The sequence below is a fragment of the Hymenobacter guriensis genome (assembly GCF_015773195.1).
GTDB classification, from domain to species: domain Bacteria; phylum Bacteroidota; class Bacteroidia; order Cytophagales; family Hymenobacteraceae; genus Hymenobacter; species Hymenobacter guriensis.
On the sequence record NZ_JADWYK010000010.1, the window covers coordinates 1 to 57,272 of the forward strand.

The following is a 57,272-nucleotide window of genomic DNA, read 5'->3' on the forward strand; positions in this document are numbered from 1 at the left end:
GTGCTCAGGCGGGCTAGGTGCTGGGCGTTGAGCTTATCGACCGTGACGGGCGCGCGCAGGATGTTCTCCTCCACCCGCGAGGCCGATACCACTACTTCGTTGATGAGGGCGGCACTGGGTTGCAGGATAATAAACAGCGGGCGCCCCGTAATGCTGAGCGTATCCATCGCGGATTCATACCCGACAAAGGAAACCATCAGCGGCGCGGGGAGCATAGTGCCCGGAACCAGCAGGCGGAAGTTGCCGGCCGAGTTGGTTGTGGAACCAAGGTACGTGCCCTTCAGAAAAACCGTGGCCCCGGGTAAGGGCTCACCGGCATCGGTCTGAACTGTGCCCGAAAACTCTGTTTGCTGCTGGGCAATACTACTCAGTGGAATTCCAAAGAGTAAACCCAGCGTGCACAATGTAGAAAAGGAACGCATAAATGGGAATGAGGGATGGTGAGAAAAAACTAGTGAAAAGGCTGATTCAAGCGTTAATAGGGGGCTGGAGCCACAGGCTTCCTAGCGGCTGCAGCTGCCAGGCCAGCTGGCGGCCCGGCACTATGTGCGGCTGTGCAGGGGCTCCGCCGGGGCCTTCCACCCAGACGAGCACCGAACCGTTCCGGCCTCTGATCCAACCCCCTGTCAAACTAAGGCAGGGGACTACCCGGCAGCGCGAATGCTGAGGCGCTGAAAGCCGGGTAGCACGGTAAATCAAATGACGGATCACAACCATAGGCAACAAAGATAGGAAGTCAATCCAAACGCAATTAAATCTAATTGCAAAAGATAGGGCAGCGGGGCAATAAACGCGGGCGGCTTACTAGTTTTTTGTGTATAAAAATCAATGTAGAGGCTTATTTCAGTGGAAAATAGGCCAATAAAAAAACTTAGGATTATCACCGCGCTACCGGCCAGCACCAGCTAATCGGCGGGTGCTAAGGGTGGATTAGCAACTAAAAAGAGTTGCATTGAATACGGCGACCCTATGTAGTTTAGCAAGTAAAAAACGCAGGTAAAATGGGGTGGTAGAATAGCAACAGTATAAAGTCATTTGCGTATAATTAGCAACAAACAAACTACATCATGGGAGCAACGGACATTTCAGTTAGCGGGCACGGTAAAAGCATGAATGACGCTTTTTGCAGACTACAGCAGGAGGCCGCAGACGAATGCGGCACTGATGCCTACAGCGGCAGCTTTTACACCATCAGCGAGTACACCGACAAAACGGACGAGTGGCGCAACAGCGGCTTGTCGGCTAGTGAGTTCCTGAATCAGGGCGAGCTACTGGATGAACTCGATAAGCGGAGTGCCAATGGGGTCTGCCTGCGCCCCCCGACCAAGGCGAAGGAAGGAGAATATATGTTCGTCGGCTGGGCAGCGGAATAGCCCGCTAAAACCAGAAAAGCGGGGTAAAAATTATTTGGGAAAATCCAATAAAAAGACCACAAAAAGCCGCTCTACGCAACTGTAGGGCGGCTTTTTGCGTATAAATAGCAACAACGCAGATTCTTCTTTCCCTCTTTAAACCCGCAAGATGAACACACAAACCCTTTCGCAAGCCGCGCAGCCGGTAACCCTGCTAACAATTCCCCTATCGGCCATCTATCTGGCCGACAACTACCGTAGTAGTATTGACCCGGTAGGGCTTAAATCTCTGGCCGAAAGTATTCGCACCGGGGGGCTGATACAACCCGTTGCGGTGCGTCCGTTAGCGGTGCCTTTTGAAGGCTATGAGTATGCACTGGTAGCCGGTTTTCGCCGCTTTGCGGCCCATGAGCTGGGCCAGTTGCCGACCATTCTGGCAACGGTGCGCGACATGACCGACCAGGAGGCGCAGATGTATCGCCTCGTGGAGAACATTTTGCGCGAAAATCCCCATCCCGCAGACGAAGCCGTAGCCGTGGGTAAGCTCTCGCGGGAGGGCATGAATACGGAGGAAATTGCCGCCTATCTTGGTCAGACTGCGCGTTGGGTAACCCAGCGCCGCGCCATAAGTGAGCTGCTGCCGGAGTGGCTGACTGATTTACGACAGGACAAGCTGACGCTAGGCGCGGCGGAGGAACTGAGCCGGTGGCCTGAATCCGTGCAGCGCCGCTGCTTGGACAACCGTTCGCAGTACGTGGTGAACGAAAGCACCGTAAAGAATTGGGTGGCCCGCGAAAAACAGGCCCTGAGCAGTGCGCCGTGGCCGCTGGACGATGCCGCGCTGTACGAAAATGCCGGCGCTTGCACCGGCTGCCCGAAGCGCAGCAGCTGTAGCGTCATGCTGTTTGCCGAACTCGCGGAGGAAGGCAAGGATACGTGTCTGGACAGCGCCTGCTGGAATACGAAAATGGGGCGGCGTATCGAGCAGGTACTAGCCGAGCAGAAAGAACTGGCCGGGGAGGCCCCGGTAGTGCGCTTATCCACTAAGTACTATGAGGCACCAGCCGGGGCGGTAAAGCCCGATAAGTACGAGGTCAGCAAGCGCAAGAAGGGTACGGTAGTGGGCGTGTACGTCGATGGGGCCAGCGCCGCAACGGTGGTACGGGTGCTATTGGCCCAGGAAACCACCAAAGCGCTCGAATCGGGGAAGGTGGAGCTGTCGCAGGGTGAAAAGAACCGCGAAACCCGCCAGAAGCGACTGCTGAAAGAGGCCGGGAAACGGGTGCTGGCGGAACGCTGCTATCACGCCCTGCAACTGTCCACCGACGAAGCCAAACAGGGCCGGGTGCGCGTGTTGGCGAAACTTGTTGCTGAGAGCCTGATGCAGGGCCGGGTTATCGACCTGCTGACGCTGGCCGAGCTAACGCGCACGTGGGGGTGGCCGCTGGCAGGCAAAAATGGGCCGGACACGAAGGGACTGCCTTACCGGGAGTGGGTCGAAGCGCAGGTGCTGCTAACTGCCCCAACGGAGGCCCTGCTGACGCAGTTGCTGCTGTTCTCGGTCACGCACCGGGGCTTGGGTAGCGAGTGGAACGACAATCAGAAAACCGCTGCCAGCTTGGTCGGCAACCCACAAGTACAGGAAGGGCTTGATGAGGCGACTCAGGCACTGTTCGAGCGTGAGTACGACCCGCGCACCCTGCGGGCCAGAAAAGTGCCACTTGTCGAGGTTACGCAGCTTGTCCCGGCTGATGCCGACGAGCAGCCCGGCGAACAGTGCGCACAGGCTGCCTAAGTAAGGTAGGATTTACCAAAGGGCCACGGAAACCGGAAGCGGTTTCTGTGGCCCTTTGCAATTAACTTTAATTGCAATCAGCATAATTTTACTTTTCTTTATGCGGACGGGCGGGGGCCTCTGGTGAACAGCCGGGTACTCGCTTTCTGCTTCATCCCGACTGCCCCCTTTATTTCCTCCTTCCTATGGTTGCCATTTCAGTGCTTCCTCTCCGCACCGCTGGCTGGTTCTCTTTAGCTGTCCTGCCCTATGCCAGTTAGAACGGTTGTCGCTCACCAATTGCCAGCTGAGGCCACCGGGGCGCTGGTACTGGGAAATTTTCTGACCTACTTCGACGTGGCGGGCGTTGCGCTGACCTGCCTGCACCAGGGCCAGCTGTACCACTTCGCGCAGTGGCGTACTCAGTGGGGCAAGATCATGGCGCTGGGCCAGTGCCGCTATTTAGCCCCGGCGCAGTACGAGCAGCTGTGGTTGGCCGCTCCCACGGGTGGGCCGGTTTCCGCCACGGGCATACCTGCCCAGCTGACCGGGCTCACGGATGAGCAGGTGCTACGGCGCTTCTTCCGGCTGATCGCCTGCGATGCAGCAGTCCTGCAATACAATGCCACCAACACGGATTCACAGGCTTTCTGGCAGTGGCGTAATGCGACGGGCCAGGCCTGGATCAAGCAAGTCGCTACCCGCCGCTTGTTTGATAGCCACCAGCCCTTATGGAATGAGGTACCGTGGAAAGGCCAGGCTATCTGTCCGGCGACTTTTGCCGAAGTGATTCGCCTAACGGGTCAGGACTCGCGCAATGCTACGGCAGCCCGTGCGGTCCGCTACAAGTGGAGCGCCGAGCAGGTAGAAGAACTAAACCTTAGGCACTCTGCAGGAAGATGAAAGTTTCTTCAATACCAATCAGTGAATTACTGGCTCAGTGGGCGCTCCGCTTGTACGTCTTTTTTCTGGCGTGCATCGTTCTGCGGCACCTGGTTCTGAAACTGCGGCGTCCGAAACGCAAAGCCGGGCCGACAGCAGTTCTGCTTTTACTAAGCGGTAGTTTGTACGCCCAGGGCACCATGCCCTCCGGGGTTACGGTGCAGAACTACGACTCTACTTCTGTCCCGTGGACGTTGCCCCCGGGCATGAGTCATAAAGAGGCCCGGCAGGCCGTGCTAACCCTGACCAAGCTGGGTCCAACCCTGACGACGGCCCACCTGACGGCAGCTGACAGTGCCTTCCTCTACAAATGGATGCCCGGCGTGCTGAATCCCCCTCGCCGGGTTCACTAATGTTTTTCACCTCATTTCTGAATGTGTATGTTTCTGGTCTATGTCAATCTCCTTCCAGGCAGCGATAATCATTTCGTTGCCTACATCATGCACGTGCTGGAGCCCCTGCCGCTGCTACTGATTACCCTTGGGGCGGCCGCAGTCGCGTTTCTGCTGACAGCTACCCGCCAGCCCCGTCCTCTGCCGCGGCTTACGCAGGGAGTACTGCTGCTGAGCACGCTGACGCTCGTAGGCTCGGCCATATATGCCGGCTTGCTGGTGGGAGCCGCCCTGAGCTGGTGCCTGTTGCTGCTGCTGCTTCTGCTGGATGAATTTCTGCTGCTACGCGGCCAGGTGTCAACTACAGAAGCGGATGATAGAATTCTCCGCCTTATTCGAGCTAAAAGACGGTGATAATTATACAGAAGTCATTGCAACAAAAAACCCCGGTCTGTGCCAACAGCCGGGGTTTTTTGTTGCTGCGCCGCTCGCGCGGCTTGCTTTACTGATCTGTTGTCAGGGGCGTTTCCCCGTTAATGTGGGCCAGGAGCTGCCCGCAGAGTGCATGAATTTTTCCACCCATTGCAGCATCATCGGTTGCCTGCATGAGCGAGTCGGCAATAGCGCCAATGGTATCGACATAGAACCGTTTCATCTGGTCCACCGGCATATCCTTTGTCCATAGGCCAATCTTCATGGTGCCTTGCTCCTGGCCATCCCAAACGGAAATATTCAGGGCCTTTGCCTGCTGTATGCCCTGCTCAGAGGCTTTACCGTCACTGGAGTGCCAGCCGATGGTTTCAGGCATTTTGTTTTCGTCGAGTGCAATTGAGAAGGTGAGGACAGAATCTTTCATGTGAGGACAACAGGGTGTAGACTCAAATTTACCGGCTTTACCGTGAATGGCAGAATCCTTCGCGAAATACTTGCTGCTGGCTGGGCGTGTCCCCATGGGCCGGGCTATGCGGGGCTCCGCTGTTCGCTTCGGTGCTACGCACTAAACCCCTCCTATCCCTCGTATGATTGCATTGGTTATTTTCCAACATAGCCGAACCAAGGAAGCAGGGACACCAACTATCCCTAAAGGCGGAGCGAAGGCCTCGACCTTGTGCGTTAGAGCCTGTGCCCTGCTTCCCGTTGTTGCCTGAAGACTGAACAGTATAGAGGGAGCTGGCGAGTAGCCTTTGGTATCCCGCATCTGAACGAGGAGAGTTGTGGCAGCAGCAGGGATGGCGCGTATGGTTCCACTTCTTTTCCCCTCTTTATGCCTCCACCTTCTTCTACCCTCCTAAAATACGTAGTCGGGATCGACATCGCGAAAGATAGCTTTGTCGCCTGCTTTGGTTCGCTGGATGCCGACCAACGCGTGTGCGCTGGTAAACCGGCCACCTTCGCCAATGATCTGCAGGGCTTCACAGCGTTGCTGCACTGGGTCGCCGCCCGGCGCGCGAGTACGGCACCGCTGTGGTTTGTGGTCGAAGCTACCGGCGTCTACTACGAAGAACTGGCCTACTTTCTGGCTGATCACCAGCAGCACCTGAGCGTGCTGTTGCCCAATAAAGTCAAGCATTTTGCCCAGAGCACGGAGCAGAAAAGCAAGACTGACCAACTCGATGCCCGCCTGTTGTGCCGCTTAGGCCTGGAACGGGCGCTGCCCGTTTGGGTACCGCCGACGCCTGCCTTGCGTCGTTTGCGCATTTTGGAGCGCGAGCGGCAGATACTTACGCAGCAGGGGGCTCGTCTTAAAACCCGGTTACACGCCTACGAGCATAGCTACCAGCCAGAGGAACGCACATTGGTGCGGCTGGCGACGCAGCAACGCCTCATTCAGCAACAGTTACACGACGTTGATGCGGATATTGCCGCGCTGTTAGCCGCGGAACCCGAACTACAGCGCAAGTTGGCGCTGCTCACCAGTATACCTGGTATCGGGTTGACTACGGCCGTGGTGCTGGTGGCCGAAACGGCCGGGTTTTCCTTGACGGAGAACGAGCGGCAACTGGCCTCGTACGCGGGCCTGGATGTGGTGCAGCGTCAGAGCGGTACCAGTGCCCGGGCCACTACGATTTCGCGCCGGGGAAACGTGCGCCTACGCACGGCGTTGTACCTACCGGCCATCAGCGGCCTGCGCTGCAATCCGCAGCTGCGCGTCTTCTACGCGCGGTTGCGGGCACGCCAGCCCAATGGCAAACCCGGTGTGATTGCTGTCATGCGCAAGCTGCTGTTGCTGTGTTACGCCTTATGGAAGCGAGACCAGCCCTACGACGCTTCCTACGCCCAGGTGGTGAGCTGAATGGGTAGAATGATAGGCTGCAAAAAGAGGCTGCTCTGCGTTGCGCGGAATAGTCAGCGCACGTGTGCCCAGTTGCCAGGCCCAGGTATAAAAGGCAACACCAGCGCAAAGGCGTTATAGGTTTCCCGAACAGATGGTTGGCATTCCCTAGAGCATCTAGTCTACTTTACAGAGCAAGAAGGTCCCCGTTGTCGTCAACAACGGGGACCTTCTTGCTTTATACAAAGCCTACCTATTGCCAGGCAGGGTTAGTTTAGCTACGACGACCTGCGCGCAGCTTACGCACGCCTAACCCTAGGCCGGCCGCTAATAGCAGTGAGGCACCGCCATCAATGGGCACAGCCGTAGGGTCGTCGGGCTGCGGGCCGCCTTCAGGTGGCTCCTCCGCTTGCGCCAGGGCAGCCACGCTCGTGCTCAGCCACAGGGCCAGCACACAAAACACAGAAAGTAATCGAGACATAGACAGGTAGAAAGAAAAAGTAAGGAAAGGGAGGCGAGCCCGGGCAGCTCGCCTCCAACCGTCTTAGTGGACAACTAGACGCTTATTCACCACGACGCCGTTCGTTTCCAGGCGCACGGTGTACACGCCCTGGGCCAAACCCTGCACGCTCAACTCAGTACGTAGACCCGTCGCTGTCGTGGCCACCGCCTGGCGGCGAACCACCTGGCCCAGGCTATTGAGCACCTGTACAGTGGTCGTCTTGCCCACCAGCTGACGCGGGGCCAGCAGCGTGACGGTGGTACTGGCCGGATTCGGGTACAAGGACACCTGCGCGGCCAAGGCAGCGGCCGCGCTGCCCGTGGGCACAAGCGCGCCGAAGTGCAGTGAGAAGCGCCCGGTGAGCTGCGCGGCGCCGCTGGTCGAGAAGGAGTAAGCGCTCAGCTGCTGCAGGTTAATCTGCTGCCCCGTCACGGCGTCGTGCAGGTACACGGTTTGATCTGCTAGATTATGCAGCTCGGCCGCACGCAGCGAGTAGGCGCCGGCTGTGGGTACCTGCACCGTGAGTGGGACGATCGTGGCTTGCTGGGTTAACGGCAGGCCATTAATAGCCAGGTTGGTGCCGGCAGCTACCGAGGACAGGTTTAGGCCCGTCGTATTGAGCAGCTTCTCGGCGTCGTAGTGGTTGTCCACCTCGGCCGTCGCTCCGGCTTCAAAGTACACGAAGGTTGGCTCCTGTATGCCCTTCGCCGATACCAGCTCCAGCTGCACGGCAGGCCGGGTATCGGCCGCTGCCCGCTGGAAGGTGGGATTGCTGTAGGTGGTAGTCCGCCAGGTGCTGAGGAAGCTAAAGGCCGGCACGGTTTGCGTGACGCGCACGAAGAAGCCCTGCATAGAAGGGATCAGCCCACCCGGCAGCGTACCAAAGCCGTTGGCGTAGAACTGGTAGGTGCCGTTGTACTGATCACTGGACTTGAACACGTACACGGCATCGCGCACGCCGGCGGGCAGGTCGGTGCGGACTTTCGTCCAATCCAGCGGCGCCGGATACGGGTTGCCCAGCAAGTGCCAGCCCGAGTTGGCCTGGTTGCCGCGCGAGAGGGCCCCCACGGCTACGGTACCCGTATTGAGCGTGCCCACCAGATCGACTTTTTCACTGGCCGCCAAGTTGACCGTATAGCCCCGGCCCCGTTCCAGCGGCGTATTCAGACTGGCCGGCGAGAAGTAGCCATAGTTCTGGGAGCGGGTCGTGGCGGAGGTGCCCACGATACGGGATTCATCATACCCGTAGACCGTCGGGAAGGGCGTGGCTTTGCTGCCCAGCGTGTTGTAGGCCGGGTTGACGACGGGGGTGAAACCACTCGTCCCGAGGTCCGCGACCGTGGTGCTTTGTACCGGTGAGCTGTAGTGGCGGTAGCCCAGCCCCGGGTTCAGGCTTGGATCGATGTAGCGCTGTACGGTGGCGGTGCCCACCACGCTGCCGCCAGAGTTAACCACCATGGCTGTGCTGGTAGCGTCTGACTCCAGCACGAAGTCATTGCCGTTCGTGCTCAGGTTGCCGGTGAGCGTGAGCAGGCGGCGCACCGAGGCCCCGGCCGAGGTGCTTACCTGGGCCGTGTTGCTGTTCACCGTCAGGTTCCAGAAGCGCACGCGCGAAGAACCCAATACGTTTGCTAGCGTGCTCGAACCCAGAACGACTGTGCCACCTGCCGGCGCGAAGGAGCCGTTATTGGTCAGATTGCCCCGCACGTCCACCGTACCGCCACTCATGCTCAGCGTCGCGCCTGAGTTGAGGGTCAGGTGACGCACCGAGGCCACAGTAGACGCGATGAGCGGCATACGCTGGGCAGTGCCGGGGATGGTCGCATTCAGGGTCGTGGTGGGCACAACGGCGGGCGTCCAGTTGCCGGCCGTGTACCAGTCGGTGCTGATGCTGCCTGTCCAGGTCACGCTCGTCGGCGCCAGGGTCAGCGCGTACGTGTTCGAGGCGGCGTTGCCGTTGCTGGCTGCATCCTGTGAGCTGTTGCCGAAGACAGTGACTGTGGTAGCGGTGCCGGGCGTTGTCGGCGTCACGTTGAAGGTGTAGGTCGTGCCCGAGCCGGCGAAGCTCGATACGGTCCCGTTGGTCACCAGCAGGTCCCCGGCCACGAAGCCCGTTACGCTCTCCGAGAAGGTCGCCGTGAAAGCGAAGGGTGAGGTACTGGTGCTGCTACCGCTGGCGGCAGTCGAGCTGCTCAGCGTCACCGTCGGGGCCGTCTGGTCCACGGTAAAGGTGATGGTAGCGGTTTGGCCGCTCACGGCCTCGCCCGGGCTCTGGGCCGTGGCGTAAGCCTGGTAGGTGGCGGGGGGCAAAGCCGCGCTGCTAAAGGTGCCGCCCGCTGTAGCGGCTAACGTGAACGTCTGGAAAGCGCCGCCGTTTTGGCTCACGTACACCCGTACCGAACTGCCCGCAGGGGCCGTGCCACTGATCGACACGGACTGATTGGTGATACTGCCGTTGGCCGGTGAGGTGATGACCGGGGCTGCCGTCTGGGCTTGCTCGTAGGTAATGCTGAACTGGCTAGCCGCCGCGTTGCCCGTGTTGTTGGCATCGAAGGCCGAGTTGGCCGGCACGTTCACCGTCACCGCGCCGTCGCCATTAGGGGCCACGACGAAGGTATAGGTCGTGCCCGAGCCGGCGAAATTCGCCATCGAGCCATTCGTCACGGCCACGTCGCTGGCCGTGAAATCCGTCACGCTCTGCGAGAACGTCACGGTCACCGGAATCGGCGCGGTGCTGGTCGGGTTCGGGGCCGTGCTGCTGATGCTGGCCGTCAGGGCCGGGGCCGTCACGCTGAACGCGGCTGAGGTGAAGGTGCTGTAGGCATTGCTGTTCGGCTGAATGGTGCCGAGGTACACGCCGTTGAGGAATACGTTCAGCGCCTGATCAAGCGTGGTGCAGCAGATGCGCTGCGCGGCCTGGAAGCTCACTTGGTAGTTGCCGCCCGTGGGCAGAGCCAGTTTCTGTTGCAACTGGCCGTTGCTACCGCCGTTACTCTGCACGAAGGCCACAGCGCTGCCGTTTGGAATGGGCGTAGTTGGGGTGAAGGCACTGCCCTCCTCGGCGATGCCCGCCAGTGCGTTGAACGTCCAGCTGGCACCTGTAGGGGTGTAGCCGTAGTTGCCATTGGCGAGTGGATTATGGGTTTCAAAGCTGCCGTTCTGCAAGCCATTGGCGAAGGCCGTCCCGCCGCTGAGTACCTGCACCACATCCACGAAAGCCGTCACGTCGCTGCCCGTGCCGCCCGTGCCCACGATGGCAAGCTGCGGTTGGGCCGCGAAGCTCTTGGTAATGTCGTACACTTCCCCCGAGGTATAGGGTACGTTGGTAATCGTGGGCATTACGCCCGTGCCGTTGTTCACGTCCAAGCGGATGGCGCCGTTGCCACTGCCCGTATTCACCGTCACGGTGTAGGTCATGCCCGAGCCCGAAACGCTGCTGACCGAGGCACCACTGATGGAACCGTGGTTGGACAAGGAGAAGTTGTCGGTGCTAACGCCCGTCACGCTGGCCGCGAAGACAACCCGGTAGCGCACCTGGGCCGTGGCCGTGGGCGAGGGCGTCAGGCGCGTCACCGAGGCGACGGTTGTAGTAGGCGCCGTGTAGGTAAGGCTGTACTGCGTGGCCGCCGTGTTGAGGTTGCCGGCGGCGTCCTGGGCCACCGTAGCCGGTACGTTCACCGTTTTCGTGCCGTTGCCGCTGGGTATCAGGCTGAAGGTGTAGGTCGTGCCCGAGCCCGAGAAGTTTGAAACCGTGCCGCCGCTTACCGTCAGGTCGCCCTGCACAAAGCCCGTTACACTCTCTGAGAACGTCACTGTAAAGGGAATAGGCGAGGTGCCTGTTCCGCCGCCGTTCGTATTGCCCGAACTGGTAATGCTCACGGACGGCGCTGTATCATCCACATCGGTCACGTTCACCGTCACCGTCGCTGAGGCGCTGGCGGCGGGGGCGGCGTTGTCAGTCACCTGCACCGTCAGGCTGTAGGTGGGAGTGGCTTCAAAGTCGAGGGCCGCCGAATGGGCCACCGTCAGCTGGCCCGTCGCGCTGTTGATAGCGAAGGCCCCGGCGGTATTGCCCGCCGTGATGGCATACGTCAACGTTTGGCCAGCGTCCGCATCCGAAGCCGCAATAACGGCGCCCACGTTCGTGCCGTTGGCTGCGTTCTCGGCGATGCTGCGCGTCTGGCTGCTGATGGTCGGCGCGGTGTTGGCCGTGCCCGTTACCTGAATCAGGTCAAAGGCAAACTCGGCTCTTGAGTCGTCGTTAATCAGCTCCAGTTTGAAGTCCACCAATTGCCCGTTGGCATCAGCCGGAATACTAAAGTCAAAGTTGGTGAGCGAGGGACTGAGCGTGGCTGTCCCAGCAGGCAGTGTGGGCAAGCTGGCCAAGTCCTCTGTCCGGTCCTGGCGCAGGTCGCCGGTGCCGTTGATGCTGGCCGTAGTGCCGCGGAACGAGCCGAACAGCTTCCAGGTGCCGCTGCTGCCCCCTGTGCGGTAGTACAGCATAAACGAGTCGGTATTCTGCCACGATGCCGTGCTGCCTGACTCCGCTCCTAGCCGAATTTGGAAGTGCAGATTGCTATAGCTGGTCGCATCCAATTGCTGGGTTTCCAGCCGGCCGACGCCTGACGGATTCTGGCCGGACTTGATATTGACCCCGTACCAGAAGAAGCTGTTGCTGATGTTGCTGAACGTTACGGCCCCTGTCTCATACGGCGTATTGCTGGTGCGCGTGAAGGCGAAGGCGGTGCCATTGCCACCGGAGCCGACAAAGGCATTTGAGCCGTAGCGCACGCCCTCCCCGTCGGTGGTAAAGTCTTCCGTATACGGCAGCGTAGCTGGGCCGCCCAGGATGGCCTTCACCAGCACCGTGCGATTCAGGCCCGTACTGGTAGAGGCCCCGTTCTTGACGACGAATTGGATAGCGCGGTTACCGCTGCGGGCCGTGGTGAGGTTGGAGTTTTTGTACGTAACCGTACGCAGCGCGGCCTGGTAGTTGGCTACTGAGGTGGTACCCGAAAGTGTCAGTACGCCGGTGCCGCTGTCAAAGGAGCCCGTAATGCCGTTCTGGTTGGTGAAAAGCAGTTGGTCCTCCGTCGCTCTCAGGCCACTGATGATGGATACCGTAGCGCCCGTAAGGTTAGCGCCCTCCGGGTTGGTGGCGACGATGCTATTGGTAATCTGCGTAGCCGCGCTGCCTTCGGTGTAGTTAACTGTGCCGGTCTGGGCATCGGCCAGCGTAGGCGGCTGAACCGTGGTGGGTGTGCCGACGACGCGGATGTTGTCAAAGGCTATTTCATGGCTGGTACCGCGCTGGTCAAGGACGACGCGCACGATCAAGGACGATGGCGAACCAGGAATGCCAATATTGCTACCATTGCCACCGGGGCCAAAGGTATAGTCGGTCAGTTTGTAGTTGAGCGTAGCCCTGTCTTCATCGTTTACATCATCGTTCCGATTGTAATCCAGCTCCATATACCCGCTGGAGCCGTTGTTATTGTTGCCCTTAAACCGCCCGATGGTGGTAAAATTGGCCCCGTTATCGGTGGAGTATTGGATTTCAATCTTATCGTCCGCTTGAAAGGAACCCGCAGTCGGGGTAGCAGCCGCTCCGCTGGCCCCGACCGAACCTGGTCCACGAGGGTCCGCCAGCGCGACAATTACCTTGATATCGGTATAGCCGCTAGCGTTGAAGGCATTGAGCGTCACATGGCCGGGGTCACGTGCGTACGCTGTTCCGGTCTGGTTGGTGCCCCGCACGCCTTCTGCAATCCAAAAATTGCCCGTGTAGGGCGTCGCGGAGGCGTCATTGTTTCGGATGGTAACCGGGTCCGACGCATTGCCTAAGGAGTAATTCGACGCATCAGGGTTGTGTGCGGGATTGATGGTCGTAATGGTAAAATACTGGTTGTTGCCAAGCGAAACACCCGTGCCCCGAAAGTCGAAGGTATTCGATGTGTAGTTGTCTTCGTCGTCTGTTTCAAATGATTGGCTTCGGATAACTGACTGGGCCCAAAGGCTGGGACTTAGGCCCAGCAGCAAAGCCAGCCATAGGAGTAGGATTCTTTTCATAAGGAAGGAATTTATGGGTGAAGAGAAGAGTGTAAAAAATGGCTTAAGGAGTCATCGTTGAAATTCGTTCAAAACCTCTCCGACTCCCACCCCAAGCTGCATCAGCTGCAGGCCGGTGAAGTAGCCTTCGTCAAGGGCTACCATGTCGAGGCGGAGCGCCTCGCCCGCTCCGCAGGCTACCCACAGGCCCGCCGTCCTATCGGCATGCAGCACAGTGCCGGGTGTTGCCGGCCCGGTAGCCGCCTGGGGGTGGGGTGTCACGCTGAGCAGGCGCAGGGGCTGCCCGCGTAGGGTGGCCAAGGCTCCCCGGTTCCAGGGGTTGGTCGCCCGCACCAGCCGCTCAATGGCCACGGCCGGCTCGCTCCAGCGCACGCACACATCGGCCAGGGCCGGACGGGGCCAGTAGCGGGCCGGTGCGCCCTCCTGGGCCACAGGTGTCAGTAGTGGGGCTTGGCCGCGCAGGCTGGCTAGCAGGTGCAGGGCTACAGGGGCAGCCCGCCCGGCCAGCTGGGCCCGGTGCAGGCCGTGGGTATCGCCCGGCCCGATGGGTACCGGCTCGGTCAGTACTACAGGGCCGGTGTCAAAGTCGGCGTCCATGCGGTGTACGGTCACGGCCCCGGTGGCTTCGCCGTTGCGCAGCAGCCAGAACAGGGGCTCGGGGCCGCGGTAGGCAGGCAGGGGCGCCAGGTGGAAATTAAGAAACCCCTGCGGAGGAAGCGCCAGCACCGCCGCCGGAATGCGCCAGGGTAGGGTGAATACCAGCACGGCTTCTATTGCCAAGGGTTCGAGCCAGGCGGCGAGGTCGGCCCCCAACTGCTGCCTGGCTAGCCGTGTTATGGGCAGGCCCAGCGCGGCCACTTGCTGCGCCAGCTGATCGGTTTCCGCCTCGGGAGGACAGTAAGGCACGGCCACCGCCGCCACGCCGCCCTGAGCAGCCAGGGCCTGCAGGGCAGGCCAGCCTAACGCGCTGCTAATGATGACGGCAACTTGCATGAGACAAAAAGTAAAGCCCAAACAACCCGTGCCGGGCTACAGCCGGCGCGGGTTGTTTCCGGGCAGCTTATGCAGCCTTAGCCGGGGGAAGGATAAATGCCTTGCAGGGCAATGGCGTAGTTAAGGGCCATAAAGGGCTGGCGGTTTTCGTGGGGCTGGCTGCCCCCGGCCGACGCTAGCGTGCCAGTCAGTGCTGCGCCCATGTTGGCGTTAATAGTGCCGGTGGCGTAGGGCGTTACAACGGGGGTACTGGCCATGGTGGCCGGGAAGCTATTATCCGGACTGGCGCTGTCGGCATCGCCCCCAATGTTCAGCGTCCCCGTAAAGGCATGGTCGTGCCCAGGCATTTGCGCAACCGTAAGACTGACGCTTTCCGTGCCAGCCATTTGACCCATGCTGTAATCGGTGCCGACGGGCGAACGACCCTGGCCTACAGCTACTCGGCCGCGCAGGTCGGGCAGTTTGAAGGTCGTGACGCCGTCGCCTCCGTATTGCGTACCCAGCAGGGCAAACAGGGCCTGATTCTGATTAATGGGCATGAGCTGGCCCTGGCAGTAAGCCCAGCCGCGTGGCGCCCGGGGAAAGCTCATCAGGCGGATTTCACCAAGAAAATTCTCCATAGAATTGCGATGCAGATGCGGGGATGAAAGAAAAAGCGTTAGTCGAAGGAGGGGTAAATACCCTGCAACGCAATGATGTAATTCAGGGCCAGTACCGGCTGAATGTTGTTGTGGGGCTGCCCTCCGCCTGCAGGAGTCGAGCGGCCTGTCACGGTACCGGCGTTCAGGGTCTGGCCTGAGGACGCGGCCGCGTAAGCCTTGGCGCCCTGCTCCCCATAATAGGCCCCGGCAGGACTGGCCTGGGCCGTGCCCCCCGTGATGGCGTTGACGTTGATGTTAAAAATCGGATGTTGATGCACCGGCATTTCCAGCGTGGTGAGCGTGACCGTCTCCTGACCGGCGGCCATGCCAACGGGGTAGTTTGTGCCCTGCATGCTTTGCCCCTGGCCGACAACGACCCGGCTCTGCAGGCTCGGTACAGCGAAGGACTGCTGCCCATCGCCGCCGTACGTGGTGCCAATAAGGGTGTACAGCGCGTCATAGTCGCTGATAGCCAGTAGCTGGCCATTGCAAAGGGCCCAGCCCTGGGGAGCATAATTGCCGGCGAAAACGCGGATTTCTCCGAGGTAATTATCCATAAGTGAAAGGCAGCTGAAGTAGGCGAGTGCGAGAGGTTAAGGACGCGGCGGAAAAATCCCCGACAGGCAGATGATGTAATTGATAGCCAGGTAAGGCATCTGATTGGTATGCGGCTGGTTATCACCCGCCGCCCACCCCATGCCTTTCAGCATGCTGGGGCCCATCGTACCAGTATCCGCGCTTTCGCTGTACTGGGGTTCAGTGGTAGCCGCCGGGAAGTTGCTGGTCGGGTCATTGGAGGTGCCCTCGCCGACCTGCGTCAGAAAAGTGCCGCTCAACGCATGCACGTGCGGGGGCAGCTCGGTAGGGAGCAGGGTTTCGTTTTCGCTGCCTGTCATTTGACCCAGACGGTAGTCCGTAAGCCCCGGGCCCTGGCCGGAATTGACGATGGCCTGACCACAGAGATTGGGCAGCGCGAAGGTGCTTTTGCCATCGCCGCCGTACGTGTTACCCAGAATGGAAAACAGCGCCGTGTAACGGTTGATAGGCATAAGCTGCCCGGCACAGAAAGCCCAATTGTTCGGCGCGAATCGGAATCCGACGGCACGGATTTCGCCTACGTAAGCGTCCATAGAAAAAGGTAAGGAGGTAAAAAAGCAAGCCCGCGCACCCGCGCCGGCCCGTAACAATGCATTGAATAGCGGATGAACTCGTGCTTTGCATCCACTCTATGGCGGCAGTAGGTTAGGCAATACCTAGTTGCTCTGCCTGCCTATTCACCTTCTGTAGCAGGATTATCCAACGGTAGTCGCCTTAAAGCCTATCCAATGTAGCACGACCACTAGCAGCCACTAGCTGTTGCGTAACCATCCGCTTATGCTGGTTGATGGATGGTCGTCTACCCACGTTTGTAGCGTTCGACGAGAGGGCATTAGCAGCAGCTGGCCGGAAAAGCAACGCTTTTTTGGTTTTTCGCTAGTACAGCAAGCCCAGTTGGGAGAGGCAAGGGGAGGGTGGTGCATAGTAATAGTGGGTGGTATGCAGGAAAAAAATAGTGAGCTACTGTCAGTTAAGATGCGTTCAAGTATTTATGCGCAACTAAAAAATGGAGACCGTTTGATAACCTGAGTAGGTACCACCGAGGTTGCGCAAGCCCGCTTTTCTTGATTCAGTCGCTAAGCGGGTGTTTTGTCTGACTTTCATTTTCAGGGGTGGGATAAATATAGCAATTCCCCTCATTCACTGGTGCCTGTTATGCAATAGTTTAGGGTATTTGGAAACGATTGCGGCTGTCATCCACCTACCAAAACCAGTCGTTGAATGATGACCTGCGGTAGCTGACATACCAAAAGTGACATTCTGCCCTCACCCAAGACCATTGACATCCTCCATGTGGGTACTTATTGTTAAAGGTTAAGTGTTATCGTCACTCGACCAACGGATGAAAGCTGATCGAGTGCCCTCCCAGCATTTGGACAGAAAATGAACCGGTGATTTTACATCAGATCGTAAAAGCATCGAAGAGGCATAGGCAAAGGCAGTGGGTCTAAACGAAGCCACTAGGCACCCTGAGTCTGAAGAGAGAACCATAAATTACCGCGCTGCTTGACATTAATACCGGCCGAAATATCCGGTTCTGAACACCAACTGTAGTCGAAATGCAATGCGCGTTTCAAGGCAGCTAGAAGACCTATATAGCCCCCCAACTGCCTTACAGCATCCTGCCACCGAGGGCTTACCTCTGGCTGCAAGTTGCCGCCAGCTCCAAGTCAGAGCCGATAGTGGGCCACGCAAAAGCGCGGCGGGTGGAACGCTTGCGGATACTATTGAACTACTTAGCAATAGTCCACCCTTTATAGCACTTTCTCCCAAAATGGAGCGTAGACAAAGTGTGTACACCCTATATAAAACATTGACTTTCAAAATTATATTTTTTCATCAGACAGCTAATTTGTCGCTCGGCTTTCGCTGGCATCGATCGTCACCACACCCGCCGTCGTCAACCCGAGCAGCCGGTTAGGGCCGTCGAAGTTCAGTTCCTGGGTGGAAGCATTGGTGCCAAGACCCACGTTGCAGCCCGGCAGGTTGAAGGTGTTGCCTGGCTGCGCAATAACGGTGGCCTGGGTGAGGGTGCCACCCATGGCAATATGGTTGCCGGTTTTGAGCCGTGGCATCGGGCACGCGTGGCACCAGGGCGCCCATGCTGCTACGCACGATGTCCAGGGCCATTGACACATCGAGGGAGGTATCTTCCGAGTAAACATCGCTGAAGCCCTTGGCCGAGGCAAAGTCTGCTGCGTAAGCCACCGCCGTTACCGAGCAGCTGCCGCACCTAGTACAGGCGTAGCTCGCGCAGCCGGAAGTAGAGCCTCTGCTCGATCAGGTCAAGCAGGCGAGCCAGCTCGGCTGGGCTAAACTGCCCGTTGGCCACCTGTGCCAGCCACAGCACTAACCGATCGCCCGTGTAGGCCAATGCTCAAAACCAGAAGTAAAGCGTCTAGATTTAGAAATATTCATGAATATAGTATAATTATACTCATGAATATTGAATAGACCATTGTTTTTCAGCACAGTATCTCACGCAAATTCCGCCGGTACTGGTAGGGAGAGGAATTAAACCACTGTGGCAGTCGGGGAAAAAGGCGGGTCGCAGTCCAAAATAATCGCTGTTTGTAGTATCGAAATAAGCAGTTTTGCGTATAAAAAGCAACAAAAAACCCTATTTTCATGTCACAGACAACAGCAGAGAAGGTGTACTTTATCTATGATGAAATAGATAACCCAGTTGTAGGAAGCTGTCCGGTTTGTGGGGGCGAAGCCTTTCTGGCGGAAGCCGCCCAGGCGGCCCAGGTCGTTGAAAGTCAAAGTGACGAGCCGCTGGATATTCCCGAGGGGTTGGCGTGGTGCCCCACGTGTGAAAAAGCCGTTGAGGCTGTTCCTGAGAACGAGGAAGACTAGCCGGCCGGGAAGCGGGGCAGTAGGGGAGTAAAAGTTGATTTGCAGCAAATTGAGAGTGTTTTTTGTTGTCTTTTGGCAACGCTAAGGAGTGCCCAGCCGTTAAACTATTATACAACGCAAGCAACCTCCCTCACCTCTGAACGCCGCCGACCATGTGCCCAGCCCCTACTGCCGCCGCTACCACCGACCGCCCCAAGCGTACCCAAGGCCAGAATTGGATTACCCCCAAGAAGCGCCTAGCAATCTACCTCCGCGATGGGTTTTGCTGCGCCTACTGTGGCAAAGGCATTGAGGCGGGCGTAACGCTGACGCTCGACCACTTGAAGCCTTACAGCAAGGGTGGGGCTATTTCCGACCACAAAAACCTAATTACCGCTTGCCTGAGCTGCAACAGCGCCCGAGGTAACCGCAGCCTGAAAGCCTTTGTAGAGGTATCAGCCGCTTACCACCAGCGTGAGGCCCAGGAAGTACTGGCCTACATCCGCCGGCAGGTACGCCGGGTACTCAAAACGAAAGTAGCCGGGGTAATGCTGGCCCAGCGCGGAAGCTGCCGCAAGGTACTCGACCAGGTTCAGGAAGGGGGGCTAGGGTAGGCAGGGCTACCCGGTGGGGCCGCCGAGGCGATTGGCCGGGGGCGGGCATCGAGCCCGCCCCCGGCCAAAAAGGGCTAAACAGCAGGAGCGTACAGGTATTGTTGTCGCTTTGCCCTATGAACCGTTCAAAGGTGTGTCGGTTCATAGGGTTGAGAGTATCTGACCCCATACCTATTGCAGCAAGTACGGAACCCGGCCTTACCAGCCGGGTTTTTTGTTGGGCAGTCGGGCGGGAAAGCACGCAATTAAATTTAATTGCAATATGGTCATGGATTTATACCTTTGCTTCGTTCAGATTTCGACCTATGAAAACACTGCTTCTCATTCTCGCCGGCACCTTTGGTTTTCAGGCAGCTACACTAGTCGCCAGCAAACCCCAGATACAGGACCCGCAATCGGGCTTGAATTACCCCCAGCCAGGCGCTTTCCTGAAGGTTTATCCTCAGGATAACCTCAGTTTTGGTACCCGGCCCAGTGGCGGCATAGTGGAGGCGAGTTTCACGCTGAAGAACATGGGCGCTGATCCCGTGATTATCCGGGACGTGCAAAGCAGCTGCGGCTGCACCGTTGCCCAGTTCAACCGTCAGCCTCTGAAAATGGGCAATAGCCGCACGCTGGTCGTTCGTTTCAATACCGATGGTCGTATTGGTCAGCAGAACACCAAGGTGGTTGTGCGGAGTAATTCTACCACCGGGCCCTTAGTGCTTTCATTTTCCGGAATCCTGGAAGAACCGGCCGCTAGTACTACCGGAAAATAAGCGATCCTGCGCAAGCATCCGAGTAGATAGGATTAATGGGAAACCTCACAATTTATTTGTGAGGTTTTTTCATGCTCACAGGGCAACGGTGTAGTTGGCTTTATAAATATGATAAATGCGATTAGGGTAAAATAAAGGGGTTTTTTGTTGCTAAATATCAACAAAAATAGCTGTTTGAACGTACACGCTATATACAGCGCAAACCTCCAGCCCGTTAATTTCATGCTTCAAGTTACCTCACTTCCGCCCGTTGCTCAGCAACTCGAAACGAACGCATATGCTTTTGGCCGTGAGGCCCAGCAGCGCGGGATGCAGGAAGTCCCCGCCCAGGATGCCAACCTTTGGCCCTTGATGAAAGGCTTGGTCGTGGGTCAGGGCCTGCCCCTGATGCAGGCGTGGCTGAAAGGCTACCGTGACCAACAGGACGAGCAGCAAATCCGCGAGTTTGCCTGCCAGTTGAAGCGAGAAACGGAAGTGGAGCAGCTGCTTCAGTCGGGCCTGAAAGATGCAGCGCGCAAGGCGCTGTGGTGGCAGTTATTTGACCAGCTTCCGGACGCGCACTAGGCCATCAATGGGCCGTTGTCTTGCTTACACATCACTACATCGTCGAACATGAAACTCTCCTTTAATCCCGATACGCTGTTGCCCAACACCGGGGGCGCACAATAGTAGGAACGGAAAACAACGTTAGGGAGATTCAACCAGCTGCTCCGGCCAGTTGGCCAGGTCACGGAGCGGCCGCAGTTCACCGGCCGCCATGCGTTCGGGCAGGGTAAAATCGTAGCGGCCCAGCATGTTGACGTGCTCGTGCAGCAAGGGCGAGAGCCGGGCTATATCAGCAGGCTCCGGGGCTCCTTCAGTGGCTTGGTGCTCTTGCAGGGCTTGTTGCAGGCACCGGGTGTTCCACAGCACCACCACGTTGACGACCGGACCCAGGGCGCCCAGTTGGTCCTTCATGCCCTCACGGTAACGCTGGTGCAGTTCGCCTTTCTTGCCGTGGAACACCGCCCGGGCTACGGCGTGCCGCCCCTCGCCCCGATTGAGTTGGACCAGAATGCGCCGGCGGTAGGCCTCGTCCTGCACGTAGGCCGACAAATACAGCGTTCGACGAACGGCGCCACTCTGCCCTGGCTTACCACTTACCCAACTGCTTCGAAACCCAGCTACAAACAACGTCCCAGATGTGTCCGGCTTAGCTAGACCACCTCAGCCCGGGGTGGTCCGGCTAAGCTGGACTACCCCGGGCTTTACTGGCTGAATCGACAACATCAACCATACCAACGGGAGGAACTGTTCATCCGCCAAAAAAAAGTCAACCTTCTGCCCAATGATGCCGTTGCTGTGAGGGGTAAGTCAACCTTTCAAGCTCAATCTCATGAAAGCACTTGTTTATTACGGCCCCTTGGACGTGCGCGTGTCCGAAATGCCCGACCCTAAAATTGAGCAACCCACTGACGTGCTGGTTCAGATAACCACCACCAACATTTGTGGCTCCGACCTGCATATGTACGATGGCCGCACCAACATCGAAGCCGGCCGGATTTTTGGCCACGAGAACCTGGGCCGGGTTGTTGAGGTCGGTAAGGCGGTGATGAAGGTCAAAGTGGGTGACATGGTGTGCATGCCGTTTAATATCGGTTGTGGCCACTGTAAAAATTGTGAGCGCAAACTCACTGCGTTTTGTCTGACGATGAACCCCGGTTTTGCCGGGGCAGCCTATGGCTTCGCCGGCATGGGACCGTATGAGGGCGGGCAGGCTGAATACTTGCGCGTGCCATACGGAGATTTCAACTGCCTGATATTGCCCGAGGATGCCAGCGAGAAGGAAAACGACTACGCTATGCTTTCCGACATCTTCCCGACGGGCTACCACGCCACGGAACTGGCGGGGGTAAAACCGGGCGAATCGGTGGTCATTTACGGCGCCGGGCCGGTTGGGCTCATGGCCACGCTGTCGGCCCGCATAAGAGGGGCCGACAAAATCATGGTGGTGGACAGCCACCCCGACCGGTTGCGGCTGGCGGAGGAATTGGGGGGCATCCCCATCGACATGTCGAAAGGCTCGGCCGTGGACCAGGTGCTGGACTTGACGGACGGGCAGGGGGCCGACCGGGGCTGCGAATGCGTGGGCTACCAGTGCTGCAACAAACACGGCCAGGAACAGGCGAACGTCACGATGAACGAACTGGTCCAGGCGGTGAAGGCGACCGGCTCTATTGGCGTGGTGGGCGTTTTTGTGCAGGAAGACCCGAAGTCCAAAGAGGCACTGCAGAAAAAAGGCCACATGGACTTCGACTTTGGCAGCTTCTGGATGAAGGGGCAAAGCATCGCCACGGGCCAAGCCAACGTCAAATCGTACAACCGGGAGCTTTGTGCGCTGATATCTTCCGGTAAAGCGAAGCCGTCCGCCATCGTCTCCCACGAGCTTTCCCTGGACGAGGCCCCCGATGCCTACAAGCACTTTAACGCCCGTGACAAGGGCTGGACGAAGGTGGTGCTGAAACCCGGCAAAACGAGCAGCGGCAAGAAATAAGCGGCAAGCCCGGAAACCGGAGCCGGGCGCGGTTTTGAAACGACGGACCGTAGCAGGCGCATCCTGTTGCGGTCCGTTGTTTCAGTGGTAGCTTGAACCAACCCAAACGGGTGGACGCGCCGTGCTGACGCCACCTTGCTCACGGCGTCCGCCACAACGTCGTCGTTCACGCCCACCGCAAACCAGCCGCTTGCAAGCCGGCCTTCTGATAGGGGGCGCTTAAGCAGGAACAGAAATTCCCGCTAATGCGGACAGCGGGCTACTCAACTAGCGGCTACAGGTTACTTTTGAGGCATTGATGGGCGTCGGGAAATGGGCCCACCGCCGGCTCCTTTTTGTACCAGCGCCGGCGAAACCAGAAGGCAATATTCACCAGGACAAGTAGCGCTGGTACTACGCGGTAGCCCGCGCCTTGATTCGCTGTCCGTTTCGACGACCACCTGCCGCGTTCTGCCACTAGCGAATCAGCTTGGGGGATGTTCGGAAATTAGAAAACGGAAAATATTCTTTCTGGGCCCGCACGGGTCCTCCCCGTCAGCAGGGCAGTTGATAAGCAACTTAAAACAGCGGTTTCTGAATTTACGCCATGCCCAACAAGCTGCGTGTTAATAAGTACATTTCCGAACGCACTCTTAGTGTTGCGTTCCTTGCCTACCCTCACTCTCTTACCCCTACTTTCCCGATGAATACAACCCCTGTCCTCCAAAAACCGCTTGATAGCTCGCCCGCGGCCATCGTGCCCGCCCAAGCCGTGACGCTGCACGTGAACGGCGAAGACCACACCCTCCAGTTGGCGCCCTGGACCTCCCTGCTCGACGCGCTGCGCGAGTACCTGGACCTGACTGGCACCAAGAAAGGCTGCGACCACGGCCAGTGCGGCGCCTGCACGGTGCTCGTGAACGGCAAGCGCATCAACTCGTGCCTGGCACTGGCTACCGTGTACCAGGGCAGCGACATTCAGACTATCGAGGGGCTGGGTACCGAGGAGGAACTGAACCCGTTGCAGCAGGCCTTCATTGACCACGATGCCTTCCAGTGCGGCTACTGCACCCCCGGCCAGATTTGCTCGGCCCAGGGGTTGATTAACGAGGGCCGCGCCAAGACCGTGGACGAAGTACGCGAGTTGATGAGCGGCAACCTCTGCCGCTGCGGCGCCTACACCAACATCCTATCGGCCGTGATGGAGGTTATTGACCGTCAGGCGGTAGTAAATAATGGCACGCTGACTACTATTCCCGCCTAATTTTCTTCTGCCCCAGCATATGAACAGTTTTACCCTCACCCAAGCCACGGCCATTGACGAGGCCCTGCGCGACAAGGCCAGCCACGACAACTCGGCCTACCTGGGCGGCGGCACCAACCTCATCGACTTGATGAAGGAAAACGTGGCCCGCCCTACCCACCTCACCAGCCTGCACAAGCTGCCGCTAAGCCAGATTGAGCGGGCGCCCGATGGCGGCCTGCGCCTGGGCGCGCTGGCCACCAACGCCGAAACGGCCTACCACCCCGAAGTGGAAAAGCACTACCCGCTGCTGAGCCAAACCATCCTGGCCGGGGCCACGCCGCAGCTGCGCAACATGGCCACCGACGGCGGCAACCTCATGCAACGCACCCGCTGCTACTACTTCTACGACCTGGCCACGCCCTGCAACAAGCGCGAACCCGGCACAGGCTGCTCCGCCATCGGCGGCTATAACCGCATTCACGCTATTCTGGGGGCCAGTGAGCAGTGTATCGCGACCCATCCTTCCGACATGTGCGTGGCCCTGGCCGCCCTCGAAGCCGTGGTGCAGGTGAGTGGCCCGGACGGCGAGCGCCGCATCAAGTTTGAGGATTTTCACCGCCTGCCCGGCGAGAGGCCGGAACTGGACAACACGCTGCAACCCGGCGAGTTGATAACGGCCGTGGACCTGCCCGAAAAAGGGTTTGCCAAGCACTTTACGTATCTCAAGCTGCGCGACCGCACGAGCTACGCCTTCGCCGCGGTGTCGGTAGCCGCGGCGCTGGAGTTGGACGGCAACACCATCCGGGAGGCGCGGCTGGCGCTGGGCGGTGTGGCCCACAAGCCCTGGCGTAGCAAAGAAGCCGAAGCACTGCTGGTAGGGCGGCCCGCTACGGTTGAAACCTTTCGCCAAGCAGCCGACCAGGTTGTGAAAGGAGCCGTGGGCCAAGGCTCCAACGACTTCAAGATTGAGTTGGCCCGGCGCGCCGTGGTGCGGGCCCTCAAGCAGGCGACCGAGATGAACTACGAGCTGGACGAAAACGCCTTCCTCAATTCCAATCCGTAGGGGCGGCCTTGCCCCCGCCCGGCCGCCCGCGCTGGCCGCAGCCGTTGACCGGCACCCTTCACGCAGCCTTGTTCATACCACGGCGGGGGCCAGCCCCGTCCCTATCCCCCCTTACTACCATGAAGCAGACGATTGCCGCTCCGCCCGTTATCCGCCTGGGCACGGACTATATTGGGAAGCCCGTTAGCCGCGTAGAGGGCTTGGCCAAAGTAACCGGCGCGGCCAAGTACGCCGCCGAGTTCAACGTGCCCGACCTGCTCTACGGCTACGTCGTGAGCAGCCCGATTGCCAAGGGCAAAATCACCAGGATTCACGCCGACGAGGTGCTGGCGCTATCCGGCGTGCTGCAGGTGTTCTCCCACGAAAACGTGCCCTCACTGGCTTGGTTCGACCGCAGCTACAAGGACGATTTGGCGCCCGGCGGCTCGCCGTTCCGGCCCCTGCACGACGCCGAAATCCTGTTCAGCCAGCAGCCCGTAGCCCTGGTTGTAGCCGAAACGTTTGAGCTGGCCCGCTACGCCGCCTCCCTGCTGCGCGTTGAGTACGCGGCCGAGGCGCACGAGACTGATATCGAGAAAAAGCGCGACGACGGCTACGAGCCCGGCCGCGGCAAATCCGGCTTCATGCCGCCGCCCAAGCCCCGCGGCAACCCCAACGAGGCGTATAAGAACGCCGCCCATCAGCACGAGGCCGAGTACATCCACCTAGCCCAGCACAACAACCCGCTGGAGAACTTCGCCACCACCGTCGAGTGGCTGGGTGAGGGCAAGAAGCTGAACATCTTCGACAAAACGCAGGGCGCGATGAACGTGCAGCAGTACCTGACGAAGATTTTCGGGCTCAGCAAGGAGGAGGCGCGGGTGATTTCCAAGTTCACCGGCGGTGCCTTCGGCGCCGGGCTGCGGCCCCAATACCAGGTGTTTCTGGCCGTGTTGGCGGCGCTGGCACTGGAGCGCTCGGTGCGCGTGTCGCTGACGCGGCAGCAGATGTTCAGCCTCGGTCACCGCCCCCACACGCTGCAATACCTCAAGTTGGGCGCCAACGAAAACGGCGGCCTCGAAGCCGTGCACCACGCCGCCCTGGCCGAAACCTCGCAGTTCGAAGACTTCACCGAAGTCGTCGTGAACTGGTCGGGGCTGCTCTACCAGTGCGAGAACGTGAAGCTGGACTACCAGTTGACCAAGATTGACGCCAACTCGCCTATCGACATGCGGGCGCCGGGCGCGGCCACGGGTTCGTTCGCCCTCGAATCGGCGATGGACGAGCTGGCCTACAAAGCTGGCGTGGACCCGCTCGATTTCCGGTTGCTCAACTATGCTGAGCGCGACCAGAACATGAACAAGGAGTTTTCGAGCAAGAAGCTGCGCGAGTGCTACCACCAGGGTGCCGCCCGGTTTGGCTGGGAAAAGCGTAACCCTACCCCCCGCTCGATGCGCGACGGCAACTGGCTGATTGGCTACGGCATGGCGACCGGCTGCTGGGACGCTACGCAGCAGAAGGCCGCCGCCAAAGCCAGCCTCACCGCCGACGGCCACCTGATGGTGAGCAGCGCCAGCAACGACATCGGCACCGGCACCTACACCATCATGACTCAGATTGCGGCCCAAACCCTGGGCTTGCCGCTGGAAGCCGTCACCTTCCGCCTCGGCGACACCGAGCTGCCCGAAGCGCCCGTGCAGGGCGGCTCCTGGACGGCCGCCTCCGTGGGCACCGCCGTGCAGGCCGCCTGCCAGGCGCTGGGCAAAAAGCTGCTCAAGCTGGCGCAGCAACTGGCCGATTCGCCGCTGCAAGGCGCCGCTTTTGAGGACGTGCAGTTTGTGGACGGGGTAATCCGGCTCAATGAGGACATCAGCCGCCGCGTCGGCATTGCCGAACTGCTCGACGCCAGCGGCGAGGAAAAAGTGGAAGCCGAAGCCACCACCGGGCCCAATATGCTCAAGCAGCAGCCCTACTCCATGCACTCACACAACGCCGTGTTCGTGGAGGTAAGAGTGGACGAGGACCTGGGCACGGTGCACGTAGCGCGCGTGGTAAACGCCGTGGCCGCCGGCCGCATCCTCAACCCCAAAACCGCCCGCAGTCAGGTGCTGGGCTCGGTGGTCTGGGGCATTGGCATGGCCCTGATGGAAGAATCCATCATGGACCACGGCTTCGGCCGCTACATCAACCACAGCCTCGCCGAGTACCATATTCCCGTCATGGCCGACATTCACACCATCGATGTGGTGCTGGTCGAGGAAGAGGACGACATCGTGAATCCGCTGGGTGTCAAAGGCATCGGGGAGATTGGCTTCGTCGGCGTGGCCGCCGCCGTCGCCAACGCCGTGTTTCACGCCACCGGCAAGCGCGTGCGCGACCTGCCGGTGAGCTTGGATAAATTACTGTAACCTCCCCTCTGCTCCTCAGCTGGCGTCCGCTGAGGAGCAGAGGTGATGAAGATATATTTCTGCCTCCTGCCTTCGTCATGACCGAACTCCAACGCCTGCTACTAATGGCGGCCGGCGCGGTGCATGAGTTCTTCCTAACGGCAGGAAGCTGAGATTACTTGGAGCCTTCCGCCGGCGGCCAGGCTGCGTTGCGACTCGTAGTGCAGCACCAACAGAGGGGGCCTCAGCGAGGTGCAGTGGCTGTTACAGAATTCTCAAGGCAGCCCAGCAACTACGTAGAATAGTTCCTGAGTATAGATGAACGGCCTGCTCATGTTCTTTTCTAGCCTGGCTCGAAGCCTCAAGCCCTTCACGTTTTGCATCGTGCCGAGTTCTGCAACAGCCACTGCACCATTCGGGGCCAGTTAAACCATGATACACGAGCTCACATACTGGTTTGAAGCGGCCATGGTCTTTTTGTCCAGCCACTAGTTGCGTCCGTCCATGTTAATCCTTTCAGAGAGGCAGCACCTTTGTTATATCAATTTACCTAACCCCCACTTCCATGAAGAATGTAGGATTGCTGGTCCGGCTCGAAGCGAAGCCCGGTAAAGAGCAGGCAGTACTCGATTTTTTGACGGGCGCTCTGCCCCTGGCTCAGCAAGAGCCGGCTACCATAACCTGGTATGCTATTCAGCTGGCGCCGGCCACCTTCGGTATCTTTGATACCTTTCCGGATGAAGCAGGCCGGCAGGCGCATCTGAACGGCCCTATTGCCGCTGCGTTGATGGCCCATGCGGCCGACTTGCTGGCCGTGCCGCCTGTCATTGAACAAGTAGCTATCTTGGCTGCCAAATAATTACCAGCCCCTAAAGCGACCTATGCCTGGGCATAGGTCGCTTTAGGGGCTGGCGGGCAGTTAGTCCAGTTGGCTAGCTGCTATTCTTCTCACGCGATGGCGATTGACTGTCTCCTGCTAACTCATCCGCACACGGGTGAATTAGCGTTTCGAAGCTACTCCTTTAGCGACGACACCCCGTTTAATTACTTACAACGCAATAATTATTACTCCCTCATTCTGCTTACGCAGGGCAGCGGCGAGCTACGCGCCAACTTTGCCACCTACCTGTTTGCTGGCAGTACGCTGTGTTGTTTTGGCCCTTACCAACCTTACACTATCCAAGCCAGCACCGCTGTAGCGGGCCTGGTCCTGGATTTTCATGCCGACTTTTTCTGCATCTACCGGCATCAGCAGGAGGTAGCTAGCAATGGCATCTTGTTCAACACCATTTTTGAGCCGCCCTTCTTCCCGGTTACAACAGAGGCGGTGCGTGAATTTGCCGCCCTGGCAGCTGTGATGCAAGAGGAAGTACGGCGTCAAGAGGTAGCACAACAAGAGTCCATCGTATTATATCTGAAGCTCTTTTTGCTGAAAGCTATCCGTATTCGTACTGCACAGCCCGCGTTAGGCACCGAGCAGAACCCGTCTGGCCGGGAGCCCTGGCTCCTGCAGCAACTTCAAGAGGCCATTAATACGCACTACCGCCACCTGCACACGGCCGGGGAGTATGCCGACCTGTTACGAGTTCCCGCCCGAAGCCTAACGCGCCTAGTCAAGTCCCATTATCAGAAGACGCTCAGCCAACTCATCACGGAGCGAATCATTATGGAGGCCAAGCGCGAACTGTACCTAACCAGTCAATCCGTCAAGGCTATCGCCTTCGCGCTGGGCTTCGGGGATGAATACTATTTCAGCCGCTTCTTCAAGAAAAATACGGCCGTATCGCCGCAGTTTTTTCGTGAATCAGTTGGGTTCGCAAAAGCAGAAAGCTAGCGCTGTTGAGCTGCCAGCGGTTGGCTGGAGAAATGGAGAGCATCAAAAAGTGTGGGGCAATGGGATTAAGCAGCCATAGCCAGGGGTTCCGCTGGCACTGACCGGAAACCGGGATACTGCTGCCGAAAACAGTCTTCCCATTCCTCGTTGAGCACTTTGATACGGGCCTGTACGAGCAGATGCGCCCCTTTTTTCGTCCACTGCATCTGCTGGCACTTGACTAGGCGTTTCGACAGCACCTGGTTCACCGCCGACTCCACAAAGCCTGTAGATACCCGTTCGCCGTAGTGATGGCCTTGGTTAAAAGTTTGGTACAAAAGATACTGTGATGGCAAGCAAGCGGTAGACCGCATTTATTTATCTTCGAGTTCCTGAAGGAGGACGTGCGCGTTCATCCTGCGTAGCCCCGGCCCGCTTCTGTAGCCGGGGCTATTTCTTGCCCGACGGACTGGGCAGTGGGGTAGTCAGGATCATACGTGCGGTCCGTTTTCCAAAGCGCGTAGCAGAGCACAAGTAGTTTGCGCATAACGGCAATGACGCCAGGCTTGCCGCTGGGGTGGCGCGTACGCAGCCGGGCATAAAAGGCAATTTGCCGCGGGTTATGGCGCAGGCTGCTAAGTGCCGGCAAGTATAAGGCCGTGCGCAGGCGCGTGTTGCCACGTTTGGAGATGCGCGTAGCGTGCGCCGAGAGGCCGCTTTGCCGCTGCACCACATCTAGGCCGGCATAGGAGGCGAGTTGACGCTCATTCTCGACCAGGGCGAAGCCGCTGGTTTCGGCCACCACGATGACGGCCGTGGTCAGCCCAATGCCGGGAATGCTGGTCAACTGCGTCAGCTTGCGCGCCAACTCCGGCTCGGCCGCCTGAAGCTCGGCCAGATCTTGATCCAGAGCCGCTATCTGCTCCTGCACCAACTGCTGCTGGGCGGCCAGGCGTGCCAGGGTGCGGTTATCAGGCTGATAGCTGTACTGGTAGGCATGCACGCGGGCTTTGAGTTGCGCACCTTGCTTGGTTAGCACCTGTCGCTCGCGGGCTAGGGCCCGCAGCTGGCGCAGCGCTGGCGTAGGCGGCTGCCAGGCGGGCAAAGCCCGCTCCAGGCCCAGCCGGCACAGCAAGCGCGCGTCCAGTTGGTCGGTCTTGCTCTTGAGCTCGGTGCTACGCGCAAAATGCTTCACCTTGTTGGGCAACAGCACGCTGAGGAACTGCTGCTGATCGGCTAAAAAGTACGCCAGTTCCTCGTAGTAGACGCCGGTGGCTTCGACCACAAACCACAGCGGAACAGCGGCCGCTCGCTGCCGGGCCACCCAGCTGAGCAGGCTGGCAAAGCCGCCCGGGGTGTTTTCAAAGGTGGTTTCCTTGCCAAAGAGCAGTTGCTGATTGCCATTCACCTGGCCTAGGCAGGCGACAAAGGAGCTTTTGGCAATGTCAATCCCGACGACGTGCTTGAGCGGGGGACTCACAGGTTTAGTGGAGGGCATCGGGCACACAGTAAGCAGGTGAAACCATAAGCCGGCCAGGGTTTTGCCACAACTTGTCTCGTGCAAATACGGGATGCCGGCGTACGGCTTAGGCTCCCTCCATACTGTGCAGTCTTCAGGCAAAACGGAAGCAGGGCACGCTTTCTTTTGTGCAACGTCGAGGCCGCAGCCGCGCGTTTAGTTAAACGTGGTGCCCCTGCTTCCTGCTCCAGCTACCCTTCACCGAAAGGCAGCACAATCATACGAGTTAATCGGTGGCCGTGCCGGCGGCCTTTCGGTGGGCGTGGATGACCACCTTTCGGTGGCGTAAGTACTTATAAAGGGTAACCTTGGAGATGTGCAGGCGCTGGGCAATCTCGTTGACGCCGAGTTGCTGCTCGCGGTAGAGCGTCTCGGCGATGATGGCCGTGCGTTCGGCCTGCTCTGAGAGGCCCCGCTGACGGCCGCCCACCCGGCCCCGGGCGCGGGCTGCGGCCAGCCCGGCGTGGGTACGCTCGCGAATCAGCTCCCGCTCAAACTCGGCCAGGGAGGCAAAGAGGTTGAACACAAGCCGGCCCTGGGCGGAGGTCGTGTTGATGGCATCGGTGAGGGAAACCAGGCCCACGCCCAGCTGCTGGAAGTCACCCACCACCTGCAGCAGATGCTTGAGCGAGCGCCCCAAGCGGTCGAGCTTGTAGATGTAGACCGTGTCGCCGGTGCGCAGCTGTGTCAGCAGCCGCTCCAGCTCCGAGCGGCTGGTGCTGGCCCCGGACACCTTTTCCTGGTAGATGGTTTCGCAGCCCGCTTTGGTGAGGGCATCGAGTTGCAGTTCCAGGTTCTGGTCGCGGGTCGAGACGCGGGCGTAGCCGATTTTCATGGGGTAAAGTACAGTTTATCCGTTGCGAAGGTACCCTTGTTTGTACTTTGATTGCTGAACAAGTTTTCTGTACCAAATCAGCTGGTTTCGGCTTTGCTTTACCCCAGCGGGTCTCTCAGGTTAACTTGTACAGAAATACGTTCGTTTCACTGTACAAGCCAACGGGCTACTTTTAGGATTTACTTCCTTCAAATGGCCCGTCACCTTCCCTTACTTGACGCCACTCAGCGTCGCGCCTTCGACCAGCCGCCTGTTTTCAATCAGCCGCAACGGCAACTCTTCTTCGCGTTGCCCGATTGGGCTACCCGGTTTCTGGATACGCTGCTGGCGCCGCACAGCCGGGGCGGCTTCGTGTTGCAGGTCGGCTACTTCAAGGCGACCGGGCGCTTCTTTCCCATTGACCGGTTCCTGGCGGCTGACCAGGCGTACGTGCAGCAGCATTACCGCTTGGGAGCGGTGGAGTGGGCGCGCTATGATAAGGTCACCCGTTTCTACCACCGGGAGCAGATTCTGCAGCAATTCGGGGTGCCGCCCTTTGAGCAGGTCGAAGCGGCCGTGCGGCAGCAAGTGACGCATTTTGCCCGCCAGCAGATGTACCCGGTGGCCGTGTTTCACTCCGCCGCCGATTACATCCGCACCCATCGCTGGGAAGTGCCGACCTACGCCGCGCTGGCCGGCCTCGTCACCGAGGCTTTCCGCACGGTGGAACAACAGCTCATCACGCAGCTCGCACACCACCTGACGCCGGCCGTGCGCCAGCAATTAGATGCCTTGTTCACCACGCCCGAAGAAGCCCCGGCCCATTCGCACCGGCCCTACCGGCTGACCACACTCAAGCGCAGCCTGGAGCTGATGCGCCCGATGGCTATCCGCGCCAACGTGCAGGACTACGCCGTGCTCCAGACGCTGTTCACCCAGGTGTACCCCGTGGTGCAGGCCCTGGACTTATCGGAGGAAGTGGTGCGCTTCTACGCCCGCTACGTCGAGCGGACGCAGGTGTTTCAGGTGCAGCAGCAGGCCGACAAGAAGTACCTGATGGTGCTCTGCTTCGTGGTCTACCAGTACTACCAGGTCGGCGACCTGCTCACCGAAACGCTCCTGCAAGCCGTGCAAACTCACTGCAACGCCGCCCAGCGGGAAACGCAAGAGCGCGTCTACCGCCAGCAGCAGGACTCGGCTAGCCAACTGCGCCAGGTACTGGAAGGGGTGGTCAGCCACGGCGCGGCCCTGGCGCAGCTGGAAGAAGTCGCCTTTTCGTTTGCCCGCACCAACGCGGAGAAGGTGACAGCCTTGCTGGCCTGGCTGCAAACCCCGGCCGTGGCGGATTTTGCGCAACTGGGCCACACGGCGCAACAGTTGCGCCAAGGGGGCGGGGGTAGTCGCATCGGCCCGTATTATCAGGTCGTGGAGGAGCGCTCGCGCGCCCTCCAGCGCCGGCTGGGCGAGATTTTGCGCACCGTGGCCTACGAAGGCGCGGCCGACAGCCCGCTGGCCCAAGCCCTTGCCCAGTACCGAGCGCGGGACGGCCAGGTTAGCGCTCATCCCCCGACTACCTTTTTGAAAGCCGCGGAACGGGCCGCCCTGGCGCAAGCCGAAAGCCCTGTTTCCCTGTACAAGGCCCTGCTGGCGGGCCACGTGGCCGACCACCTGAAAGCCGGCAAGCTGAACCTGGCCCACTCGCTGCGCTACCGCCCCTTCGACACCTACCTGCTGGAGGCCACCACCTGGGAGCGGCAGCGGGACGCGTTACTGGCGCAGACGGACCTCGTGCACCTGCGCCAGCCGGGTCCTTGGCTGGCCGGGTTGCAAGCCAAACTGGCCACCGCTTTCGCCCGCACCTGTGAGCGACTGGACGCCGGCACCAACCCCGGCGTGCGGGCGCGCGCCAACGGGCGGCCCCGCTTCCTGACGCCGGCCCGGCCCCTGGACGAGGACGCCCCGGTAGCGCGGCCACTGTTTCCCGGGCCGGGCCTGATTTCCTTGCACGAGGTGCTGCACACCGTTAACCAGCAGTGCCACTTCACCAGCTGCCTCACCCACTGGAGTCCACGTAATCGGCCGCCCCGGCCCGCGGAGCGGGTATTCTTCGCGGGCCTCATGGCGTACGGCTGCAACCTGGGGCTGACGCGCATGGCCCATGCCACCAAGCACGTGGCGCTGGCCACCCTGGAGAACGCGGTCAATTGGTACTTCTCGCTCGAGAACCTGCGCCGGGCCAACGACGCCGTGGTGGCCCTGACCGGCAAGCTGCCCGTTAGCCGCCTCTTCCAACGCCACCCCGAGGCGGTGCACACCTCCTCCGATGGCCAGAAGTACTACGTGGCCGTTGATTCGATTCACGCCACGCATTCGTACAAGTATTTTGGTCAGGAAAAGGGCATCGTCTCCTACGGCTTCCTCGACGACCGCCATCGGCTCTTTTACTCGACCACGTTCAGCTCGTCCGAGCGCGAGGCCGCCTATTTGGTGGATGGCCTGCTGCACAACGACGTGGTCGAGGCCACCATCCACAGCACCGACACCCACGGCTTCACGGAAGTCAACTTCGCGCTCACTGCCTTTTTGGGCATCGAATTCGCCCCCCGCATCCAGTCCTTTCAGGACCAGCAGTTCTACGCCTTCGCCGGCATGGACGTGCCCGACCTGACGGCCTACGGCCTGGCGCCGGTCAAGTACATCGACCAGGGCCTTATCGAGGCGCAGTGGGATACGCGGCGGCGGCTGGTGGTGAGCCTCAAGCAAAAGCACGTGACGGCCTCCACCGTGCTGCGCCGACTCAATTCCTACTCGCAGCAGCACCCCGTCTACCTAGCCCTGCGCGAGCTGGGCCGGGTGGTGCGCACCGAGTTTCTGCTCCGTTATATGGACGACCAAAGCCTGCGCAAGCGCATCGACGACCAGCTGGACAAGCTCGAAAGCACGCATACCTTCGCCCGGGCCGTGTTCTACGGCCAAAACGGGCAGATTCCCTACGCCGGCAAGGAAGAGCAGCAGGTGGCTGACGCCTGCAAACAGCTCGTACAAAACACGATTGTGTGCTGGAACTGTCTCTACCTCAATCAGTATTTATTCCAGGCCCCGACGGCCGAGCGCCAGGCGGTGGCCGACGCCATTGCCGCCAGCTCGCCCGTGAGTTGGCAGCACATCAACCTGCACGGCGAGTTTGACTTCTCGGATGATGCCCTCAAAGACTCGCTCCGCTTTGACATCGAAGCCCTTTTCGCCTTCAACTGGGAACAGGTTTCGGGCCCGTCCGATTAACTTTTGGACCAAACTTTTAACCAAGGCCGTGACTCGGCGCAGGTAATTAGAACCCGTCTTTTTCAGGTAGTCAACAACGAACTTGGGGTAGACATGGCTCTCTCGCAGGTCATCCTCTACTTCATACAACTTGCATATACCTTTCATCACCAAAGACATTTATCAGAATAACATATTGGCTATTAGAGCTTCATCTAATACAGAGATGTATTCGTGTTACCAGTATTACTAGTATTACCGGTGTTACCAGTATTACTCTAAACGAAGCAACCCTGATATTCACGCCCGCTTCTGAGCGACGGTCCGCACTGCGTAGCTGCTTGACTACTGCCCAGGCGGTAAGTATGTCTGCCGGAATGATTCTCCGGTAAGCCAATGCTTGAAGCTGGGGTTGCCGCTGAACTGCTTGAAGAGCTCGGTGTGGTCTTTCAGGAAGCTTAGTACGGCCTCCTGCAGGGCCTTGTCGTGCTCGATGCGGGCATTCTGTTCATCCGAGTTGGCCATGGCGTTCTGGTAGGCTTTGTTAGCCGCCACCTTTGCCGGCAGTTCGTGGGTGATAATCTGGACTACCTTGTCCTTGTCCTGCCAGGAGATGTTACCGAACAGCGTATTAAACTGGCTGACAATGGTGCTCAGCAGCGACATTTCCGGCTCGGCTACAAAGCCACTCTGGCCCAGCTCGACGGGTGCAATCTCGGCGTCCTGCTCAACCAGCGTAATGGCCTGTGCCGCCTGCAGCTCAGCCCGGTAGCTGTCCATATCAATGGCCTCCAGAATACCCAGCGCCAGGTCGTCGTCTTGCGGAGAGGGCAGCTTGGGCAGCAGTAGGTTCAGAAAGATGCTGCGCTTCTCCCAGGGGGCGTAGTGGTAGGGCAGAATGGTGCCCAGGAACTCGTAGGTGCGCACAAAGCTCTTGGCTCCGCCTTTGAACTGTACCTGTCCGGCTTCATCCAGATGCGCCTGGTAGCGAGCCACGCACACATCCAGCAGCACGTCGAGCTGCGGCCGGGGAGCGCCGGCCAGTAGCAGGGCTACTACCGCTTCCACGTCGGCCTCGTCGTAGACATCGGCCCCGTCGAGGGCGCTTTGCAGGTCGTGAAGCTTGTTGGGGTCGGTGGCCCCGCCCAGCACCGTGGTTTGGTAGTAAGTGGCAAAGGCTGCCTCAATCGTTGCCTGGTCGTTGAAGAAGTCCAGGACACTGGTATCGTGCTTCTTGGGATGCGCCCGGTTCAGGCGTGACAAGGTTTGTACGGCCTTGATGCCGGCTAGGGGCTTGTCCACGTACATCGTGTGCAGCAGGGGCTCGTCGTAGCCGGTCTGGAACTTGTCGGCCACCACCAGAAAGCGCCGGTCGCCGGTGCGGAATTCGGTTTCAATATCCCCGCTGGCAAACCCATTCAGCGTTTCCTCGCTCACGTTCTTATCGCCGTAGGCTAGTTCGCCCGAGAACGCCACCAGGGCCTGGTAGGGGCTGCCGCGCTCCCGCAGGTAGGTCTGTATGGCGTGGTAGTACTCCACAGCCCGCGCAATGCCGTTGCACACGACCATAGCCCGGGCCTGCTTACCAATTTTGTGCTGCACCTGCTCGTGGAAGTGGTCGACCATGATTTCGGCTTTGCGCCGAATGGCCCGGTCGTGGCCCTCCACGTACTGCCGCAGCTTCTTGGCCGCTTTCTGCTCGTCGTACTCCGGGTCATGCTCCACTCTTTTCAGCAGCCGGTAGTAACCCGCCACGCAGGTGTAGTTGCGCAGCACGTCCAGAATAAAGCCCTCCTGGATGGCCTGCTTCATGGCATAGGTGTGGAACGGCCGGAACTTGGTGTGTTCGCCGTCCGGGTAAGGCTCCCCGAATATTTCCAGCGTCCGCCCTTTGGGCGTGGCCGTGAAGGCGAAGTAGCTGGCGTTGGGCAGCATCTTGCGCGACTCCATGAGGGCCACGATTTTATCTTCCGTGGTTTCCTCTTCTTCCTCATCCTCGGTGCCGGTCAGGGCCATGTTCATCTTGGCCGCTGTGCGGCCGCCCTGGCTGGAGTGAGCCTCGTCAATGAGCAGCGCGAAGCGGCGCCCCTGCAGCTCGCCGCTGATGTCGTCCAGAATGAAGGGAAACTTCTGCACGGTGGTGATGATGATTTTCTTGCCGGCCTGCAAAAAGGCGCGCAAGTCACCCGAGCGCTCGGCGTGGCCCACCACGGAACCCACCTGCGCAAAGCCCCGGATGGTGTTGCGAATCTGCTTGTCCAGGTTGCGCCGGTCCGTCACCACCACCACGGAATCGAACACGGCGGCCGGGCTGCCGGCCTCTTGCAAGCCCACCAGCTGGTGCGCCAGCCAGGCCAGGGAGTTACTCTTGCCCGAACCGGCCGAGTGCTGAATTAAGTAGCGCTTCCCGACGCCCCGGGCTAACACATCAGCCAGCAGCGCCCGCACGACTTCGAGCTGGTGGTAGCGCGGAAAAATGGGTTGGCGCTGCTTCTTGCCCTGCTCGGTGGTGGATTCCAGCACCGCCACGTAGTTCTCGACCAGGTTGGCCACGCTGGCTTTGGTCAGCACCGCCCGCCACAAATAGTCCGTTTTCAGGCCCTCGGGGTTGGGTGGGTTGCCCGCGCCCTGCTGGTAGCCCTTGTTGAAGGGCAGGAACCAAGAGGCTTTGCCCGCCAGCGCGGCGCAGAACTTCACCTGCTGGTCGTCTACGGCCAGGTGTACCAGGCAGCGGCCCGGCTGAAAGAGCAGCTCCCGGGGGTCGCGGTTTTCCTGGTACTGCGTCACGGCGTCGGCTACGGTCTGCTTGGTCAGGCTGTTCTTTAGCTCCATCGTCAGCAGCGGCAAGCCGTTGAGGAAAAGCACGACGTCCACCGAGTTGTGGTGCTGGCTGCTGTAAAACAGCTGCCGCGTGACGCTAAACACGTTTTGCTGGTGCAGCTTGGCAGCCTCGGCGTTACCGGCAGTAGGGGTAGCATAGTACAGCGCCACCGAAGCCGGGCCGTGCTTAATGCCCTGGCGCAGCACGTCTACCACGCCGCGCTTGGTAACCTCGCCCCGCAGCCGCTCCAGAAACTTTTGCCGCTCGCTCGGCACCTCCAACCGCAGCATATCGACTGTCGCCTGCTGCGTAGCCAAGAGAAACGCCCAGAGCTTGGGCAGGTCCAGCGCCAGCGCCTTGTCGTAGTCGCTCGAAGCCCCTATCAGGTAGTGGGATTCATCACGCAGGGACTCTACGACAATGGTTTCCAGCCCTTTTTCGCTCGTATCAGTTGGTTTCATGCGGTGATAGTAGAAGGCAACGGCGGTAATTATCAGGCGGTGAATTCGGCGCAGTCCAGCCAGGCCATGGAAGCGGCTTGCAGCGCGGCTTTCAAATGACAGAGTAAGCGCCTGAAATGGTAAGAGCCCCGCGCCACAACCTGGGGATTCAGCGTTTTCAGAATTTCAAACGAGTGGTTGCCCTTGTGATAAGGGCCTTTGCTGCGGTTGGGGCGGGTGGCATTTTGCAGGGCCTCATACAAGGCCTCTTTGCTGACTTGCTCCACGTCGTCGCGTCGGGGCAGCGCACTTTCGTTGAAAGCCTCCCGGCCGAACTTGCCGGTGTAATACGCCGCCAGGCTGGCTTTGTCCGCAACCAGCCAGGCCTCCATCGTGGGCACCATCAAGTGAACCTGAACCGCCGTGGCCTGGACGGGCGGCGTCCAGCCATCGCCGTTGCGGCCGGCCAGGTGCTGCCACGGGGTCACGGGCTGGCCCGTGCCTGTGTCGGTTGCCACGCCAGCTTCGCTGTCCACGAGCAGCAGCGCGTTTTCGCCCTGCTCCACAGCAAATTTGAAGTCTTCAAACGCGGTGCGGCGGTCGCCGCAGGCGGTGACGGTGAAGCCGCGTGCCGGCACGCCGGCACGCTCCAAAAAAGTCTTGAATGCTTGCTGGCATTCCAGTAGGGCTGCCCGGCTGTCACGGTTGCCGCCCTCTACGTAGAGGGTCAGGGTATTTTTTGTTCTCACCAGCGGTTACCTCCTAAATGTCCACGGGTCCACAACTGGCTGAGGCTGTATCGCTCCAACCATCCATGTAATTCTGATGCTTCGAGCCGCGTCATCTCTGTCTTTCCCTCGTGCTTTTCGCATACGATAATGTCTTCCGGGGTACGGCCCAGAATGTCTACCAGAATATCGGAATGGGTAGTTACAATCAGCTGGGTGCGCTCTGACGCTTCCTTAATAAGCTTACCGATGGTAAGCACCGCATCAGGATGCAGGCCCAGTTCGGGCTCTTCCAGGCAAATCAGCGGTGGTGGCGTGGGGTCTAACAAGACAACGACCAGGCTCAGAAACCGCAAAGTGCCGTCCGAGAGGCGCCCCGCCGGAATGGGAAATTTTCCCTCCTGCAGAAACACCTGCACCGTGCCACCCTCAAACGCTACATCGAAATCTGTAATGCCTTCATACAACTCGTTCAGGCTCGCCAGAATGCGGGCCTTCACTTCAGAATTGCGCCGCAGCCGGTTCAGTACCAAGCCCAAGTTCACCCCGTCCTCAGCCAAATAGTCGTTGCGCACATCGGGTTTTTGAGCCTGTCGGTTGGCAGCACTCCGGCCGAAGGTCCACTCCCGATAGAAGCGGAATTTTTCGTAGAGCTGGGCTAAGTAGCTTAATTGCGGATACTGGACCGGGTCACGCCGCAGGGCCAGAATGGACTGGTCGGGGTCTTCCACCGAGTAGTCCATGTGGTGGGTTTCCTGCTTTCTCTTGTATAAGTTGCCTTGCTTATCGCCTCGGACGAAATAAGGCAACGTCATGTGACTTCCCGCTGAAACCTGGGCGCTGTCAATCCATTCCGCATTCAGCTCAAACCGAAAGCCCGTTTCCCTGAATTTGAGATGATGCCGCAGCGGCTGGAGCTTTGGGTTTGGATTGGTCAGCTTAATCTCCACTACGGCAGTGCCGGTTGGGTCACCTTTCCAAATCCAGTCGCCTACGGTGCTGCCGTTCTGGCGCACGGCTTCCCCAATGCGCGTCGGCGCAAATTTGAACAGAGTCAGGGCATCTAGCAGGTTGGACTTGCCTGACCCGTTCGGCCCAATCAGTACGTTCAAGGCTCGCAGTTCCAGCGGCGGCGTTTTGGGACCAAACGACAAGACGTTGTTGAGTGTGATGGAGCGCAGCAGGCGCACGTCCTGCCGGGGTTCTGGCGAGTCGGCCGACAGAGCTAGTTCTTCAGTCTCTTCCATCTTCGGTTTCGATTAACAGTTCTTCCTCGCTTTCCTCGTCCTCCAAATCCAACTCGTCCTCGGCAGGCAGTTCCGCGCCGCTGGTTGCTTCGGCCAGATGCCGCACATCCACCCGGCCCGTAACAACATCAACAATCAAACTGGTGCGGTACTCCTGGATTAACTCGATTTCACGTTGGGCGCGGGCAATGGTTTGGTCGATAAGGCGAGTTTTGAGATTGATATACTCAAGTATATTTTCCTGTTCTTCAATCGGCGGAACAGGAAGCTGTAGTCTCCCTAAAATCGAGGTATTCAAATTATCCATTGTTGAGCCTACTGACTCTAAAACAAGCAGGTCTTTGATACCTTGTGAGCTTAGAACAATAGAAATGTAGAGCGGCACAACCATCTTCTTGGATAAGATAACCTTCAAACACCCAGTGCCGCAGAGCCATCCTTCTGAATCATCTGTAACAAGCGAGCAACGTCCCATCTCGCCTCTACGAGCAAATACAATATCTCCTTTGTGAAGCGTATGCCGTTCTAATTGAATGCGAAATTGCTCGGATACTGCGACGTTATAATCAGGTACAATTTTCCCATTTATGAGATGGGAAGGATTAATAACTGGAATGCCTCCTTCTATGTAGTCTTCTGCATGTAGTTGACTTCCAAAAGGCCCAGTTTGAATTAGCTCAGTAATTTGCTTGAGAGATTTTACTTCCCAATGGGCCGGCACTTCTCCCAACCATGCCACACCTGAATCTCTGTGCTGCGCATCAGCATCTACTCCTTGGGTCACAGCCCGTTGAATAATGGCTTGCCTTTGTTCCGTCAGCAGCTTGATAAGCTGGCGCTTGTTGCGCAGCAGCCGCGCAATCTGCCGGGTTTTGCCATCCAGAAACGCCACGATGCGCTGCTGCTCGGGCAGCGGGGGCAGCAGAATTGGCATTCGCATGAAGGTGTCATCCGTCAATTGCAGACGGGAAATCCAAATGCCTTTGGACCCGATTTGAAACTCCCACTGGAAGGCCGATGAGCGCAAAAGATAGTCCAGATAAGGCCCGGCTTCTCCATACTCTGGTAGTGGGCGATATACGCTGTATGCCGTGCTGATAATACCGTGGTGCTTTGCGAATCCTAGACCGTTCGCCCAAGCCCAGAGGCTGTTTACCACCAAGTCACCAGGCCAGCAAAGCTTATGGCCCACGTAAGATGCCGCCATGAACATAGTTACCTTCTGCTCACGCCGCGGCACTACGCCGTTTTTCGACGACACGGTTAGCTTCTCTTCTGCGCCCGTCTCTGAGCGTTGGTCAATGGTGCGAAATACCTGTTTTGCTCGCTTTATTGCCCAATGCGCGGGCACCTTCGCCAGCCAGGGTAGGCCGGCGGGCTTGTATTCGGGATAGGCTGATAGGGACTGGTTCATACGGCGACAGCAGTTTCGGGCACGGGAATCAGGCGGGCCGGGCTCCACAGGTGCAGGGTCATCTGGCGGTATAGCTCGCCCCGCGCCGCCAGAGCCGCCCGGTCAAAAGTGGTGGGATAGGCCACAAACGGCAGCCCGGTGTGCTGTACCCAGTTCGTAAAGCGCGGATGGTGTTCGTAGCAATTCGGATTCAGGGATTTGGCCAGCAGATTCTGCCCGAAGTAGTGCGGCAGCTTCTCCGAGTAGGCCAGGTCGCCGTAGCTGGCATTGAAGCTCTTGGGCAGCAGCAGCAAGCCCCCAATACGGTTGCGGTGCTGCCGGAAGTCCTCTTTCTGCGGAAACTCGTCGGCATGGTCTTCCGGGTGGTTCGCCCAGATGTGCTCCACCTCGTAGCTCCCGCCGCCGGTGCTGTTCACGTATTCGGGGTAGCGACCCGGGTGGTCGGTCGCGTGCGTTTCCAGGTAGTCGGTCAGGCGGGCCAGCAGGCGGTGCAGGGACTTGCGGTTTTGCTGGTTCAGGGTCGGCACCGGGCCAGTGGCCGGCGTCTCCTGTATTTCAGCCAGCATCGCACGCAGTTCGATGGCCAGCGCGGCCTCATCCTTGCCGCGTACGCGCTTGGCCGCCAAAAACATGGCGTACTGCATGGTCGCGTACCCAATGCTGCGCCCGCACCACACGCGCCAGCTCAGCAGCACGTCCAGGTAGCGGGCCGTTAGTTCCAGCTTGCGCCGGGCCACATCATCCGGGTCGGTAGGCCGTAGCGTGGCCAGCAGCACCAAGTATTGCAGCGTGAAATTCTGCTGCGCGTTATAGAACACGGTTTCCAACCCCGTCGTACGGCTGCGGCTGGCATCGAGCAGCGCCCGGTACCAGCGGGAATAAAACAGAAAATCGCGCTGAATGAAGCGGGCGGTATCGGCGCCGGGGGTCAACTGCAGCTTGTCGTCCTTTTCGCGCACCCAGCGGTGGTATTCCGTACCGATGCGCTCAAAGTCGCGAGCCGCCGCGCCCCGGCTCCGCTCCCGGATGTTGTCGGCGTACTGGCTTCGCAGCCACGTCTTAAACAACTCCGCCTGCGTGTCCTTGCCATACACCAGCAGCCGCGCTATTTCGTCTTTCCAGGCCGTTTCGGCGGCCTGCCGGGTGGCGGTATCCGGTATGTTGGCCAGCAGATAGCTCTTGAGCATTTCGGTGGGCGTCAGCGACAGCCCCCGGTCATTCATCGTTTCAAAAATGGTGTAGGCATTCTCGTCCGAGTCCGTGGTTATTTCCACCAGCTTCACGTTTTCCAGCAGCCAGTCGATGAAGTACGGCAGCGCCGCACCCTTCAATTCCTCCGGGAAAAGCTGCGACAGATTCTCGTAGCGGGCCAGCAGGTTGCGGACCGATTCGTCGGTAGCCGGCGTAACTTCTATCGTTTCGCCCTCAAACAAAGCATTCATGCACGCCTGCCGGGCCGGCACGTTCAGGTTGAACGACTTCTCTCCGTACACCTCAGAGTAAATCAGCTCATCCACGTTCACCCGGTCAGACCGTTCCGCCTGTAGCCGCCGCAGATACAGCAGGAGCAGGGTTAGACTGGTCAGGCGCTGCTGGCCATCCACCAGAAAACGCCCTTCCGCCGTGTCACTCACAATGATGGAGCCCAGGAAATACGGATTATAGTTACGCACCGCGCTACGGCCGTCCTCCTCGTTGTACTGATCGGCAAATTGGCTGGTCAGGTCCGTTATCAACTCCTGCATCTGCTTCTCCTGCCACTTATATCCGCGCTGGTAGTAGTCGACTTCGTATTTCTTGCTTTTCAATAGCTCGCGCACGGTGCGCGTTTTTCCTTCAATCGTAGCCATTAGAGTAGGGTAGCTTCTAAGCTTCTTGGGTAGTAAGAATGTCGCGCAGCAGCCCATCCGTCTCTGCTTCCAGCGCGAAGATGTCGGCCGCAATTTCGTCCAGTGTCCGCAGCCGTTGCGGCTGGTAGAAGTAGCGCGTGAACGATATTTCGTAGCCTACCTGCGTCTTGGTAGCATCCACCCAAGCGTCGGGAGCGTGGGGCAATACTTCGCGCCGCATAAAGCCCGTAATGCCTTCTTCTTCCAGCAGCGGCACCTGCTCGGTGTCGCGCAGCTCCGGGTCGGGCTCGTACATCACCGTAGCCCATTTATCGGCGGGGTGAGAGAAGTAGCCCGCGTACTCCCAGCCGTCTTCACCCGGACCGCGCCAGTCGATTTCAGGGAAGGGGTTCTCGGCTGTGAACTCGTCGCCCTCGCGCCACACCTGCCGGAAAACGGGCGCAGCCGTTTCGTCGCGCTCAGTCAGGGCCGTTTGCAGCAGCTTCTCGCGCTTGCTCGTCCAGCGCAGCTTTTGGGCCTTAGCCTCGGCCTGCACGGCGGCCACAAACGCGTTGAAATCAAGCTGCGGTCCTATGCCCAGTTGCTTGGCTACGGCCGCTACCACGGAGGGCAGTTCTGTTTCCTTGTTCAGCCCACACACCTTCCCGAATTCGGCCAGCCGCTCGGCTGTCAGCTCTACCCGCAACCGCAGCGGCCGCTCCACCACAATCTTGTGGTAGCCAAACGCCTCGTTGGGAAAGAGCTTACTCTGCTCGCTTTCCTCCATCGTCATAAACGCTTCTACGATGCGGGCCTGGTGCTGCGGGGTCAGTTCGCAGTTCTTCTTGCCCAGGTTCTTGCGCAGGGGCTGCTGCCAGCTGCTGGCATCAATCAGCTGCACCTTGCCCTTGCGGCGGTCCTCCTTGCGGTTGCTCAGCACCCAGATGTAGGTGGCAATGCCCGTGTTGTAGAAGATGTTCAGCGGCAGGGCGATGATGGCCTCCAGCCAGTCGTTTTCCAGAATCCAGCGCCGTATGTTGCTCTCACCCTGCCCCGCGTCGCCCGTAAACAGGGCCGAGCCGTTGTGCACCTGCGCGATGCGCGAGCCCAGCGCCGTCTTGCTCTTCATCTTGGCCAGCTTGTTAGCCAGAAACAGCAGCTGCCCGTCCGATGAGCGGGTCAGCAGGCTGAACTTCGGGTCGTCCTGGTAGGGAAACACAAAGCGCCGGTCACTGATTTCCTTCTTACCGCCCATCTGCTCCAGGTCCTTGCTCCAACTCTTGCCGTAGGGCGGATTGGCCAGCATAAAGTCGAACTCCATGCCCTGGTGCCCGTCGCGGCTCAGCGTCGAGCCGTAGGTGAAGTTCTGCGCCTCCTGGCCCTGGCCCTTCAGCAGCAAGTCGGCCTTGGTAATGGCGTAGGTTTCGGGCTGCACCTCCTGCCCGTACAGGTGAATCTGCACCTCCTTGCCCTGGGCGGCGGCCAGCTCGTGCAGGCGCTCCTCGGCCGCGGTCAGCATCCCGCCCGTGCCGCAGGCATCGTCATACACCAGGTAAGTACCCGATTTGATGCGGTCGGCCACCGGCTTGAATATCAGGTCGGCCATTACGCTCACCACGTCGCGGGGGGTGAAGTGCTCGCCGGCTTCCTCGTTGTTCTCCTCGTTGAAGCGCCGTATCAGCTCTTCAAACACGGTGCCCATGGCGTGGTTGTCCAGCGCCGGCAGCCGCTCGCTGCCGTCCGAGTTCAGCACCGGCGTGGGCGCGAAGTTGATGCCGGGGGCCAGGAACTTCTCAATCAGAAAGCCCAACGCGTCGGCGTCCAGCAGCGTCGGAATCTGGTTGTTGAACTTGAACTTGTCAAGAATCTCACGCACGTTCTCCGAGTACCCGTTCAGGTAAGCTCGGAAGTCGGCCTCCAGCTGCGACTTGATGGCCCGCGACTGCAGGTCGCGTAGCCGGAACGGCGAGGCATTGTAAAAGGCCTGGCCCGAGGCCTGGCACAGGGCCGCATCCTGCTCGGTGATGTTGTAGTCATCGAGCAGTTGTTTTTGGGCTAGTACGGCCGCTTTGGTCGGTTCGAGCACGGCATCGAGGCGCCGCAGCACTATCATAGGCAGAATGACGTCGCGGTATTTGCTGCGCACATAGACGTCCCGGAGCACGTCGTCGGCAATTCCCCAGATAAAATTCACCAGGGCAGTGTGTTGGCTTGAGGTCACGAAAACAGTAGTTGAAGAATAAGCAGGAAGCTCGGCCCATTTGCTTAAGCAAACAGTTGGGCGGGTCTACAAAGTAACGCCTTTACCACCCGGAGGCAAACCATCAGCCCCACTCTCAACAAGTCGTCCTAGTCTTCACCGGGTGCCCGCAAAAAAGACTCTTGCTGCCTTTGCCAGAGAGGCACGCAACAAAAAAAGGTCATTCCGCGCTGGCTAACAATAGCTTGACTGCTCCGAAGAAAGAAATAGCCCTCTTACTCTGGCCAGCCCAAAGTGCTTCAGCAGTGGCCTAGGAGGCGTTCTTAATGCTCCACTCAATTACTAATTTTTTTAGACAAAGTAAATGTGGTAATTTCATTAGCAATTGTGCCTTTATTTGCAGCGCCTTCCCCGCTGTCTCACCCGTCATAAGCTGCCTGCATGAGCTTTCACTATACCGACTATTATCGCCGCGCCATCACCGAACACCAGCAGGGTCTGAAACTCGTGCTTGGTGGTACGGGCCTGGGCAAAACCAGCAGCTTGGCTGCCCTGCTGCGCGAGGGTAGCTTGCCCGAAGATGTGAAGCTTATCTACGTCGCCAACCGCATTCAGCTGCTGGACGAGATGGCCGAGCAGGACAAGGACCTGAACCTGCACGTGCAGCAGCGGCAGGACGTGGACCAGCTCCGCGAAACGGTGGCGGACGGCTCCCTGGCCGCGTTTCTGAATCTGCCGGCGACGCGCCTGCTCATCGACGACTACAACGCCCGGGGCCGGCCCTTTCCCATCCGCTGGGAGTCGCTCCACAAGCGGATGGCCAAATTTCAGCGCCTGCAGCGGTTCACGGAAGCCGAGATGGCGGACCTGGTCGACGTCCCGAACCTGGGAGCTACTCTCGCCCCTGAAGCAGCTTTACACCTTTGGGTGTTGTTAAACAAATAGGGGAAAACCTCCGACTCGGCAGCTGAACAGCCTAGATGCTAGTGATAAGGTATAAGTTCGCCGTATGAGTATCGAGAGGCGATAGGATTACACGTCCCTTAAGGCCATCGATAGAATGTAGCATAAACGAACGTTAAGGCTATCGCTTTGCTCGCGCTCCGAGTAACACGTTATCCATCAGAGCACTAATTGCTGAAAATACGTGGTTTTGCCGACGAGTCGGAGGTTTTCCCCTATTTGTTTAACAACACCCTAACTACCAGCAGGTCTTCAAGCCGGGTGGTATAGGCGGGTGTACGCCACAGCGCTTTGCTCTGCCACGGGGGGGCATTCCCGCTGGCAACCGAACTGGCCGGCCGAACACTGTTACGCCCGAACTGCTTATTCACGGCATCAATTGTTTGCATCAACACCTTGCTTTTAGCATCATTTGCGGGGGAGGCTGACCCAGCGGCGGCAAATAAATCCAACTGAAGTCCACGGCCCGGGGGCTCCAGTCCGTCGAGCACAACGCCAGCCTTTACGTAGCTGTGACCTGACTCATAAATCCGTTCCAGCAGGCGTCGGCCATAGGCCAGCAGCAATAGGGTATCAGAAGTAGCTCCTCCTGGAAGCGTGAGCGTGGTAGAACGGGTATACGGCGGCCGTACGCGGGAATCATACTGGCTCTTACAGATAAAGACCGTGAGCAGGTGCGCTTGCCCTCCCTGGGTCCGCAGCTTTTCGGCGGCCTTAGCCATGTAAGTGCTCAGCGCGCCCCATACATCGTCGAACGTTGTCAGAGGTTGCCCGAAGCTCCGGGAGCAACGAAGGCTTTGGCGGCTCAGGGTCCCGTCTTCCGAGGGCTGTAAACCCTGGCAGGGCTGGCCTCGCAGCTCCTGGATCAGCCGCCAGCCAACGACGCCGCCTAGGTTCTTGCGGGCCCAGGTCTCCCCGACACCTGCCAGGTCCCAGGCCGTGCGGATGCCGTGGGCCGTCAGGACCTGGGCATACTGACGGCCGATGCCCCACACGTCAGCGGCGGGAAGCGCGCGGAGCGCCCGCTCCCGCCGGCTTTCCGTGTCGAGGCGAAGGATACCTTCCAGCTCGGGGTACTTCTTGGCCAGTCGGTTGGCGACCTTCGCCAGCGTTTTGGTGGTGGCCATACCTACACAGGTCGGAATACCGGTACAGGCCAGCACGTCGCGGCGCATACGCCGGGCGTGCGCGTCAAGCGAACCCAGCCACTTGGTCAGGCCGTGCAGATCCAGAAAAGCCTCGTCAATGCTGTAGACTTCGATAGCAGGCACCTGGTCAGCGAGCCGGGCCATCACCCGCCTGCTTATATCGCCATAGAGCGGATAGTTTGAACTGAGGGCATAGCCGCGCTGCTGCTGCAGCAACCCTCGGATTTCAAAATAGGGAGCCCCCATGGCAATCCCGATTTGCTTGGCCTCAGGCGAGCGGCTTACGACATTGCCATCATTATTTGATAAGACCACCACGGGCCGACCATTGAGGCGAGGTTGAAAAACCCGCTCGCAGCTTACGTAGAAATTATTGCCGTCAACTAAGCCGAACATAGCGCAAGAAGGGCAGTAGGGGAAAAAGCAAAGCAGCTGCCCCTTGTACTGCTCCTGCTAGCCGTTAAGCGCTGCTCAGTCACGGCTGCGCAGCAGCGCCGTGAGCTTACCCGGAATCAGCTCGTGCACGACGTGGGTGACTACCCCCCAGATGTGTACCTGGTCCGGGTCGGTGATTTCGTAGTCAGGGAACGCTGGGTTTTCCGCCTGCAGCCACCAGCTGGCTCCCCGGCGCACCAGGCGCTTCACGGTGCAATCGCCTTCTATCACGCCGATGACGATATGATTGTGATCGGCCATCAGGTGCTTATCTACGGCCAGCAGATCGCCGGCGTGAATTTCCGCCCCGCTCATGCTTTCTCCACTCACGCGCACCAGGTACGTTGCCTCCGGGTGGCGGAAAAGTAGCCGGTTCATATCCATCAGCCCCTCCAGCTCATCAGCGGCGGGCGAAGGAAAGCCAGCGGGTACCAGGGAGGCAAATAAGGGCAGCCATAAGGTCGTAGCGGGCTCAGTAAAGGGGGAGCAATTCAACGGTAGGCATCAGCAGATACAAACAGGTGTAGCGCCAAGTATACTAAAATTATTGTCAATGGTTCGCTGACACAGATTACCAATTGCCCTAGCTACAAGACCAATAAAGGTTTATGCATACTGCAGCTGCGTTAATTTTATTTATTTTTACTAATACATTTAGCCATAGCATTCCTTGTATACAACACATATGGTCAGCGGAAAGAAAGCACCTGCCCGACTGGTATTGGAACCAACCGTCGGGGTTACAGAGTCGCAATGGGTGGATGATGTCCCCCTGGAGGAGTGCGCGCTTTGCCCGGTGTGCGGGGAACTTTTGGCCTGGCATGAGGAGCTATGCCAGCAAGATGCCGTTGCGGCCACTCCCCATGAAATTCCGCTGAAAACGGCAGGCCTCCACGCTGGCGACGGGTTCGCCTTTAGGCTGGGCGAGCGGATCTGGCGGGAAAATACCACCGCGTACCAGGTACTCTGGCGAGGCCAGGTAAAGGAACGGCAGCCGTTAACCGGCTACCTGGTGCGCGTGAACGTGTACCGGCTTGATGACGGGCATTGGGATTGCTACTATGAGGCCGAGTTGATAGCCACTACTGGAACACTCGACGCTGCATGACGCTACTAGACGTAGCGGGCACATTTACAGACTGCTTGTTGAAGAGAGCGAACTGGTACTGGTAACTTTTTAGACGAAACTTTCACCTGGGTTTATTAGTAAGCGCTATTTTCTTCATACTCAACCATTCCACACTATGCAGCCTGACTCAGAACACGACGACAACTATTTCCGCGGCTCCATTGATGGTGGGAGCGCGAACCTGCCGGCGGACGCACCAGTAATCGATGGGGGTGGGCCTGCTAACTCTTCCCATACCCGGATAATCTCCGGCGGCAACGCTTCAACCCGGCATATGGAAAATAGCAAGCTGGCTAAAGCGGACGGTTTCGATTTTCCTAAAGGCTTGCCTACGTCCGTTAAACTTCACTTACACACGTTAGCAGATCAGTTCGGCGTCACCACGGATAACCTCGCCGAGAAGGCACATGAGCTAGCTGCCGAAATCAAACCCAAACTGGAAGAGGGCTATGATTTCGTGGTTAACTACGTCGAGAACTTGATAGAGCAGGTGAAAACGGACGTGTCTAAGTACCTTGATAGTAAGAAAGCGCAGTAAGAAAGCGCTTAATGATTCCGAATGCCTGCTCCTGCAGCAGTATTGCTGACCTATTCGGCAATACTGCTGCAGGAGCAGGCATTCGGCTTACTAAACCTGCTGAAATTTTGGGCCTTGCTAGCTGACGAATGCCCGCAGTCTACTATTTATTGCCCGTTGATTCATCCTGCTCAGGAAACTGTATCTGGGACCCACGCGGCACCAAATGAATCTTGATTACCTCTTTGGGGTCAAACACGGCCGGCGCAGGCCGGCCGTTTTGTATGTCTAGCGCTACACTGTTTGAGATTGCTCCCGGGGTCATCTGCATCACCATGACCTCCTCCTCGCGTACCACCTCGTGCGATTGTAGCTCCTCGTATTGTGTCCGGCAACGTTCGTCGCTGTCCTGCGGTGGCTTGAATAACAGCGGCGGGCACCAGCGCAAGGTCAGTTGCTCCCCCTCGAAGAGACCCAGTTCAATATCTGCTGTGTGAAAGGGAATCGGTACGCAAAACACGTGGTGCTGATAGCGCAGGTAGAACTGGTGCGTAAACTGCCGGTCCTGTGTTTCGCGTTTGCGAAACATAAAGCAATGGGGATGTACCAGGGAATGACCGCTGGGCATCGTGTGGTGCACCACCAGGGCCGGGTCCAGCAGGGCATCCGGCATCTGGCCGTCGAGTAGCTGAAAAAGCGGCTTGTAGTGGCCGACCTGGTCCTGATCCAGCACCGACAGCGCCATCTTTAGCAGTGCTTTGTAGACATTGATCGGGATATAGGGGTTTTTGGCCACCTTAATCTCCGCTATGCCTTCCTCGTCCCGAATGGTAAAGGCGTCATTATCGAGGCCAGCTCGTTCAATCAGAATGCTTCCAGGAACGCCCATAAAGGTTCCGGGGCGGGCCGTAACCAGCTTATCGCTGGATTTAAAGGTCGGCAACTTAGCATTTCCAGTACCCCCACGCACCGTCCGAAAAATGCCGAGATAATTGGCCAGATCATTCTCCCACGCGGAAAATTTCAGATTGCAGTCGTCGCATTCAAAGTCCGATAACAAGTGCTCATTGCCCAGCAAGCGGGGAATCAGGTGGGCTTTGTGCTTAAACTTCGTTTCCAGCCCGTTGCGGCCGCAGAAGCGACACTTCTGCGCGGCTTTCGCCTTCCGTTGGGGCTTCGGACGTGGCACGTCCGCCAGAAAGGTTTCCGACGCGTAGGCCTGCCAAAACTTATCCAACGCAGGCAGGTAAGGAGTAAAGGTAAAGACAGCTTTCTCGCTCATAGGTCAAGGGTAAGCGTAGGAGGTAAACAGTTGTACACGGCAGCTACACCCCGTATACCCTGCCCTTTACCGGCTCTCCTTCCCGCTGGTTGACCAGGGTGGGTTGAATCCACAGCAGCTTTTCCTCCTGCAGGCTGGGGCCTAACCGCTGCCTGCGCCAATGCCCGCGGCGCCAGTGCGGGGCCACGGCACCCGGCAGCCCGGCGGTGCGCTCAGCCCGCGTAGGGATGTTGCTGCCGACGAAGGTGACGCGGGTGTATCCTGCGGTCGCCAGGTCAGCCTCCGCTACTTGCCGCCGACGGCGCGTCGTGGCTTTTGCCAAACGGGTGGCCAGGTGTCCCGGCAGTCCCGGGGAAAACGCCCGCTTCACCTCCCGCTCTGGATACATCAGGTACAGCAGGCAATTCACGATCAGGTTAACCGTACGGGCCAGAAAAGTGCTGTGCAAGTCAATTATTTTGGCTTGGGTTTGCTCGTCGGTGCCCTCTACCAGGAAGGTGGCGAAGGTGCGAGTGGCATCCGCGACGACCTTCCCGATGGTGGTAGGCAATACGAGCGGCTCGGCGCCGCGCTCGTCCACGTCCTGCAGTAGGGTATAGGTATGGAAGCCCCGCCCGGCCAGCTCTATCAGGTGCTCATTGACGTGGGCGAAATGGGGCATATACTCCCCCGTAAACTCCAGGTGAATCATACGGTCCTGCAGCTTCCCCCCGGGTACTAAGTCGGTCGTATCCTCCAGCAGGTACACGCCCTCTATCCGGGGTGAATCTGCGCCCGCTAGGTGCAGGCCGGCAGCGGACAAATCCATGTACAGCCGGGGATAGGGCAAGCGCAGTCGTTCGACGCCGACTTGGCTGGCGTCAGTCAGCTCCAGCATCTCCAGCAGCCCGGCAGAAAAATCAAAAATCTGCCGTCCACCCTGCTGCCACTCTTCCCAGGCCCGGAATTCAGACCAGGTGTATTGGCGCTCCACCTGTTCACGAAGCGACAAATGGCCACGATCGTAGGTAGTGCCGAAATTGGCTTCATCGATATAATACGCTTTTTTCGGGCCGAAACAATAGGCGTGAAAGGCTTCTCGGTGCTTGCTATGCCGCGCGAAGTGATGCTGACCGGCATTCCGGTTAGGGTAGTAGGCAGAATAGGGTTTGGTAGTCACCATAGAGGGGAAGGAGGGAAGTAGACCGGTAGGCACGGCTACCAGCCCGCAGGAGCATCTACCCAGCGGGCCGGCAGGTCAGGCACCGGATCTTCACTAAGAAAACCGCCGCTGAACAGCTCGGCTTTTAAGTTCTGACAACGTACGCTCAGCTGCACATAGTTGCGCAACAGCTCCCGCAAAGGCTTCGATTTCCGCAGCCAATACGCTCTCTGCTCGTTGCTGGCTGGCGTCCAGTTGCTGAACGTGGATGGCTTGCTCGGCTTGGAGCAGCTGGCTCGTAACTTCCTGTTGTGCAACGAGGATTTCTTCTGCTGCAAGCTGCTTTTCCAGCTGTGCAAGTATTTTTTCTTCTGCTCCAGCAAGCTGCTCCTCGTCTGCCAGTCGGTGGTTAGTTGCTCGGATGCGATGAAACCGTTCTCGTCGTTGGTCCAGCTCTGTTCGTCTTCGGCCAAGCAGGCGGCTTCGTTCTCGTTCTTCTCCCAAAGCATCCGCAAGGAGTCGGCGAGCTGGGTCAGTTCGGCGCCGAGCTTCAGTACTTGCTGCTCCACCGCCTGCTGAAAGCTCCCCTGTTGCTGTTGCAATAAGTCCGCGTGTTCGCCCTGTAGCTGCGCTAACGTCTTGCTGCTTTCCTCGAAGCGCTGCTTGCTCTCGGTCAAGTCGGCTTTGCTCCTGTTCAAGTGGGTCAATAGCGCGCGCTGCTTGCTCTCGATACGCTGCCTGATCCGCGCGCTCCTCGTCTGCCTCAGCTGCTGCATCCGCTCGGTCAGCTTCTGCTTCCGCTGCGCTGTCCGCTCGCTCCTGCGCTGCGCGGACTCGGTCGAGTTCAGCCAGACAGGCGCACACGCCAGGCTCTGCCATAAAGCGTTGAAGTGCTCTAATGCCTTCTCTAAGCTCGAAGAGCTGGCACTCGTAGGACTCACTGCCTGGTGCTGGTAGCGCGTGTAGAGGGCCTGGAGCCACGCCCGCTGCTGGGGATGCATCAGCTCCAAAGGGGGGATGGTGTTCTCGCTCATGATGGTAAAGCCATTTCCGGTTGCTCACGCCATCCAGCAGCCGCTCGATCTCCCGGTCCGAGGCAGCGATAGGGATGGTTATTTCCAGGGTATTGAGCTGCATGCGCTGCAGTCCGACCAGCTTTTGGTAGTCTACGGCGTGGGTAACGTGTATCTCTACCAGCAACAAGGCCTGCCCTTGGGCATTGGCAAAGACGATATCCGGCCGGCAAATTAACTCGCGGCCGTTGGCCGGTGTATGGAGCTGGTCCTGCGCCAGGTAAAAGATGCGGCCGTCGGGGGCAGCAAAAAAGGAGCGCTCCGCCAGCACCTGGTCGGCCTCGAAGCGCTGCGGCGGGCGCAAGGTTGGTAGCCGGCCCTCGTAGCCGGGTGCCGGATGGGGGTGTACCGCTGGGGTCATCACCCAGCGCCGCTCCTGCAGCAGCCGCTTGGCCTGCTTGTGAGCATGCGATTCGTCCTGGTAATCGCAGTGCTCACCGGGCGCCCAGATACGGGCCTGGTGGCGGAAATAAGGCGTACGCTTGGGCCCCTTACAGAAGGATAGGGGCCGGCGGCAGCCCCGGCAGAAGTACTGCACTCCGCGGACCTTCCGCGCCTGGGCAACGTGCACGACCTGCCCCTGCTCGTCCATAGCAAAGACAAACCGCCGTTTGTGCAGATAAGAAGCAGTCGTAGGCATCGTAGCGGGTCTGGTTCGAATGTAGCTGTTGCATAGCAATTACTCGTTGCTTAATGGCAGCGAATTTTCGGGTATCTCAGGGTCTACTGTATTCGTAAGGGCAGCATACAGCCACCGCGTTCAGTACCTTAGGGTTCGCGTGAGGGCCGGCCACCTTAGAACCCTTTCCCGGCACGTTCGCAAAAGCTATTGCATGCACATAGTAGAACAACACTACTTGGGACTGGAGTTAAAACACCCGTCCCGTGTTTCGACGCTCAGAGAACTGGAAACATTCGTGAGCAAACCTTTGCTGGAGGCACTCGGAGATGATGATCCAGCGGCAAAACAAGTGCTTATTAAAGGCATCTGGCATTCCTTGGTGAGTCCGACGATTGAGAACCTGCTGTTCACCGAGTCGGCCCAGGAGGTCATCCGGAATATTAAAGTAGAGGAGGCCTTTGATCTGGAGATCCTACGCGTTCTCCCAGCAAAGGAAATTCTCTTCTTTAATTTTCTGCTGGGCAAAAATCGGGTAATTAAGTGTACCTGGAATAATGACTTCCTGATCGTTATCGATATTACTCGACACGAGTATAACACCGGCATCCAATGTGAATCGGCCGTAGCCTATCTAGGCGGAGGCAATAAAAACTTTACTCATGCCTTACGAGGCGCAATCCAATGCCTGATCTTCTACAAACTAACGGAGCCGGAACTCCTGCATGTTGCGGCCGGTAAGAAACAAGGTACCCGGAAGCAGGGCCATTATAACGCTACGCCTTACCCTATAACGATCGTTGATAGTACTTGGAACAAGTACATTGTCCGTACGGAAGGCTTTAGCGTTTCTGGTCACTTTCGGCTGCAACGGTACGGAACAGGCAATGCCAAGTTGAAACTGGTATGGATTAAGCCCTATCAGAAACATGGGTATGTTCGCTTGCCGAAAGCGGAGACGATATAAGTCGGCCTGCCGTACTTCTATCTTTACTACAGATACCGCATGCGAAGTAGCCGCTAAACTAGGTCCTATAGCTTCCAGGAATCTATTGCTCCTATCCCACAGACTTAACGGCACATTTTCTTCAGGCACATGGAAGCAGCTTGTTAAACAGGTTTGATCGACACAGCAACTACTTCGCTGCCAAAGCTCTCTTCCAGTAAACTATAGCCCACTTCCGTCCAATCCTCGTCTCGCACTCGTTGAAAAAGCTGTTGGCTGTCGGCTGGTATGCTCGCGGCTGCTTGATTCAACAGTACCTGAGTCTCAGGATCGGTGCCCGTGAAGTCACACATATCCTCGTAAGCTGCCTCTGTGACGGCAAGCAGGCTTTCAACTTTGAAGTATTCCAGCAGCAGGGTTGGATTGTTTTTGAGAGCTGCTAGCAGCTGCTGTTGCATCGTTACTACAGCTCTGGTTTCTGAGTTCTGCAGCAGCTTTCCTTCTTGCGTACTCCAATGATCCCTTGCAATCTGTTCTGTGATGTCATCCACGGTCACCTCAACGGTAAATACAACTTGGAAGGTCTGTTTCATTATGCTTAATGCTTCTAGTAAAAGAACAGAGAAAAGAACGCTGGAGCAATGGAATGATCAACGCCAGTGATGTAGCGACGATTGAACTGTACAGTAGCCTTGCCGGGGGCCATTGTCACAACCCGGAGCAGATTCAATTGTGAAGCTTGCTTCAACGAGCGCCGCACAAGGATAGGCTTATCCTTGCCCACTTCGGTTGAGAAGCTGACGCCTAAATCGGTGAGCGTTACTTCTAACTGGCCACCAAGACATTCTTCAACCAAAAAACCGAAAAAGCCGGTAAGGCTGCGAGAGGCCCCAGCTTTTTCCGCCTGACGGAACGCCTGCTGCCTCAGCGAGTCTGGGTTAACTACCTCTTGATTGTAGTCATCGACCAGGAATACACGCTCAGCAAGCAACGGATTCGCTTTTAGCGTATCTAGGCCCGTTGGCAGTATATTTAAGTTAATCAGCTCTAAAGAAGCTGAAGTTGAGTCGGGTAGAGAGGAGCCTTGGAGGAGTGTTGCCGTGTCAAGTAAATAGAGGCCGGTTAAGTGATCCGCCAAGAATATCCTTGGTCCACTCGGCGTTGCTTCAGCCAGTAAGACCTGGTCGCCGATAGCTTGACAGTGATATATGTTGTAACGGCGCAGCAAATCAGCCGGCATATGCGCATCGAAGTAGATGTTAATCAGGTCGGTAGAGGCGATACCAGGTGTAGTTAACGACATCGGGAAACAGTTCAGGTCGGCTTATGCACTGAGGTCTATAGATCGATCCAGCGGGTAAAAGCCGGATAAGTGACCTGATAGTAAAGGTAGTCCTCTGCTACGTGTTAGCCATTTGCACTAAGGTGTTTGGGTAAACAAAAAGTGAGGGCCACCCATCATTCGCCCATTACTACAGCTGAGCCAGCCACAGCAACCTTGGCAGGCGAAACCAACCCCCCAACCTATAGTCTATGGCCTTGGTTACGGGCAACGGCCCAGGTAGCTGTTTCTATTCGTTCCCCAAGGTCTTGTACTTCTCGCGTTAGATTGGCTATGTCGTCGGTCAGCACCTCGTCACCCAGTTGCAGTTCGACTTCCGCACCAATCAACTGTAGGCGACTCGCCAGATATGCTAGCTGCCGGCGCAGCTGACCCACTCGCTCCATGGTCGGCAACGTATTGCGGCCCTCGATCCAGGGCAAGGCATCTGCCTCCGCCGGTCGGTAGCGCAGGGTCAGTGTGTTCTCCTCTGCCTGCTCACCCAGCTCCAACGGCTCGAAGCCGGCGGCGCGGGCGGCCCGGGCGGCCGCTTCGAAGGTAGCTTGCCCGTAGTTGCGGCTGATGGTGATAAGCTGCTCGGTGCGGTCGCCCCGGCCCAGCAGGTGTGGCAGAATCACTTCGCGCAGGGCTTGGCTCATTAGTCCGCGGCCGCGCCGGTGGGGCGGCACGTATACGTGCAGATCTTTTTCCCCGTGGTCGATGACCAGGCCGACGCAGCGCTGGGCCTGGTCGCGGATCAGGTAGGCGTAATAGTTCGGCGTCAATAAATCGCTCTCATCAGGTTGGGGCGCCTGCAGCCAGATGCGGCCCCAGGAAATTGTTTCCGTCAAGGGGCGCTCCACTAGCACTTCCTGTCCATAGGCCCCATTTGCCCGGTAGATCAGCCGGGCCAGGGTTTCATCATTCATATGTGTACCCTAAAAGACTGCAATTCAGTTGCCGTACTGTACGGCGGCAAATTCCGGTGCTAGTTTGGCCCGCAAGGTAGCGCGCACTTCCTATTTAAATACTTATCCAGTAGAGTTATGCAACTCCCATTGCAAGCAAGGTAACAGTACTAGAGAAACTATTAGCGAAATAGTAGGATCTGCTTTAACGGATCAAATGTTATAGTTCACGGAACGAACGTTATAATACAATACAACACTACCATATCCAGTTTATCAGCCCTTTATAATAATGAACCTGGGTGCAACGAAGCTACAAACTTAAATCATTGGAGAGCACCTGCCGTCAGCGTTAGTTACCCCGTGGTGGAAGCTTGATTGTGTGAGGGGACGTAGGAACGTCATCGAATGGCGGCTTTGGGTCCTCTTGCCCACCGAAAGACCCCATTGAAGGGTATTCTAGCCGACTCGATCCTGTATCTGAAAATCGTCCGAACTCGGCCTTGAATTGCACCTGCACTATTTCCCGGGAACCAAAGGCATTTTTAGCCACGATGATTTCCGCTACCTCTCTCGTGGGATTGCCCATTTCATCTTCACTCTCCCCGTAATATTCATTGCGGTGCAGAAATAGAATCAGGTCCGCTTCGTACTCGATGCTACCTGAGTCCCGTAAATCTCCTAACTGAGGACGTGAAGGTGCAGGCCGGTCGCGCAATAATCGGTTCAGGTGGCTCACCACAACGATAGGCACTTTCAACTCCCGGGCCAGCGTTTTGAGCCCGCGCACCAAATAGCTGATTTCTTGCTCGCGGTTGCTGCAGAACGCCCGA

The 57,272-nt window shown here is 58.5% G+C and carries 49 protein-coding genes and 3 pseudogenes (1 of these 52 running past the window's edge); 22 read left to right on the forward strand and 30 right to left on the reverse strand.

The window, feature by feature from the left end:
• The coding region (locus tag I5L79_RS15515) for a carboxypeptidase-like regulatory domain-containing protein (protein WP_196955984.1) at positions 1–422 on the reverse strand (422 nt) is incomplete at its 3' end.
• Positions 423–1,109: 687 nt separating this feature from the next.
• Between I5L79_RS15515 and I5L79_RS15520 the strand changes: the two genes are divergently transcribed.
• The 5 genes from I5L79_RS15520 to I5L79_RS15540 all read left to right on the forward strand — a co-directional run bounded on the left by I5L79_RS15520 (position 1,110) and on the right by I5L79_RS15540 (position 4,814).
• Positions 1,110–1,373: a hypothetical protein gene (locus I5L79_RS15520; RefSeq protein WP_196955985.1), complete on the forward strand. Its 264-nt coding sequence runs from the start codon at positions 1,110–1,112 to the stop codon at positions 1,371–1,373.
• 148 nt (positions 1,374–1,521) lie between these two features.
• A complete protein-coding gene (locus I5L79_RS15525; protein ID WP_196955986.1) occupies positions 1,522–3,147 on the forward strand; it encodes a ParB/RepB/Spo0J family partition protein in 1,626 nt (541 codons plus the stop codon).
• Positions 3,148–3,396: 249 nt separating this feature from the next.
• Complete coding sequence (locus I5L79_RS15530; protein WP_196955987.1) at positions 3,397–4,029, forward strand: hypothetical protein; 633 nt, start codon at positions 3,397–3,399, stop codon at positions 4,027–4,029.
• A 179-nt stretch (positions 4,030–4,208) separates the two neighbouring features.
• Positions 4,209–4,421, forward strand: a complete 213-nt coding sequence (locus tag I5L79_RS15535) for a hypothetical protein (protein ID WP_196955988.1) — start codon at positions 4,209–4,211, stop codon at positions 4,419–4,421.
• Positions 4,422–4,508: 87 nt separating this feature from the next.
• The gene (locus I5L79_RS15540; RefSeq protein ID WP_196955989.1) at positions 4,509–4,814 is read left to right on the forward strand and encodes a hypothetical protein; all 306 of its coding nucleotides are present in this window, start codon (positions 4,509–4,511) and stop codon (positions 4,812–4,814) included.
• 88 nt (positions 4,815–4,902) lie between these two features.
• Here I5L79_RS15540 and gldC read toward each other — a convergent pair whose 3' ends face one another.
• Complete coding sequence (gene gldC, locus I5L79_RS15545; RefSeq protein WP_196955990.1) at positions 4,903–5,256, reverse strand: gliding motility protein GldC; 354 nt, start codon at positions 5,254–5,256, stop codon at positions 4,903–4,905.
• 408 nt (positions 5,257–5,664) lie between these two features.
• On the opposite strand from gldC, the gene I5L79_RS15550 reads away from it, so the two are divergent.
• A complete protein-coding gene (locus I5L79_RS15550; RefSeq protein WP_196955991.1) occupies positions 5,665–6,693 on the forward strand; it encodes an IS110 family RNA-guided transposase in 1,029 nt (342 codons plus the stop codon).
• 253 nt (positions 6,694–6,946) lie between these two features.
• Here I5L79_RS15550 and I5L79_RS15555 read toward each other — a convergent pair whose 3' ends face one another.
• From I5L79_RS15555 to I5L79_RS15590, 8 genes are all read right to left on the reverse strand, one after another.
• The gene (locus tag I5L79_RS15555; RefSeq protein ID WP_231403141.1) at positions 6,947–7,153 is read right to left on the reverse strand and encodes a PID-CTERM protein-sorting domain-containing protein; all 207 of its coding nucleotides are present in this window, start codon (positions 7,151–7,153) and stop codon (positions 6,947–6,949) included.
• A gap of 63 nt (positions 7,154–7,216) precedes the next feature.
• Positions 7,217–13,243: an Ig-like domain-containing protein gene (locus I5L79_RS15560; RefSeq protein WP_196955992.1), complete on the reverse strand. Its 6,027-nt coding sequence runs from the start codon at positions 13,241–13,243 to the stop codon at positions 7,217–7,219.
• Positions 13,244–13,294: 51 nt separating this feature from the next.
• A complete protein-coding gene (locus I5L79_RS15565) occupies positions 13,295–14,236 on the reverse strand; it encodes a methionyl-tRNA formyltransferase (protein ID WP_196955993.1) in 942 nt (313 codons plus the stop codon).
• A 77-nt stretch (positions 14,237–14,313) separates the two neighbouring features.
• Positions 14,314–14,856, reverse strand: a complete 543-nt coding sequence (locus tag I5L79_RS15570; RefSeq protein ID WP_196955994.1) for a phage tail protein — start codon at positions 14,854–14,856, stop codon at positions 14,314–14,316.
• A gap of 38 nt (positions 14,857–14,894) precedes the next feature.
• The gene (locus I5L79_RS15575) at positions 14,895–15,434 is read right to left on the reverse strand and encodes a phage tail protein (RefSeq protein ID WP_196955995.1); all 540 of its coding nucleotides are present in this window, start codon (positions 15,432–15,434) and stop codon (positions 14,895–14,897) included.
• Positions 15,435–15,470: 36 nt separating this feature from the next.
• Positions 15,471–16,007: a phage tail protein gene (locus I5L79_RS15580; RefSeq protein WP_196955996.1), complete on the reverse strand. Its 537-nt coding sequence runs from the start codon at positions 16,005–16,007 to the stop codon at positions 15,471–15,473.
• Between the two features lie 1,314 nt (positions 16,008–17,321).
• Positions 17,322–17,549 (reverse strand): hypothetical protein, encoded by a 228-nt coding sequence (locus I5L79_RS15585; RefSeq protein WP_196955997.1) that lies wholly within the window; start codon positions 17,547–17,549, stop codon positions 17,322–17,324.
• A 158-nt stretch (positions 17,550–17,707) separates the two neighbouring features.
• Positions 17,708–17,848, reverse strand: coding sequence for a hypothetical protein (locus tag I5L79_RS15590; RefSeq protein ID WP_196955998.1), 141 nt, complete (start codon positions 17,846–17,848; stop codon positions 17,708–17,710).
• Positions 17,849–18,102: 254 nt separating this feature from the next.
• On the opposite strand from I5L79_RS15590, the gene I5L79_RS15595 reads away from it, so the two are divergent.
• From I5L79_RS15595 to I5L79_RS15610, 4 genes are all read left to right on the forward strand, one after another.
• The gene (locus I5L79_RS15595) at positions 18,103–18,333 is read left to right on the forward strand and encodes a hypothetical protein (protein ID WP_196955999.1); all 231 of its coding nucleotides are present in this window, start codon (positions 18,103–18,105) and stop codon (positions 18,331–18,333) included.
• A gap of 152 nt (positions 18,334–18,485) precedes the next feature.
• Positions 18,486–18,926 (forward strand): HNH endonuclease, encoded by a 441-nt coding sequence (locus I5L79_RS15600; RefSeq protein WP_196956000.1) that lies wholly within the window; start codon positions 18,486–18,488, stop codon positions 18,924–18,926.
• Positions 18,927–19,231: 305 nt separating this feature from the next.
• Positions 19,232–19,684: a DUF1573 domain-containing protein gene (locus I5L79_RS15605; protein ID WP_196956001.1), complete on the forward strand. Its 453-nt coding sequence runs from the start codon at positions 19,232–19,234 to the stop codon at positions 19,682–19,684.
• Positions 19,685–19,906: 222 nt separating this feature from the next.
• Positions 19,907–20,248 carry a hypothetical protein gene (locus tag I5L79_RS15610; RefSeq protein ID WP_196956002.1) on the forward strand — a complete coding sequence of 114 codons (342 nt, stop codon included), beginning with the start codon at positions 19,907–19,909 and terminating at the stop codon, positions 20,246–20,248.
• Between the two features lie 123 nt (positions 20,249–20,371).
• Here I5L79_RS15610 and I5L79_RS15615 read toward each other — a convergent pair.
• Positions 20,372–20,803: pseudogene (locus I5L79_RS15615) on the reverse strand (Tn3 family transposase); the annotation flags it as partial.
• A 256-nt stretch (positions 20,804–21,059) separates the two neighbouring features.
• Here I5L79_RS15615 and I5L79_RS15620 point away from each other — a divergent pair.
• The 6 genes from I5L79_RS15620 (at position 21,060) to I5L79_RS15645 (ending at position 28,705) form a co-directional block, all read left to right on the forward strand.
• The gene (locus I5L79_RS15620; protein WP_196956004.1) at positions 21,060–22,217 is read left to right on the forward strand and encodes a glutathione-independent formaldehyde dehydrogenase; all 1,158 of its coding nucleotides are present in this window, start codon (positions 21,060–21,062) and stop codon (positions 22,215–22,217) included.
• Positions 22,218–22,899: 682 nt separating this feature from the next.
• A complete protein-coding gene (locus I5L79_RS15625) occupies positions 22,900–23,460 on the forward strand; it encodes a (2Fe-2S)-binding protein (RefSeq protein WP_196956005.1) in 561 nt (186 codons plus the stop codon).
• A gap of 19 nt (positions 23,461–23,479) precedes the next feature.
• Positions 23,480–24,505 carry an FAD binding domain-containing protein gene (locus I5L79_RS15630; RefSeq protein WP_196956006.1) on the forward strand — a complete coding sequence of 342 codons (1,026 nt, stop codon included), beginning with the start codon at positions 23,480–23,482 and terminating at the stop codon, positions 24,503–24,505.
• Between the two features lie 119 nt (positions 24,506–24,624).
• Positions 24,625–26,892 carry a xanthine dehydrogenase family protein molybdopterin-binding subunit gene (locus I5L79_RS15635; RefSeq protein ID WP_196956007.1) on the forward strand — a complete coding sequence of 756 codons (2,268 nt, stop codon included), beginning with the start codon at positions 24,625–24,627 and terminating at the stop codon, positions 26,890–26,892.
• Positions 26,893–27,436: 544 nt separating this feature from the next.
• Positions 27,437–27,730: a putative quinol monooxygenase gene (locus tag I5L79_RS15640; protein WP_019949546.1), complete on the forward strand. Its 294-nt coding sequence runs from the start codon at positions 27,437–27,439 to the stop codon at positions 27,728–27,730.
• A gap of 96 nt (positions 27,731–27,826) precedes the next feature.
• The gene (locus I5L79_RS15645) at positions 27,827–28,705 is read left to right on the forward strand and encodes a helix-turn-helix domain-containing protein (protein ID WP_196956008.1); all 879 of its coding nucleotides are present in this window, start codon (positions 27,827–27,829) and stop codon (positions 28,703–28,705) included.
• 65 nt (positions 28,706–28,770) lie between these two features.
• Here I5L79_RS15645 and I5L79_RS15650 read toward each other — a convergent pair.
• From I5L79_RS15650 to I5L79_RS15660, 3 genes and pseudogenes are all read right to left on the reverse strand, one after another.
• Positions 28,771–29,007, reverse strand: a pseudogene (locus I5L79_RS15650) (ISKra4 family transposase); the annotation flags it as partial.
• A gap of 89 nt (positions 29,008–29,096) precedes the next feature.
• Positions 29,097–30,182, reverse strand: coding sequence for an IS110 family RNA-guided transposase (locus I5L79_RS15655; RefSeq protein ID WP_196956009.1), 1,086 nt, complete (start codon positions 30,180–30,182; stop codon positions 29,097–29,099).
• Positions 30,183–30,429: 247 nt separating this feature from the next.
• Positions 30,430–31,038, reverse strand: coding sequence for a recombinase family protein (locus I5L79_RS15660; protein WP_196956010.1), 609 nt, complete (start codon positions 31,036–31,038; stop codon positions 30,430–30,432).
• Between the two features lie 192 nt (positions 31,039–31,230).
• On the opposite strand from I5L79_RS15660, the gene I5L79_RS15665 reads away from it, so the two are divergent.
• A complete protein-coding gene (locus tag I5L79_RS15665; protein WP_196956011.1) occupies positions 31,231–34,299 on the forward strand; it encodes a Tn3 family transposase in 3,069 nt (1,022 codons plus the stop codon).
• A gap of 324 nt (positions 34,300–34,623) precedes the next feature.
• On the opposite strand, the gene I5L79_RS15670 is transcribed toward I5L79_RS15665, so the two are convergent.
• The 6 genes from I5L79_RS15670 to I5L79_RS15695 are packed head-to-tail and all read right to left on the reverse strand — an operon-like array spanning position 34,624 to position 44,978.
• Positions 34,624–37,560, reverse strand: coding sequence for a type I restriction endonuclease subunit R (locus I5L79_RS15670; RefSeq protein WP_196956012.1), 2,937 nt, complete (start codon positions 37,558–37,560; stop codon positions 34,624–34,626).
• A 32-nt stretch (positions 37,561–37,592) separates the two neighbouring features.
• Complete coding sequence (locus tag I5L79_RS15675) at positions 37,593–38,288, reverse strand: DUF4276 family protein (protein WP_196956013.1); 696 nt, start codon at positions 38,286–38,288, stop codon at positions 37,593–37,595.
• Positions 38,285–39,514: an AAA family ATPase gene (locus I5L79_RS15680; RefSeq protein WP_196956014.1), complete on the reverse strand. Its 1,230-nt coding sequence runs from the start codon at positions 39,512–39,514 to the stop codon at positions 38,285–38,287. Before I5L79_RS15680 ends, I5L79_RS15675 begins: the two co-directional genes overlap by 4 nt.
• Positions 39,501–40,928: a restriction endonuclease subunit S gene (locus tag I5L79_RS15685; protein WP_196956015.1), complete on the reverse strand. Its 1,428-nt coding sequence runs from the start codon at positions 40,926–40,928 to the stop codon at positions 39,501–39,503. The genes I5L79_RS15680 and I5L79_RS15685 overlap by 14 nt, the downstream gene beginning before the upstream one ends.
• On the reverse strand, positions 40,925–42,778 hold the full coding sequence (locus I5L79_RS15690) for a DUF262 domain-containing protein (protein WP_196956016.1): 1,854 nt from the start codon (positions 42,776–42,778) through the stop codon (positions 40,925–40,927). The genes I5L79_RS15685 and I5L79_RS15690 overlap by 4 nt, the downstream gene beginning before the upstream one ends.
• Positions 42,779–42,794: 16 nt before the next feature.
• A complete protein-coding gene (locus I5L79_RS15695) occupies positions 42,795–44,978 on the reverse strand; it encodes a type I restriction-modification system subunit M (RefSeq protein ID WP_196956017.1) in 2,184 nt (727 codons plus the stop codon).
• A gap of 420 nt (positions 44,979–45,398) precedes the next feature.
• Here I5L79_RS15695 and I5L79_RS15700 point away from each other — a divergent pair, with 420 nt between their 5' ends.
• The gene (locus I5L79_RS15700; RefSeq protein WP_196956018.1) at positions 45,399–45,902 is read left to right on the forward strand and encodes a hypothetical protein; all 504 of its coding nucleotides are present in this window, start codon (positions 45,399–45,401) and stop codon (positions 45,900–45,902) included.
• A 233-nt stretch (positions 45,903–46,135) separates the two neighbouring features.
• Here I5L79_RS15700 and I5L79_RS15705 read toward each other — a convergent pair whose 3' ends face one another.
• Together I5L79_RS15705 and I5L79_RS15710 are read right to left on the reverse strand one after the other, a co-directional pair.
• Positions 46,136–47,464, reverse strand: coding sequence for a Y-family DNA polymerase (locus I5L79_RS15705; RefSeq protein ID WP_196956019.1), 1,329 nt, complete (start codon positions 47,462–47,464; stop codon positions 46,136–46,138).
• Positions 47,465–47,539: 75 nt separating this feature from the next.
• The gene (locus I5L79_RS15710; protein ID WP_231403142.1) at positions 47,540–47,998 is read right to left on the reverse strand and encodes a LexA family protein; all 459 of its coding nucleotides are present in this window, start codon (positions 47,996–47,998) and stop codon (positions 47,540–47,542) included.
• Positions 47,999–48,224: 226 nt separating this feature from the next.
• Between I5L79_RS15710 and I5L79_RS15715 the strand changes: the two genes are divergently transcribed.
• A complete protein-coding gene (locus I5L79_RS15715) occupies positions 48,225–48,611 on the forward strand; it encodes a hypothetical protein (protein ID WP_231403143.1) in 387 nt (128 codons plus the stop codon).
• 136 nt (positions 48,612–48,747) lie between these two features.
• Entirely contained in the window at positions 48,748–49,170 is a 423-nt protein-coding gene (locus I5L79_RS15720; protein ID WP_196956021.1) for a hypothetical protein, read from the forward strand.
• Positions 49,171–49,312: 142 nt separating this feature from the next.
• On the opposite strand, the gene I5L79_RS15725 is transcribed toward I5L79_RS15720, so the two are convergent.
• From I5L79_RS15725 to I5L79_RS15735, 3 genes are all read right to left on the reverse strand, one after another.
• Entirely contained in the window at positions 49,313–50,431 is a 1,119-nt protein-coding gene (locus tag I5L79_RS15725; RefSeq protein WP_196956022.1) for an HNH endonuclease, read from the reverse strand.
• 43 nt (positions 50,432–50,474) lie between these two features.
• On the reverse strand, positions 50,475–51,422 hold the full coding sequence (locus I5L79_RS15730) for a hypothetical protein (protein WP_196956023.1): 948 nt from the start codon (positions 51,420–51,422) through the stop codon (positions 50,475–50,477).
• Between the two features lie 206 nt (positions 51,423–51,628).
• Positions 51,629–52,606 (reverse strand): hypothetical protein, encoded by a 978-nt coding sequence (locus I5L79_RS15735; RefSeq protein ID WP_196956024.1) that lies wholly within the window; start codon positions 52,604–52,606, stop codon positions 51,629–51,631.
• Here I5L79_RS15735 and I5L79_RS15740 point away from each other — a divergent pair.
• On the forward strand, positions 52,590–52,823 hold the full coding sequence (locus I5L79_RS15740; RefSeq protein WP_196956025.1) for a hypothetical protein: 234 nt from the start codon (positions 52,590–52,592) through the stop codon (positions 52,821–52,823). The two genes, I5L79_RS15735 and I5L79_RS15740, sit on opposite strands and share 17 nt — an antisense overlap.
• A gap of 219 nt (positions 52,824–53,042) precedes the next feature.
• On the opposite strand, the pseudogene I5L79_RS23885 reads toward I5L79_RS15740, so the two are convergent.
• Positions 53,043–53,285: pseudogene (locus tag I5L79_RS23885) on the reverse strand (DUF7828 domain-containing protein); the annotation flags it as partial.
• Positions 53,286–53,478: 193 nt separating this feature from the next.
• On the opposite strand from I5L79_RS23885, the gene I5L79_RS15745 reads away from it, so the two are divergent.
• Entirely contained in the window at positions 53,479–54,231 is a 753-nt protein-coding gene (locus tag I5L79_RS15745; protein WP_196956026.1) for a hypothetical protein, read from the forward strand.
• A gap of 143 nt (positions 54,232–54,374) precedes the next feature.
• On the opposite strand, the gene I5L79_RS15750 is transcribed toward I5L79_RS15745, so the two are convergent.
• The 4 genes from I5L79_RS15750 to I5L79_RS15765 all read right to left on the reverse strand — a co-directional run.
• On the reverse strand, positions 54,375–54,803 hold the full coding sequence (locus I5L79_RS15750; protein ID WP_196956027.1) for a hypothetical protein: 429 nt from the start codon (positions 54,801–54,803) through the stop codon (positions 54,375–54,377).
• A gap of 14 nt (positions 54,804–54,817) precedes the next feature.
• A complete protein-coding gene (locus tag I5L79_RS15755; RefSeq protein WP_196956028.1) occupies positions 54,818–55,513 on the reverse strand; it encodes a hypothetical protein in 696 nt (231 codons plus the stop codon).
• A 221-nt stretch (positions 55,514–55,734) separates the two neighbouring features.
• Positions 55,735–56,460 carry a GNAT family N-acetyltransferase gene (locus I5L79_RS15760; protein WP_196956029.1) on the reverse strand — a complete coding sequence of 242 codons (726 nt, stop codon included), beginning with the start codon at positions 56,458–56,460 and terminating at the stop codon, positions 55,735–55,737.
• A 331-nt stretch (positions 56,461–56,791) separates the two neighbouring features.
• Positions 56,792–57,272, reverse strand: partial view of a DnaB-like helicase C-terminal domain-containing protein gene (locus tag I5L79_RS15765; RefSeq protein ID WP_196956030.1) — the 3' portion only. The gene runs 530 nt beyond the window's last position; only the last 481 of its 1,011 coding nucleotides appear in the window; the start codon falls outside the window, past its right edge; its stop codon occupies positions 56,792–56,794.

Excerpts from the sequence above, each read along its gene's own strand:
- I5L79_RS15620 (WP_196956004.1), top strand. The coding sequence starts at position 21,060 with ATGAAAGCACTTGTTTATTACGGCCCCTTGGACGTGCGCGTGTCCGAA.
- I5L79_RS15640 (WP_019949546.1), top strand. The coding sequence starts at position 27,437 with ATGAAGAATGTAGGATTGCTGGTCCGGCTCGAAGCGAAGCCCGGTAAA.
- I5L79_RS15575 (WP_196955995.1), bottom strand. The coding sequence starts at position 15,434 with ATGGATAATTACCTCGGAGAAATCCGCGTTTTCGCCGGCAATTATGCT.
- I5L79_RS15750 (WP_196956027.1), bottom strand. The coding sequence starts at position 54,803 with ATGAAACAGACCTTCCAAGTTGTATTTACCGTTGAGGTGACCGTGGAT.
- I5L79_RS15670 (WP_196956012.1), bottom strand. The coding sequence starts at position 37,560 with ATGAAACCAACTGATACGAGCGAAAAAGGGCTGGAAACCATTGTCGTA.
- I5L79_RS15600 (WP_196956000.1), top strand. The coding sequence starts at position 18,486 with ATGTGCCCAGCCCCTACTGCCGCCGCTACCACCGACCGCCCCAAGCGT.
- I5L79_RS15595 (WP_196955999.1), top strand. The coding sequence starts at position 18,103 with ATGTCACAGACAACAGCAGAGAAGGTGTACTTTATCTATGATGAAATA.
- I5L79_RS15725 (WP_196956022.1), bottom strand. The coding sequence starts at position 50,431 with ATGAGCGAGAAAGCTGTCTTTACCTTTACTCCTTACCTGCCTGCGTTG.
- I5L79_RS15610 (WP_196956002.1), top strand. The coding sequence starts at position 19,907 with ATGCTTCAAGTTACCTCACTTCCGCCCGTTGCTCAGCAACTCGAAACG.
- I5L79_RS15565 (WP_196955993.1), bottom strand. The coding sequence starts at position 14,236 with ATGCAAGTTGCCGTCATCATTAGCAGCGCGTTAGGCTGGCCTGCCCTG.
- I5L79_RS15570 (WP_196955994.1), bottom strand. The coding sequence starts at position 14,856 with ATGGAGAATTTTCTTGGTGAAATCCGCCTGATGAGCTTTCCCCGGGCG.
- I5L79_RS15660 (WP_196956010.1), bottom strand. The coding sequence starts at position 31,038 with ATGAAAATCGGCTACGCCCGCGTCTCGACCCGCGACCAGAACCTGGAA.
- I5L79_RS15625 (WP_196956005.1), top strand. The coding sequence starts at position 22,900 with ATGAATACAACCCCTGTCCTCCAAAAACCGCTTGATAGCTCGCCCGCG.
- I5L79_RS15550 (WP_196955991.1), top strand. The coding sequence starts at position 5,665 with ATGCCTCCACCTTCTTCTACCCTCCTAAAATACGTAGTCGGGATCGAC.
- I5L79_RS15635 (WP_196956007.1), top strand. The coding sequence starts at position 24,625 with ATGAAGCAGACGATTGCCGCTCCGCCCGTTATCCGCCTGGGCACGGAC.
- I5L79_RS15580 (WP_196955996.1), bottom strand. The coding sequence starts at position 16,007 with ATGGACGCTTACGTAGGCGAAATCCGTGCCGTCGGATTCCGATTCGCG.
- I5L79_RS15605 (WP_196956001.1), top strand. The coding sequence starts at position 19,232 with ATGAAAACACTGCTTCTCATTCTCGCCGGCACCTTTGGTTTTCAGGCA.
- I5L79_RS15705 (WP_196956019.1), bottom strand. The coding sequence starts at position 47,464 with ATGTTCGGCTTAGTTGACGGCAATAATTTCTACGTAAGCTGCGAGCGG.
- I5L79_RS15530 (WP_196955987.1), top strand. The coding sequence starts at position 3,397 with ATGCCAGTTAGAACGGTTGTCGCTCACCAATTGCCAGCTGAGGCCACC.
- I5L79_RS15645 (WP_196956008.1), top strand. The coding sequence starts at position 27,827 with ATGGCGATTGACTGTCTCCTGCTAACTCATCCGCACACGGGTGAATTA.
- I5L79_RS15700 (WP_196956018.1), top strand. The coding sequence starts at position 45,399 with ATGAGCTTTCACTATACCGACTATTATCGCCGCGCCATCACCGAACAC.
- I5L79_RS15555 (WP_231403141.1), bottom strand. The coding sequence starts at position 7,153 with ATGTCTCGATTACTTTCTGTGTTTTGTGTGCTGGCCCTGTGGCTGAGC.
- I5L79_RS15680 (WP_196956014.1), bottom strand. The coding sequence starts at position 39,514 with ATGGAAGAGACTGAAGAACTAGCTCTGTCGGCCGACTCGCCAGAACCC.
- I5L79_RS15525 (WP_196955986.1), top strand. The coding sequence starts at position 1,522 with ATGAACACACAAACCCTTTCGCAAGCCGCGCAGCCGGTAACCCTGCTA.
- I5L79_RS15665 (WP_196956011.1), top strand. The coding sequence starts at position 31,231 with ATGGCCCGTCACCTTCCCTTACTTGACGCCACTCAGCGTCGCGCCTTC.
- I5L79_RS15520 (WP_196955985.1), top strand. The coding sequence starts at position 1,110 with ATGAATGACGCTTTTTGCAGACTACAGCAGGAGGCCGCAGACGAATGC.
- I5L79_RS15685 (WP_196956015.1), bottom strand. The coding sequence starts at position 40,928 with ATGAACCAGTCCCTATCAGCCTATCCCGAATACAAGCCCGCCGGCCTA.
- I5L79_RS15630 (WP_196956006.1), top strand. The coding sequence starts at position 23,480 with ATGAACAGTTTTACCCTCACCCAAGCCACGGCCATTGACGAGGCCCTG.
- I5L79_RS15760 (WP_196956029.1), bottom strand. The coding sequence starts at position 56,460 with ATGAATGATGAAACCCTGGCCCGGCTGATCTACCGGGCAAATGGGGCC.
- I5L79_RS15735 (WP_196956024.1), bottom strand. The coding sequence starts at position 52,606 with ATGAGCGAGAACACCATCCCCCCTTTGGAGCTGATGCATCCCCAGCAG.
- I5L79_RS15540 (WP_196955989.1), top strand. The coding sequence starts at position 4,509 with ATGCACGTGCTGGAGCCCCTGCCGCTGCTACTGATTACCCTTGGGGCG.
- I5L79_RS15740 (WP_196956025.1), top strand. The coding sequence starts at position 52,590 with ATGGTGTTCTCGCTCATGATGGTAAAGCCATTTCCGGTTGCTCACGCC.
- I5L79_RS15755 (WP_196956028.1), bottom strand. The coding sequence starts at position 55,513 with ATGTCGTTAACTACACCTGGTATCGCCTCTACCGACCTGATTAACATC.
- I5L79_RS15560 (WP_196955992.1), bottom strand. The coding sequence starts at position 13,243 with ATGAAAAGAATCCTACTCCTATGGCTGGCTTTGCTGCTGGGCCTAAGT.
- I5L79_RS15690 (WP_196956016.1), bottom strand. The coding sequence starts at position 42,778 with ATGGCTACGATTGAAGGAAAAACGCGCACCGTGCGCGAGCTATTGAAA.
- I5L79_RS15535 (WP_196955988.1), top strand. The coding sequence starts at position 4,209 with ATGCCCTCCGGGGTTACGGTGCAGAACTACGACTCTACTTCTGTCCCG.
- gldC (WP_196955990.1), bottom strand. The coding sequence starts at position 5,256 with ATGAAAGATTCTGTCCTCACCTTCTCAATTGCACTCGACGAAAACAAA.
- I5L79_RS15720 (WP_196956021.1), top strand. The coding sequence starts at position 48,748 with ATGCAGCCTGACTCAGAACACGACGACAACTATTTCCGCGGCTCCATT.
- I5L79_RS15655 (WP_196956009.1), bottom strand. The coding sequence starts at position 30,182 with ATGCCCTCCACTAAACCTGTGAGTCCCCCGCTCAAGCACGTCGTCGGG.
- I5L79_RS15745 (WP_196956026.1), top strand. The coding sequence starts at position 53,479 with ATGCACATAGTAGAACAACACTACTTGGGACTGGAGTTAAAACACCCG.
- I5L79_RS15585 (WP_196955997.1), bottom strand. The coding sequence starts at position 17,549 with ATGCCACGGCTCAAAACCGGCAACCATATTGCCATGGGTGGCACCCTC.